Source organism: Streptococcus sp. DTU_2020_1000888_1_SI_GRL_NUU_041A, from assembly GCF_032387735.1.
GTDB classification, from domain to species: domain Bacteria; phylum Bacillota; class Bacilli; order Lactobacillales; family Streptococcaceae; genus Streptococcus; species Streptococcus sanguinis.
This window is the reverse complement of the sequence record NZ_CP135591.1, coordinates 749,310-806,980: the sequence shown is the minus strand read 5'-3', so window position 1 is coordinate 806,980 and position 57,671 is coordinate 749,310. Positions and strand designations below refer to the sequence as shown.

The window sequence follows — 57,671 nt, the reverse complement described above, 5'->3', positions numbered from 1 at the left end:
ATTCCTCACCATTAATTTTCTTGCCCAAGTACATGGATGTCAACATAGTGAAAACATAAGCCTGAATGCAAGAAATAAAAACGGAAAAAGCTGTCCATACAAAATTAGCAACAAAAGCTACTGGGTACCAATAAAAAGCCTGATGAGAAAGGGTCACCAGCAAACCAGCTAAAACTTCCCCTGCAAAGATATTCCCGTAAATCCGCAAGGCTAAAGAAGCGAAGTTGGTGAACTCTTCCAAGATATTCATTGGCGTCATAAAGCCCGGTGTCGCAAAAGCTTTCAGATATTTTTTCACGCCTCGGCGACGAATGCCTTCTACATGGCAAATCAAAGTGATCAAGAAAGACATGCTAAGGTCAAAACCGAGGTTAGCCGTTGGTGACGTCCAAAGATTTTCACCGCTGGTCGTTTGCAATTTTGCCATGAGACCAAGGTTATTGGCTATTACCAAAAACAAGAAAAGTGAAAACAAAAACAAAGAATAATTCTTCATATATTTGCTTCCGATATTTCCCTTGGTAAAGTCAATCACAAAATCATAGAGATATTCTAAGGCATTTTGCTTTCCCGACGGCTTAAGGGTCATCTTGCGGCTCGCCCAATAAACAAAGGCAAAGACCATGAGAACAGCTAAAAGAGACATAGCAAGCAGGGTCAAATCAAAGGTCACAGGACCTAACTGAATGGTTGGATTTACACTTTCTTCCAACTAACTCCCCTCCTTTTCTAAAGATGAAAAACTTTCCTGTTCTTACTTGATGATGAATGCCATAACCAATGTTACAAAGAAAGTACCTTCGATAAAGGCAATCCCCATAATCATCAAAGTTCTTAATTGACCGATAATCTCTGGCTGACGAGACGCTGATTTGAAAAGGTTACTCATAAGCATTCCTTCTGCAATCGAAACACCCAAGCAGGCCAAACAAAGTCCTAAATATGTTAAATTCATGATGACTTCTCCTTTATATTTTAAAATTTACTTCCTTAGTTTACTCCTAAAATATCGAATAGTCAATCTTTTGCCACCATTGTAAGCGTTTTTTGTTTCATTCTTTTGATTTATAAATTTTCCTGTCAAAACAATTAAATCATTATTGAGATACAAACTATTCTGCTATATAAATAAGAGAAACTGATTGAAATTTCACTTATTTCATATGTTTTTTAAAGAAAAAAGAGCAAAGTGATTATTTGCTCTTGATTTTTCTATGATTATGGATGGCTAACAATCAACTGCATATCTCCAGACAAGGTCCATTCTGTGACATCGTTAGGCAGGATGAAATGCTCCCCTTTTTCAAGAGGATAAACTGCCCCACCAACTTCTAGCTCACCGACACCTTCCAAGACACTGACCAAGCTATAGTCTGCTGTCTTTTTAAAATTGACTGAACCGGCAATATCCCACTTGTAAACAGCAAAGAAGTCATTGGCCACCAAAAGAGTAGAAGTCAAACTATCTGCCTGAATGGTAACAGGACGGCTATTCGCTGGCTCACCGATAGTCAGAACGTCAATCGACTGCTCCAAATGCAGCTCACGAAGATTGCCAGCATCGTCCTTGCGATCAAAGTCATAGACACGGTAGGTTGTGTCACTGGACTGCTGAGTTTCTAAAATCAGAATCCCCGAGCCAATGGCATGCATGGTGCCACTTGGTACATAGAAGAAATCGCCAGCTTTTACTGGGATTTTGGTCAGAAGATGGTCCCAATCCTTGCTCTCAATCTGCTGGCGCAGCTCTTCCTTGCTCTTGGCATTGTGACCATAAATAATCTCTGCTCCTTCGTCTGCAGCAATGACATACCAGCATTCAGTCTTACCAAGCTCCCCTTCGTGCTCTAGTCCATAGGCATCATCAGGATGGACCTGAACACTGAGCCAGTCATTGGCATCTAAAATCTTCGTCAAAAGCGGAAAGACAGGTTCCGGACGATTGCCAAAAAGCTCACGGTGCTCGGCATAGAGAACATCTAACTTCTGGCCGGCAAAGCGTCCGTTCTTGACGGTTGACACACCATTAGGATGAGCGGAGATAGCCCAGTACTCTCCTACGTGATCGCTGGGAATCTCATAGCCAAAGACATCGCGCAGCTTGGTTCCGCCCCAAATCTTCTCCTGCATCACAGACTGTAGAAATAATGGTTCTGACATGGTATTCTCCTTAAATATTTTTTAGATCCAGCAAGGAATAGCCCTTGGTGTCGAAACGGTTGTTACTGCTTCTATTATAATATAGCTGGAGGTCCTTTGTCTACTCTCTGCCGAAAACAGGTCCTTTATAATAAAAAAAGTAAAGCTCCCCAGCAAATGCCGCAAAGATAGCCGACCAGCACATCCTTTGGATAGTGCACTCCGCCAATCACGCGCACTACGGCTAGCCCTGCTGAAAGCAAGAGGCAGATAAGCCCCGGCAGCCAGAAAAAGTAGAGTAGACACATAGAAATCACTGTCGCCGAAAAAACATGGCGGCTGGGCATGGACTTGCCTGATGTATCCTTGGTCAGCAAGGGCTGAATAGCCCATTTTTCATAAGGGCGTTCTTGATTCAGCCGTTTACGAATGGCCGACAGCAGACCAAATCCGATAGCTGGTAAGAAGAAAAAAGCAAGCAGCCCTTTCCAGCTTTCTGTCAGAAAGGCACTGATTAGAACGAGACCATAAACGATAGGTATGAAGAGGGTCATTCCCCGATTGAAGTAAGCCAACCCTTTCAGCCACTGAGGGCGACTGCGAAAAGGAGTCGTTAATTGTTGATAAAAAATCGTGTAGTCTTTCATGCTTGCTTACCCTGCTTTTCTAAAAGTTGGACTCTCATACTTCCTCTACTATAGCATATTTCTAGACAAGATGGTAGATAGATAGCAAAAGAGACTGAGACCAAAGCCCCAATCTCTTATTGTTCATGTTTTCTGAAGAGTATTATTTCTCCAAGTTCCAGATTTCCTTGGCATATTGCTCAATGGTATCATCTGAGGTAAACTTATCGGAAGTAGCAATGTTAATCAAACTCATGCGTGCCCATTTTTCTTTGTCACGATAGAGAGCATCAATCTTCTCTTGAGCTTCTACATAGGCATGGAAATCTTCCAAGAGGAAATATTCGTCATTGTGGGTAATGAGGGCTTCATAGATTTCAGATCCTTCTTCACGGACGTTTGGAATGGTGCCGTTGACAAAGGTATCGACCACTCGGCGAATATCTGGATTGCTTTCATAGACACCGCGTGAGTAGTAATCGTGGCGGGCATAGTGCTCGTAAACTTGGTCCTTGTCCATCCCAAAGATGACAATATTGTCGTCACCGACCTCGTCCTTGATTTCGATATTGGCTCCGTCCAGTGTAGCTAGGGTAATGGCACCTGTCATCATGAACTTCATGTTGGAAGTACCAGAAGCCTCCTTGGAAGCCAGAGAAATCTGCTCTGATACATCTGCTGCAGGAATGATGAGCTCAGCTAGGCTGACCCGGTAGTTTTCTAGGAAAACAACCTTGAGTTTGCCTTGCAGGCTTTCATCCTTGTTGACCAGATTGGCTACTTCATTGATTAGCTTGATAACCGACTTGGCAAAGTGGTAGCCTGGAGCAGCCTTGGCACCGAAGATAAAGACGCGTGGCACCATATCCTTGTCAGGATCGTCCTTGAGGTCCCAGTAGAGCTTGATGATATGAAGCAGGTTGAGTAGCTGACGCTTGTAGGCGTGGAGGCGTTTCACCTGGACATCAAAGATGGCTTCTGTAGAGACTTCCACTCCTGTTGATTCCTTGATGAAGTCAGCCAGACGAGCCTTGGCTTCCTGCTTCACTCGGTAGAAATCACCCAGCACTTGCTGATTGTCCTTGAATTCCAAAAGCTTACGTAGCTCATGGATATCACTTCTCCAACCTTTACCAATTAGTTTATCAATCTCAGCTGACAGAGGCTGGTCCGCAATTTGCAGCCAGCGGCGCTGGATAATTCCGTTGGTTTTGTTATTAAACTTCTCTGGATAAATGCTGTAGAAATCACGCAAGGTGTCTTCTTTGAGCAGTTCGGTGTGGAGTTTGGCAACACCATTGATTGAATGACCGCCAATGATAGCTAAATGGGCCATGTGGATTTGATTGTCCTTGACGATCCGAGTGTTTTCGATGACTTGCGGATCAAGGCCGCGCCCAGCCATTTCAGCTACATAGCGGTTGTCAATCTCTAGGATAATCTGATAAACCCGCGGCAGGACATTTTTAAAAAGCTCTGCATCCCATTTTTCCAAGGCTTCAGACAGAATGGTATGGTTGGTATAGCTCATGGTTTTAACTGTAGCATTCCAAGCATCTGCCCATTCCAGGTCGTACTCATCCACCAAGAGACGCATAAACTCAGCCGGTGCAACAGCTGGGTGAGTATCGTTAATATGGACAGAGACCTTCTCATGAATATCCTTGAGCGGACGCCCTTGCTTGAGGTAGGATTTGATAATGGTCTGCAGACCTGCACTGGTCATGAAATATTCCTGGATCAAGCGCAGCTCTTTTCCTTCGTAGCTAGAGTCGTCTGGATAGAGAATGGCAGTGATGTCTTGCACCCGGCGACGAGCTTCAATGGTCGGGTAGTCCAGTTCATGCTCCTCTGGAATTTCAACATACCAAAGCCGGAGATTGTTGACAGTGTCATTGCCAAAGCCAATCTGCGGCACATCGTAAGGAACGGCCCGCAAGGTTTTAGAATTCTCATAAAGAGGCACAATCCGACCTTTTTCATTGGCATGGAGGGAAACATTTCCGAAGATTTTAACATCAACAATATCATGGTCCTTACGGGTCTCCCAGACATTGCCTAGACTGCCAAACCAAGCATCAGGAATTTCTACCTGATAGCCATCTACGATGCGTTGCTTAAAGAGGCCATAGCGATAGCGAATCCCATTTCCAAATCCTGGATAGCCAGTGGTTGCCAGCGAGTCCATGAAGGCAGCCGCCAAGCGACCCAGACCGCCATTGCCCAAGGCCATATCATACTCAGCATTCTTGACATCTTCAAAGTCAACGCCCAAATCGGCAAAGCCTTCCTTGACCGTATCGAGGATTCCTAAGTTGAGCAAATTGGTTTCCAGCATACGACCTGGAAGAAACTCGATAGAAAAGTAATAAGCTGTTTTTTGCTGCTGCTCAATCAACTGATTGCGACGCTCCAGCCAAAGGGGCGTGATATACTTGCGGACAGTGCTGGCTAAAGCCTGAAAAAGCTCCACTGAAGTCGCATCGGCAACCTTAATCAGCTGTCTTTCATGTAGAATGTCCTTAAAATCTCTAATAAAACGTTCTTTTGTCAGTTCCATGGTGGGTGGGTATCTCCCTTTCTTAATAGCGGGAAGCAGATTTAAACGTAGAAATACTTTTTTCAATCAAGATGGGAATCGCTCACTTCAGCCACAAGCTAAAAACAGGGCTCCAACATAGTATGATAATATATAAAAATGTAAGTCTCACGGAAATCCTCCCTTGTCCCATGGACAAGAGAGGATTTTTTATACTGATTCCAAAGTAAATGTTATAGAAGTGATTGATATAAATCACTGTAAGCCTTGCTGGCTGTATCCCAAGAGAAGTCTCTTTCCATCGCCTGTTCTTGCAGAGATTTCCAAGCTTCCTTGTCATCGGCATAGAGCTTGAGTGCTTCCTTGAAGGTCCAAGTCAGCCAGTAGCCAGAAAAGTTATTGAAGCTAAAGCCCGTTCCCTGTCCTGTATAGACATTGTAAGGCTCGACGGTATCACGCAGACCGCCCACTTCATGCACCAAAGGCAAGGTTCCGTAGCGCATGGCCATCATTTGTGAAAGGCCACAAGGTTCGAAGCGGCTTGGCATGAGGAAAATATCGCTGGCAGCGTAGATCTCCTGAGCCAAGGTTACATCAAAGAGAATATTAGCTGAAAGCTTATCAGGATAGGCATGACCAAACCAAGCGAAAGCCTGCTCAAAAGCTGGATCCCCTGTTCCCAAGAGGATAATCTGCACATCTTCCTGGAGGAGATTATGCAGCTCTTCCACTACCAAATCAAAGCCTTTCTGACGGGTCAGACGGGAAACAATCCCAACTACCGGCACATCATCACGCACAGGCAGACCAACTCGCTCTTGCAAAGCTCGCTTGTTTTCTAGTTTACCAGATAAGTCAGATTTGTTAAAGTGATGGGCTAATAGCGGATCCGTTTCTGGATTATAGATATCTGTATCTATACCGTTGACAATTCCGACCAGCTTACCAGACTCCATCCGCAGGATTTGATCCAAATTACAGCCAAATTCTGGTGTACGGATTTCACCTGCATAGCTTGGTGATACAGTTGTCACTCGGTCCGCATAGAGAATGCCGGCCTTCATCCAGTTGAGACAGTCATTCCAACGCAGGGTTCCGTCTGCATAGCGCTCGTAGCCCACTCCAAACAGTTCCCAAAGCATGCTGTCAGGGAATTGGCCTTGGAATTCCAGATTATGGATGGTCAAGACAGTCTTGATATTCTGATATGCTTGAATCCAATGGTATTTTTCCTTAACCAAGAAAGGAATCATAGCTGTATGATAATCGTGAACATGCAGAACATCCGGAATGAAATCAATCCGCTCCATCAGCTCTACGGCTGCTAACTGGAAGTAAGCAAAGCGCTCACCATCATCAAAATCCCCGTAAACATGACCGCGGAAGAAATAATGCTGATTGTCAATAAAATAGAAGGACACACCATTCAAGACCAGTCGCTTGACCCCAACGTATTGGCGACGCCAGCCAACGCTGACTTCAAAATAGAAAAGGTCTTCCACTTGGTCGCCAAATTTGGCATGGGTCATGTCATAGTATGGCAGAATGACACCAACTTCATGGCCAGCCTTGACCAGTGATTTGGGGAGAGCGCCAATAACGTCTCCCAAACCACCTGTCTTAGAAAATGGGGCTCCTTCTGCTGCTGCAAATAAAATCTTCATCGAATTATGTCCTCTGTAACTTTTTGGCCCTTCTTGACTACAATTGGGTCTTCTGCAGTTCCGCGAATCACCACTCCTTCGCCAATTTCAACACCCTTGTCCACAATCGCGTACTCGACAGTTGCATTTTCTCCAACTTTCACTCGAGGGAAGAGAACACTGTGTTTGACACTGCTTCCAGTCTTAATCTTGGTATTCCGTGAAATCACAGAATTGATGACTTCACCTTCCACAATGCTTCCTGACGCAAACTGGGAGCGAGATACTTTTGAAGACTCAGCATAGTAAGTCGGCTCTTCATTCTTAACCTTGGTGTAAATCTTTTGGTTCGGACTGAAGAGAGAGTAGAATTTCTTACTTTCAAGCATATCGATATTGGATCTGTAGTAGGTCTCTACAGAATAGATATTAGCCAGATAGCCTGTATATTCGTAGGCAAATGCCCCTTCCTGAGTTGCTAAATCACGCAGGACATAGCGCAGTTTTTGGGGATGCTCTTTCTTAGCTTCTTCTTCTAGCTTTTCAATCAGCCAAGGAGTATCTACCACAAAGATGTCTGTAGACATATTGAAGAGCTCAGCATCTTCTCGGCCATCAAAGAGTTTATGCCCTCTGACATGGTCTGTCTCATCAATATCCAGGACAGCATTCACATCTGAGATATTTTCCTTGTGCAATTTCTTGTAGACAACTGTAATCGGCTGCTCTGTTGTATTGTGCAAATGGAAAACTTGATTGAGGTCAATATTAACCAAGATATCACAGTTAAGTGCAACTGTTTGGTTGGAGCCAGAACGTTTCAGGTAGGTCAAAAGCTGCTTATAGTATTCCTCACCGACTGTAGAGCTTTCTACACGAGTATTGTAGATTCCCAGGTAATAGTGGCTAAGCAAGGTAGACAGACCCCACTCACGACCCGAACGAATATGGTCAAAGACAGAGCTGATATTGTCCTGCTGGAAGATACCAAAGACACTGCGGATACCAGCATTGGCAAGACTTGAAAGCGGGAAGTCAATCAAGCGGTATTTCCCACCGAATGGCAAACTGGCTACTGGACGATGATTTGTCAGAGTTGACATATCATGGAAGCCGACTGTGTTTCCTAAAATTGCTGAGTATTTATCAATCTTCATCTTTTGGTACCCCCACTTTCTCGTTGTATCCGACAACATATACTTCCTCTGTACCATCAATCTCTACACCATCAGAGATGATAGCCCCTTCACCGATAATGGCCCGCTTGATCTTAGCGTCTTTGCCAATAACAGCTCCACTCATGATGACAGAGTCTTCAATGACTGCGCCCTTTTTGACTTGAGCACCAGTAGAAAGAATAGAGTGTTTTACTGTACCGTCAACGAAACAGCCATCAACGACCAGCGAATCTTCTACATGGGAATTTTCACTGATAAAGTTTGGCGGAGAAATCAAGTTGCGAGAATAAATCTTCCAGCGACGATTGCGGCTATCCAGAGCATTTTCTGGGCTGATGTATTCCATGTTGGCTTCCCAGAGAGACTCTACTGTACCAACGTCTTTCCAATAGCCTTCAAAATCATAAGCATAAACGCTTTCGCCAGATTCTAGGTAGTTAGGGATAACATTCTTACCAAAGTCAGACATATCCACATTACTCTTTTCAGCAGCTACCAGCATATTACGCAGACGTTGCCAGTCAAAGATATAAATCCCCATAGAAGCCTTGGTTGACTTAGGATGTTCTGGTTTTTCTTCAAATTCAACAATCCGATTATTAGCATCTGTATTCATAATACCAAATCGGCTGGCTTCTTTGAGAGGCACATCCAGAACGGCTACTGTCAAGCTGGCATTGTTGTCCTTGTGAGACTGAAGCATGTCATCATAATCCATCTTATAGATATGGTCCCCAGACAAAATCAGGACATACTCAGGATTGATGCTGTCGATATAGTCGATATTTTGATAAATCGCATGGCTGGTACCTTCAAACCAGCGATTTCCTTCGCTCGCAGAATAAGGCTGAAGAATGGACACGCCTGAGTTAATACCATCGAGCCCCCAGCTAGAACCATTTCCAATATGACTGTTCAGAGCTAGTGGTTGGTATTGAGTAATGACACCGACATTGTGAATACCGGAGTTGGCACAGTTAGACAAGGCGAAGTCAATAATACGATAGCGGCCGCCAAACTGTACCGCAGGTTTTGCGATACTCTGTGTGAGCTTTCCAAGACGAGTTCCTTGCCCGCCGGCAAGAATCAAAGCTAGCATTTCATTCTTCATAGACTATTACTCCTTTGTGGAATCTTTTTTAACATTTTTACGAGCAATCCGACGCTTGATCTTCCAGATGCTGGCTCCAAGAGCTGGCAGTGTAAAGGTCAAGGTCTGTGGATAATCTTTCCAAAGTCCTTCTTGAGACTGAACTGTTTCGTTATGTTCCTTCCAAACACCTCCCCATTCTTCTAATTCAGTGTTCCATACTTCTTCATAAATGGCTTCCACTGGAACACCGATGGTAAAGTTCTTCCGCTCTACCGGCGCCATATTGAATACACAAACTAACATATCTCCTTTTTCTGTCTTACGGATAAAGGAGAGGACACTTTGATCAGTATTATCCGCATCAATGATTTCGATACCATCATAGCTCAGATCAATTTCCCAAAGCGGACGATTGTCTTTATAAAAGGCATTGAGTGCAGCAGTAAAGCCTTGCATCTTCTTGTTCATCTGATCGTCCAGATTAGACCATTCTAGCTGCTCTTCTGACTTCCATTCTAGGAACTGACCAAATTCTGAGCCCATAAAGAGCAATTTCTTGCCCGGATGGCAGATTTGATAAGTCAGCAAGTTGCGGAGACCTGCAAATTGATTGTAACGGTCCCCCCACATCTTGTGCATGAGACTCTTCTTGCCATGAACCACTTCATCATGAGAGAATGGCAGGAGAAAGTTTTCAGAGAAAGCGTACATAAAGCTAAAGGTCACCAGATTAAAATCGTACTTACGATAAATCGGATCTTCTTCGTAGAAGCGAAGGATATCATTCATCCAGCCCATATTCCACTTGTAGTCAAAACCTAGACCACCCAGCTCTCTCATGCCAGTAATCTTGGTCTCTGAGGAGCTTTCCTCTGCAATCATCATGACATCAGGATGGGCTAACTTGATAACCGTATTGAGGCGCTGCAGGAAGTAATAGCCTTCATAATTGCGATTACCGCCATCTTTATTTGGCTGCCAAGGACCGCTGTCATAGTCCAGATAGAGCATATTGCTGACAGCATCAACCCGAATTCCGTCCAGATGATAAAAATCAATCCAGAATTTAATGCTAGAAATCAAGAAAGACTGAACCTGATTCTTGCCCAAATCAAAGTTGAGAGCACCCCAGCCATAGTTATGAGCCCGGTCGTGATCCTGATACTCGAAAGTCGGTGTCCCATCATAGTAGGCCAAAGCATCATCATTAATAGTGAAATGACCTGGGACCCAGTCCACAATGACACCGATATTGTTTAAGTGACATTCTTCGACGAAGTCTTGAAATTCCTCAGGCGTGCCATAGGTATGCTCAAAGGCGAAGTAGCCCATGAGCTGATAGCCCCAGCTAAGTCCCAGCGGATGAGCCATAAGCGGCATGAATTCCACATGCGTGTAGTTCATCTCCACCAGATACGGAATCAAGTCTTCTTTTAACTGGGCAAAGCTATAAGGACTACCGTCTTCATTGCGTTTCCAAGATCCGGCATGCACTTCATAGATATTGACTGGCCGAGAGAAGAAGCCCCAACGCTTCCGGCGTGCCAGCCAAAGGCCGTCTTTCCACTTCTTCTCAGGAATAGTGCGAATAACTGCTCCAGTACCCGGACGCTCTTCCAGATAGATAGCCAGCGGATCAATTTTCAAAATTTCCTGACCACTGCTGCGCTTGATATTGTACTTGTATATATCACCTTCCTTAGGTAGCTCTGTGAAGACTTCCCAAACGCCCGCTTCATTTCGGACCATTGGAATCTGCTCTTCATACCAATTGGTGAAATCTCCAATCAGATGGACACTCTGAGCATTAGGCGCCCAAACGCGGAAAGAGTAGCCAGACTTGCCGTCCACTTCATCTTGATGCGCCCCTAGATAATGCTGCAAATGAAAGTTTTCACCTGTTGTAAAGGTTCTTAATGCTTCGTTCTTATCCATGCAATCACCTTTCTATTTGTAAGCGTTTTCTATAATACTATTCTACATTATTTTTATCTCTTTTTCAAGTAAATTTCAAATATCCTTACGGAAAATTACTAAAACCGAACATTAGCTGAAATTAGTAATAAATGAGAGAGAAAACACTGCATTTTGTGTCTCTCGATATCCTTTAATTCCTTTTTTACTAAATATAGGAGCTATCCAAAACAAGAAAAAGATGAAAATTTTCATAAAGATATAGACCAATATGTAAATTTACATTTTAAAATAATAAGCAATTAAACATATAAATGATTAATTCTTTTCAAATCATGAGGTAATCATATTAGATTTACAAGTTCATCAAGGTAAGAAAAAAGGCCGCACAAAGCCGCCTTTCTCATTATTTCACATCAAACACGATAGATTTCACTTGTGTCATCGCTTCGATACTGTAACGAATCCCTTGCACTCCTGCTCCAGATCCCTTAACACCAAGGAATGGGAAGTTATCTGGACCACGTTGGGTCTTATTATTGATGTGTACAGTACCCACTTCCAGTTTCTCAGCAATTTCAAATGCTTTCGGGAAATCATTTGTAAAGACTGAAGATTGAAGACCAAACTCTGACTGGTTACAGATCTGAATAGCCTCTTCAACGGAAGTCACACGAATAATCGGAAGAACAGGACCAAATGGCTCTTCCCAAGCTAATTTCATATCCAGTGTCACATGGTCAAACAAGGCAGGCCAGATGAGATTTGCTTCACGTTTGATTTCCGTCAAGGCTGACGCTCCCTTTTCTTGAGCATCTTCAATCAAGCCCCAGATGAAATCTGCTGATGCATTATCAATGACTGGTGTGATATCCGCATTATCAAAGGGATCCCCAACCGTCAGTTTCTCTACCTCTGCCTTAATCAGCGCCGCTAATTTATCTGCCACGCTCTCCATGACAATGACACGTTTAATAGCCGTACAGCGCTGACCGGAATAACTGTATGCCCCGCCAACAATCTGCTTAGCCGCATGCTCCAAGTCAGCATCTTCCAGCACAACTGCAGCATCCTTACCACCCAATTCTAACATAATTGGACGCATACCAGCTAACTTACCGATGCGTTCACCGATTGGAGTGGAGCCAGTAAAGTTAATGTAGTTTACTTCCTTATGCTCAATGATGTAATCCCCGATTTCTGAACCACGTCCTGTGATGGTATTGAAAACACCAGCAGGCAGACCAACCTCAGCAAAAGCCTGAGCCAAGAGCAGACCAGAAATTGAACCTTGGGTAGGTGGCTTAAACATCACAACATTTCCACCGATAAGGGCAGGAGCAATCTTAGAACCAGACAGATTGACTGGGTAGTTAAATGGCGCAATGGCCAGTACAACTCCTACAGGCTCACGACGAACCACAGCCAATTTCTTCTTGCTGGCAGCTTCAAAGCCGCCACCTTCCATAACCTGACCGTGAATACGAATGCCTTCTTCAGCCGCATAGCGAATCAAGTCTGCTGTCCGGACTACCTCTCCGACTGCCGCTTTGATCCCCTTGGCAACTTCTTTTGCAAGAATTTCGCCAATCTTCTCCTGATCGCGTTCCAAAATATCCGCAACCTTATGCAAATAAGCTGCACGTTCAACTGCTGAAAGAGCTCGCCAAGCTGGCAAAGCCGCACGAGCGCTTGCCATCGCATAGTCAACCTCTGCCTGAGTCATGGCAGGCACAGTTCCTAAAATCTCATTGTTGATAGGAGATGAGATGGTAATTTCATTTTCAGAAACTTTCCACTCTCCATTTATATAGTTTTTATATTGTGTCACGTGTCCCCTCCAAAATGTTATTAAATATTATTTTACCAAATTTTCTGAAAATTTCAACCAAAAGTTATAAATTTAAAGAATTTTTTCACAATTAAGATAGATTATCTAATTTTGTTCATATTAGATCTGCTTATTTTCTGTTTTCTTTGATTTCAACTTTCTGCACAATCTTCACTATGCCCCTGAAGAAAACTAAAAAGACCAGGAAAATCTCCCTGATCTTAATTTTTCAGATTAATCGAAGTCCAGATATTCTTTTTCAAGTTCAAGAACTTCTTCCATCGTTGCACATTCAGTCAGTGCACGCTGAGCCAGTTCTTCCATCTTCTTCGTATCCAGTTTCTTCATGAGGCTACGAGTCCGAAGAACAGAAGTCGCACTCATAGAGAATTCATCCAAGCCCATACCTACGAGCAATGGCACCGCAGTTTGGTCGCCGGCCATTTCTCCACACATACCTGCCCACTTACCTTCAGCATGAGCTGCCTTGATAACATTGTTGATCAAGCGAAGGATAGATGGGTTGTATGGTTGATAGAGGTAAGAGACTTGCTCATTCATCCGGTCAGCTGCCATAGTGTACTGGATCAAGTCGTTGGTACCGATAGAGAAGAAGTCTACTTCCTTGGCAAATTGATCCGCGAGCATAGCTGCTGCTGGGATTTCAATCATAATCCCCACTTGGATATTGTCTGCTACTGCAACGCCTTCAGCTTGCAGCTTAGCTTTCTCTTCGTCATAAACCGCTTTAGCTTTGCGGAATTCTGTCAGAAGGGCTACCATTGGGAACATGATGCGCAATTGTCCATGTACAGAAGCACGCAAGAGAGCGCGGATTTGTGTACGGAACATAGCATCACCAGTTTCCGAGATAGAGATACGCAAAGCACGGAAACCAAGGAATGGGTTCATTTCGTGTGGCATATCAAAGTAAGGAAGTTCCTTATCTCCACCAATGTCCATTGTACGAACAACAACTGGTTTTCCATTCATTCCTTCAAGCACAGCCTTGTATGCTTCATACTGCTCATCTTCTGTCGGGAAGTCTTGAGAATCCATGTAAAGGAACTCAGTCCGGTAAAGACCAACTGCTTCTGCACCGTTAGCATTGACACCTTCAACGTCTTTTGGCGTACCGATATTGGCTGCCAATTCGAAGTGCTTGCCATCTGCAGTCACAGTCTGAGCATCTTTAAGCAATTCCCATTCAGCTTTTTGCTTAGCATAAGCCTCACCAGCTGCTTTAAATGCTGCGATTTGCTCTTCAGTTGGGTTGATAATCACTTCACCAGTGATACCGTTAGCTGCAATCACATCGCCGTCTTTTACAAGCTCAGTAATGTTATTAGTTCCCAATACTGCTGCGATTTCAAGCGTACGTGCCATGATAGCAGAGTGGCTTGTCCGGCCGCCGATATTGGTTACAAAAGCTTTAACAAATTTCTTATCCAGCTGTGCTGTATCAGAAGGAGTCAAGTCATGAGCAATCACAACTGATTCTTCATTGATAGACGCTGGGTTTGGCAATTTCTTGCCCAAAAGGTTAGCAAGAACACGTTTTGTCACGTCGCGGATATCTGCTGCACGTTCCTGCATATATGGATTGTCGTCCATGTTTTCAAAGAGAGTGATAAACATGTCCGTTACTTCTTTCAGACCAGCTTCTGCATTGGTCTTTTTCGCACGGATTGTTTCTTTGATTTGCCCAACCATTTCAGGGTCAGCAAGTACCATTAAGTGAGCGTCAAATACCTGAGCGGCTTCCTCACCAAGGCTATCTACTGCTTTCTCACGGATAACAGAAAGCTCGTTCTGTGAAGCTTCAAGAGCTGCATCCAAACGAGCCTCTTCTGCATTCGTATCTTCGACTGAAACAGTCTCAAATGATAAATCCGGTTGAACTAATAGATATGCCTTAGCAACGGCAACACCGTCAGATGCTGCAATTCCTTTAAGCATTTCTGTCATATTAAGCCAATCCTTCTTTTTCCATTGTTTCAGAGATTGCAGCGATAGCATCGTCTGCATCTGCACCTTCAGCTGAGATCTTAACATCAGCTCCTTGGCCAACACCGAGACTCATAACACCCATGATAGATTTCAAGTTTACTGATTTACCTTTGTATTCAAGCGTGATGTCTGAAGCGAATTTGCTAGCAGTTTGAACCAACAAAGTTGCTGGACGTGCGTGAATACCTGTTTCTGCTACAATGTGGAAATCTTTAGAAGCCATAGTTAGACTCTCCTTTTAAATAATTCTTTTTGAGTTATTGTGATAACCCTTACAAGTTGATATTATATCACCTTTTGAAATCTTTTTCAAGAATTTTATAGCCCGCTTACAAAATATTTCTTAGGAAATGAAAACTCTTCTTATTATATTGAAGGTGGAATTTTCAAGCAAAAGCCCCCATCTTTCAGCTTTTATTCAAACATTTCTTCCAGCAAGTTTTCAATCATAAATTTCTTATTTTTATAGTAGTTAATTTCCATAAATTAAGAATATAAACTCCTCCCTCCACTCCTCCTAGTGATTCCCAAAATTCTGTAACACAAGATATTGGATTTTCGTTTTTAGGAGAAAAAGCTACCAGTCATTTTTCTAAAGCTTTAAGAATTGTTTAAGCATTGCCGCAACAGCATTTTGCTCCTTTTCTGCAATTTTTCACTTCTTTTCACCGCTTATATAAACACTATATATTGTATTGCAATCTATCCTATAACAAAATATCACACAATATTTAGTTCAAAACTATTGACATTCTATTTTCTTTTAGATATACTAGTTTCGTATTATTTAAAAGAAAAAACGAAAGTTTAGAGGAATTTTTAATGGTAACTATTTACTCAAAAAACAACTGCGTTCAGTGCAAAATGACCAAGCGCTTCTTAGATACTAATCATGTAGAATACCGCGAAATCAACTTGGATGAACAGCCAGAATTCATTGACCATGTCAAAGATCTTGGTTTCAACGCTGCTCCTGTGATTCAGACAGCAACTGAGGCATTTTCTGGTTTCCAACCTGGTAAATTGAAAAAACTGTCTTAATGTAGTTTATTTTGAGGGCAGCGCGCCTTGATTGGGAGATAAACTAAAAGACATATTATCAGGGCAAACTGCAGCTCCTATGCTCATAGGAGCCATTTCTTTTGTAAGGCGGATATTTTCCGCTAGTTAAATTATCTTTATTTATATAGAAAAGGGAAAACATGGGACTCAAACATTTAGAGGATGTGACATACTTCCGACTCAACAACGAAATCAACCGTCCAATCAATGGACAAATTATGCTCCACAAGGACAAAGAAGCTCTGGAGGCTTTCTTTAAGGAAAATGTTGAGCCGAACACCAAGCAATTTTCTTCTATTACAGAAAAGATTGAGTATTTAATAGAAGAAAACTATTTGGAAAAGGAATTTATCCAGCTCTACTCTCCAGAATACATCGAGGAGCTGACTGCTTTTATCCATGCTCAAGATTTCAAGTTTAAATCTTTCATGGCTGCTTATAAGTTCTACAACCAGTATGCCCTGAAGACAAATGATGGTGAATACTATCTGGAAAGCATGGAAGATCGGGTACTCTTCAACGCCCTCTACTTTGCCAACGGAGATGAAGCCATTGCCAAGGATATTGCCAATGAAATTATCCACCAGCGCTACCAACCGGCGACACCAAGCTTCCTCAACGCTGGTCGGGCTCGTCGTGGTGAATTGGTTTCCTGCTTCCTCATCCAAGTAACAGATGATATGAACTCTATCGGCCGCTCCATCAACTCTGCCCTGCAATTGTCTCGTATCGGAGGCGGGGTCGGGATTTCCCTCAGCAATCTGCGGGAAGCTGGAGCACCTATTAAGGGTTATGAAGGAGCTGCGTCTGGCGTTGTGCCTGTTATGAAACTCTTTGAGGACAGTTTCTCCTATTCTAACCAGCTGGGGCAACGTCAGGGAGCTGGGGTTGTTTACCTCAACGTCTTCCACCCAGATATCATCGCCTTCCTTTCTACTAAGAAAGAAAATGCTGACGAAAAAGTTCGGGTTAAAACCCTCTCACTTGGTGTCGTCATTCCGGATAAGTTCTACGAATTGGCACGTAAGAATGAAGAAATGTACCTCTTCAGCCCCTATTCTGTTGAACGCGAGTACGGAGTACCATTTGCCTACCTTGACATCACTGAAAAATACGATGAGTTGGTCGCAAATCCAAATATCACTAAGACCAAGATTAAGGCCCGAGATTTGGAAACAGAAATTTCTAAACTCCAACAAGAATCTGGCTATCCTTATGTCGTAAACATTGATACGGCCAACCGTTCAAATCCAATCGACGGTAAAATCGTCATGAGTAACCTTTGCTCTGAAATCCTGCAGGTGCAAGAGCCTAGCCTTTTGAATGATGCGCAAGAGTATCTTCACCTAGGAACAGATGTGTCATGTAACTTAGGTTCTACCAACGTTGTCAACATGATGACTTCGCCTGACTTTGGAAAATCCATCCGGACCATGACACGCGCCCTGACCTTTGTCACAGACAGCTCGCACATCACAGCTGTGCCATCTATCGACAACGGTAATAGTCTGGCGCACACCTTTGGTCTGGGAGCTATGGGACTGCACAGCTACTTGGCTCAGCAGTTGATCGATTATGGATCAGCGGAAGCTGTAGAGTTCACCAGCATCTACTTCATGCTCATGAACTACTGGACCTTGGTTGAGTCTAACAATATCGCTCGCGAGCGTGGCGTGACCTTCCATAACTTTGAAAAATCTGACTATGCTAACGGTACTTACTTTGACAAATATCTGACGGGTGAATTTGTACCTAAGTCTAACCGTGTTAAAGAACTCTTCGCAGGTATCTTTATCCCGTCTGCAGAAGATTGGGCAGAGTTGCGCGACAAGGTCAAGGCTGATGGTCTCTACCACCAAAACCGCCTAGCCGTTGCGCCAAATGGCTCTATCAGCTATATCAATGATGTTTCTGCTTCAATTCACCCAATTACTCAACGGATCGAAGAACGTCAAGAAAAGAAAATCGGTAAGATCTACTATCCTGCTGCTGGTCTGTCAACTGAGACTATTCCTTACTATACCAGTGCTTATGATATGGACATGCGTAAGGTTATTGATGTCTATGCAGCCGCAACTGAGCACGTGGACCAAGGTCTTTCCCTGACTCTCTTTATGCGCAGTGATATTCCTAAAGGCCTCTACGAGTGGAAAAAAGAAAGCAAGCAAACAACCCGCGACCTTTCTATCCTGCGCAACTATGCCTTCAACAAGGGTATCAAGTCCATCTACTACGTCCGTACCTTCACTGATGATGGCGGCGAAGTAGGTGCCAACCAATGTGAAAGCTGTGTGATCTAACAAGAGATTTTAGAAAAGAAAAGGAAATTCGACCATGTCACAATTTTACCTTCCTCATCATTGTCAGGAAGGTAAAATCGTGAAGCATTAGGACAGTATCCAAGAAGTGATAGCTGATACCCCATCAGGTCGTACCATCTACTAAAGGAGAAAGAATGCAAACTTACTACAAAGCCATTAACTGGAACGCTATCGAAGATGTGATCGATAAGTCCACCTGGGAAAAACTGACTGAGCAATTCTGGCTGGATACGCGGATTCCCCTATCCAATGACCTGGATGACTGGAGAAAGCTGTCTCACAAGGAAAAAGACCTGGTTGGCAAGGTCTTCGGTGGCCTGACCCTGCTGGATACCCTTCAGTCTGAGTCTGGTGTGGATGCCCTGCGCAAGGATGTACGCACTGCTCACGAAGAAGCTGTCTTCAACAACATTCAATTCATGGAATCTGTTCACGCCAAGTCTTACTCTTCTATCTTTTCTACGCTTAACACCAAGTCAGAAATCGATGAAATCTTTGCTTGGACCAACACCAATCCATACCTGCAAAAGAAAGCTGAGATTATCAACGAAATTTACCTAAATGGTACAGCTCTGGAAAAGAAAATAGCCAGCGTTTTCTTGGAAACCTTCCTCTTCTACTCCGGTTTCTTCACTCCGCTCTACTATCTGGGTAATAACAAGCTGGCTAACGTTGCTGAGATCATCAAGCTGATTATCCGTGACGAGTCTGTCCATGGAACCTATATCGGCTATAAGTTCCAGCTAGCTTTTAACGAACTGCCAGAAGACGAGCAAGAAAAACTCAAAGAATGGATGTACGACCTGCTCTACACCCTCTATGAAAATGAAGAAGGCTACACCGAAAGCCTGTATGACACAGTCGGATGGACCGAAGAGGTCAAGACCTTCCTGCGCTACAATGCCAACAAGGCTCTGATGAATCTGGGACAGGATCCCCTCTTCCCAGACTCAGCGGACGATGTCAATCCTATCGTCATGAACGGTATCTCAACCGGTACTTCCAACCACGACTTCTTCTCCCAAGTAGGTAACGGCTACCTGCTAGGCGAAGTTGAAGCCATGCAGGATGACGACTATAATTACGGTTTATAAGACAAAGAATCCCTCTTTCCAAAATACGGAAAGAGGGGTTCTTTGTCTGTCTATTAATCTATTGATTATCGTAGATATATTCTTCCAGATGTTCTGCGACTGTAATCTCAACTCCAGCCTCAGATGTTAGATAAATCACGGTACAATCATGAGCTGGGACAATAGGAAATAAAAAGGGCTTCATATTTTGATAAATTCTATACATCCGCCTTTGACTCGTTGGATTTTCAAGATAAAGCTTGCTGTCACCACCAGAAAAGTCAGCCGGCAGAAGGGCATAGTAAGCCACCAAAGCTCCATTTTCATCCAATACTCTAATCTTATTTAAGTCCTCAGCTATTTTTTTCATCATTAAGGTGGCCATTTTTTACTCCCTTCATGTCTTTATCCAAATAAAGGTGGAGCTGGAAACACCATCCCTAACCCCACCTATACAGTCACTAATTAGATACGCGATAATACGGATGCTGTGAAGCAGTGATAGCATCGCTGCCTAGTTGCAATTGTTCTTTTGGAGCAGGATTACCTGTCAAGGGCAATGCAGCACCTTCTGGAATAAAGAACAAGGGATCACTGCTACCAGAGCTATAGTACCCAAAAGATACGACATATTTATTATTATCAACTCTACCATTGTAAAAGGTATTATTGTCAATCACTTCACCTGAACTTCGTTTGAGCACTGTTGAACCATTGACATCAATAACAAATTGATCTCCTAAATCATTTTGCCAAGTGCCAGCCACAGTAGAAAAATCTCCTGCTGCCAAAGCATTGACGTCGATACCTTCTGCTGGAGTAGCTGGGGCTTTCGTGTCAGACTTTGTTTCGTTTTTAGGCTGAGCTTCAGAAGATGCTGACGCTACATCAGTTTCATCTTGGCTAGCTGATTGAATAGCTTTTGATTCAGACTTGACATCCGATTTAGAAGTTTGAACTGTTTGGCTAGAGCTGCTACTTTGAGATGTTTGCTTCTCTTGCTGTTTACCACAAGAAATAAGCAAGAAAACGGACGCAACAAGTGTTGTACTAGTAAGCAGAAATTTCGCATTTTTCATAAAGGGAACCTCCTCTAAGTTTCAAACATATAATAATCAAATAAAATTAGTTAATCAGCTACTCGATAATACGGATGCTGGGAAGCAGTGATAGCATCTTGTCCAACTCGAATCTGTGCTTTAGGATTTTCGTTTCCAATATCAGGCAAAACAGCTCCTTCAGGAATCACTAAAAAGGTTGCGCTGCTACTACCAGCAGTATAAGCAAGAGTAGATACATAACTACCATCGCTTACTTGACCTTTTAGTAAAGTATAATCACTGGATTCTTTTCCATTCAGAGTATGAGAAACAACCCCTTGATTATTCAATACTATCACATCCCCCAAATCATTTTGCCAAGTACCGGCTACAGTCGAAAAATCTCCTGCTGCCAAAGCATTGACGTCAATACTCGTTGCTGGAGTAGCTGGGGCTTTCGTGTCAGACTTTGTTTCATTTTTAGGCTGAGCTTCAGAAGATACTGACGCTACATTAGTTTCATCTTGGCTAGCTGATTGAACAGCTTTCGCTTCAGACTTAGAATCTGATTTAGAAGTTTGAACTGTTTGGCTAGAGCTGCTATTTTGAGATGTTTGCTTCTCCTGCTGTTTACTGCAAGCACCAAGCAAGATAATAGAAGAAACGAGCGCAGTCGCAAGAAACATTAATTTTGCATTTTTCATAAAAGGACCTCCTTTAGGTTTGCCTAATTATAACACGAAAGATTTTGCCAAAACAGGACATAGATGTCCTGTTAGCCTTGATGATAGATCTGAAGTTCTTTATTCCACTCCTCAGACATTTTTTTAGATAGAAAAGTATGACCTAACAATTTCGCCAGCGTCAGTCCCTCTTCGTAGTATTGTTGAGCCTTTTTCTCGTCCTTGTGTACGAAAAGCTCATATTCTCCCTCTAACATTCTTATCAGCGGTTTCTTTTGATAGTCCTCTGTCAATTCCATGATTATATTAAGTTTGTTGAGTGTATCTTTTGTATAAATGAACTCTTTTCGCTCGCACTCAATACCTGGGATTGTTAGTAGAGCATCTCGCATGAGAAAGAGATATTCATTTGGAATATAGTCAACTGACTGCAGTAATCGCCGAGCGATTCTTGTATATAATTCCTTATCAAACTTAGCTGACCGAATCTCCTCTTCATCTCCCACATAGATCTGATAGAGCTGGATGTAGAGTAAGTCATTCACGTCATAATGCTTTTTACTTTGCAAATCATCCAAATGCTGGGAAAAGAGAGTCATTCCATACTTCTGGAATTTCTCAGAAGTATAAGTATAAATCTTTGATTGCAAGATATCCATTACATTCTGCTCAGCTTCTGGCAAATCATCATAATAAACTTCAAAAATTTCATCTATGATATGCTCCAATTCGGACAAGACTTCAGTGTTGCCATAAGTGGTCGTGCGAATCAGCTTATACTTCAATCGCTGGTAATCAGCAGGTAGAGCTGCATTTTCTTTTTTACTTCCTGTCAAGGTTGCCAAATCGACCTCTAGACAGGAAGCAAGATATTCTAAAGTAGAGAGAGTCGGCTGGGAAACGCCGGACTCCAAACGCGTTAACTGCCGTATAGAAAGCTTTGACTCATCACCACACAATTGCTCCTTGGTCCAGCCCCTATTTAATCGAAGCTGTTTCAAATGCTGTCCAAATTCTTTTTCTTGCATCGTCAATTCCCCTCCCAAATAAATCAGGAAACTTTTGCTTATGTTATCATGTTATTCTAGATTTATTATAGCATAACTGGAAAGATTTTACCAATGAAATTCTAAAAAGATTACTTCCTTTTCTCAGTGATGAAATCTACCTAACTGTTGCAACAGTTAGGTAGAGCGGAGATATTGAGACCTTAGGCTCAATAGCTAGTCATGGAACTCTGCAGGAGGTCGCTGACGTCCGCCATCACTTGAGAAAAGTATGTAAATCTAAAAATTAGTATATTACAAGTATTAAAGGACCCCAAACTTAAAAGTTTGGAGTCCTTCTACCATATTCTTTTTTAAGCCTAAACACAAAAAACTAGCAATACACATTCAAGTGAGATGGCAAGACACGAATCGTCACTGGCAGTTGGTCGCCCTCATCTCCGTCAACGTTGACGCTGAGCTCTGCCTTATCATCAGCCAACTCAACTGTGATTTCCTTAAAGGTCAGATACTCGATATTATTACTTTCTTCGCCATTGCCTGAAATCAAATCTGGAACAGAAACCAAAGTGTCTAAGAGATTTTTATCCTTAAGGTACAAAAGGTGGAGCAAGCCGTCATTGACAGTGGCTTCAGGGAGAATGCTCTCAAAACCTCCGATTGAGTTGGTCGAGCCAATCAAGAGTGTGCTGCTCTTTATCGTGCGCTCTTCTCCATCAATCTTCAAGTGAAATTCGTAAAAACTAGTATCCATCAACTGCTTGAAGCCAGAGATAAAGTAGGCAAACTTGCCCCATTTGGTCTTGTCTTCAGAATCTACATTGTTGATCGATTCAGGAATAGTTCCAATGGCAACCACATTCATAAAGTACTGGTCATTAATCTTGCCGATATCAAGCGGCTTGACTTTGTTGATATCCAGATTTTGGATGGCTTCTTCAGCGTCTAGGGGAATGCCAAGAGCACGCGCCAAGTCGTTGACCGTACCAAGTGGAAAGAAACCAAAGGTCGGACGATAGTCTAGTTCAGCCAGACCGCTGATTCCTTCATTGACAGTTCCATCGCCACCCATGACAAAGACGCTATCATAATGGTCTTCTGCGGCTTGCTTAGCAAAAGCTGCTGCGTCTCCGCCTTTTTCAGTATGCTTGACCACTACCTCATCGAAACATTCTGCCAGCTTTTCTCTTGCCAAGTCTTCATAGGACTTGGCTTTTTCGCCTCCCGAGCTAGGGTTGACAATTAATAGGACTTTAGACATAAGGAAACCTCTTTTCATTTGATAGCTCATTATACCATCTAGAAAACACTTTCACAAGAATTTGAAACTGCTGGCTTTCGAAAGACCAGAAAAGCAGTTTAGTATTTAAACTCCATTCCACAGAAAAACACTTCTGCCGTTAGACTTTACTGCCTAACTTTAGAAGTGCTGTCTTATATTTAGTTTTTCTCTTAAAAGAAGACAATGAGAACAAAGGCAATTAGGTTATTGAGCAGATGTAGCCCCATTGAGTAGCGCAGGTCCTTCTTAACTAGATAGCCTAAACCAAAGATAGCTCCCAAGATGAAGTAAACCAGAAACTGGACTAGATTGCCCGGCATGTGCAGAAGAGAGAAAAAGCTGGCAGATACAGTTAAATAGAGCAGAATTTTCGCCAAGCTATTTTGGTCGGGAAAGAGAAACTTAGCCAAAAATCCTCGTGTCAGCAACTCCTCAAGAATAGGAGCAAAGATTACCATGTATAGGAAGGCAAAGGCTGGCTGCTGCTGAATCAACTCTACAGCAGTGTTCTGATTGGCAGAAGATTCAATAGGAACGAGCTGCTGGAAGATGATAAAAGCAAGCAAGAGGGCGCTGGGAAGCCAGATAGAACTGGTCAGCTTGGTATTTTTGATTTCCAGTTTCAAATCTTTCTGGTACCATTTCCACATGGCAAAAGAATAGAGACTGGCAAGTATAACAAAAATCGGCAAAATCAATAGTTGAGAAGTTCCTCCTGTCAGAGAACCCATAGTGAAGAGAACTATAGCCGAAAATATATAGAAATAGGCCAAGAGGACAAGTATATAAAGGCCAAAATTAGTAAAGAAAGTTTTTAATTTCATAGTGATTCCTTATAGATTGATTTACTTAAACATAGCTAGCAGCAGTATTATAGCCATAGGGAGATTGTTCAGGATATGAACCAACATGGAATCTTTTATATTCCCCCGACGAGCATAGGATAAATAAAGAACCAGTCCAAGTGCAAAATAAATTGGAAACTCTGTCAATTGAGTGATATGAGGCAGGGTGAAGACCACAGAAGTCACAATAGCAGGCAAAACTTTTTGATTATTCTTGAAAAAGAAGGCAGTACCAAAACCGCGGAAAATTAGTTCTTCCATGATAGGAGCGATAAAGGCAATCGTTGCAACAAAGAGCAAGGCAAAGAAGATATGCTGCGAAGACATCATTCCCCCTAGCCCTTGTATGGCGCTGTCATTACTGGTCTGGGAATTGCCGCTCAGGATGAGATTGAGATAAACACCGACAATAGCAGCCACTCTGGCAAGGAAAAAGAATAGAAAAGCAAAACCGATGTCCTTGCCAGACTGTTTGAATTTTTTCTTTTCTTCAGGCACATGCTTCTGATATCGCCGCCATAAGCTACGAAAAATCAGGAAAACTAAAATCAGATACAAGGCTACCAATAAGATTTCTGCATAAATAGGTAAATTCTTCCCGAGCCTTAAGAATAGCATTGGAGCAACATTTATAAGGAGGCTAAGAGCAATTAAGCCTATCCATTTTCCAAGTCCTAAAGCAGTTGATTTGAAGTTGTTCATTTTGTATTCTCCTTTTGATAAATATTGATACCGACTTCCGTATCCTCAACAGCGATATCACCCTTCTGCCGAAGAATAGCGACAGCGAGGAAAAAATCTCCTGCACAGCCGGCTGCATGGAAGCTAGCAAGTACGATATAAGAAGCTGCAGTTAAAATATGCAAGGCATAGATTAAGGTCAGGGCTAGGCTAATCAGAAAGAAAGGTGCCAGGATAATGACGAGCATCCTTTTCCGACTGTAACGACTCCCTGGGCTGGTCGCATAGGCCATGCCGCTCTTAAAACCAAACTTGACCTTGGTATTTTCATCTCCCAAGACCTTGAAGAAAAAGCCGTGAATCAGCTCATGGATGACCATTAGAACAAGGAGGTAGAGTAAGTCAAAAAAATGAAAAACTTCGCTACCCTTGCCATACATCAGAATAGCAATCCAAGTAAAGAGGGCTAGAAAAGGGAAGATCAGCAATACAGCCGTTATATTCAGAGTCAGATTGACCTTTTTATTATGGATAAAATCAAGTTCTTTCAGTAGTTTCATAATTTCCGCCTTTCATCGGGAAATAAGCTTATTTGAAATATTTTCTTACCATTGGATAATACATAAGATTGATATAGATATGGATCACCACTAGGACGACAAAACCGGAAACGACATTGAGGGGGGTGAAAGTTCCCACTATCCCTAAAACAATATAGAGGATTGGCAGAAGTCTCTGATTTACATTGAAGAGAATAAGATAGCACTGTTCATAATTGGCTTGCAGCTCTGACTCATCATAAGAGAGCACAAATTCTTTTATTTCCTCAGTAGTCGGAAAGGCTGATAGCTTATAGTGCCGCACCTTCTGAACTGTCTTTAAAAAGACAACTTGCAAAATAATATAAAGAAAGGCAATCGCATAATCTATAAAACTCCACTGAAGAGGGCTCTTATGATTAGTAATATTTCCAATAAAAACAACTCCAACTAAAATCGTAAAAAGAACGATAGCACTGCTGATATTAAAGACAATAGTCGCATATTCCAGATTTTTAAAGGTTAGCCGGTACCATTCATAATTCTTATCCTCATCTGCTTCTTTTTCATAGGCTTCATTGTATTTACGAGTCCGATAAATCAAGAAAAAGACCAAGGGATAGAGGATGATAAGGCTGGCCCTACCTAGCTGGCGCAGCAGTTGAACAGAAAAAATAGTCGACCAACTGATGTTTTTTAGCAGACCAGTTTCAGAAAACAAAATAGACAGACCACCTATTAAAGCTCCAGCTAGAAATATAAGGACATTATATAAAACTCTTTTCTGTGTAGATATACGTTTTTGCTCTTTCACGACTTCTTCTCCTTTATTTTTTTACAATAGATGATACAAGAATGCTGAGGCTGAAGGACTGTTTTAGCTCCTGTTGAAATGAATCTTAATTGGTTCTTCATTCTGCTTCCTCCACCAGCCGAAAGACATTCTCAACATTTTCGTTGAAAATATGGGCAATCTTAAGGGCAATCACAATCGATGGGGTATATTCGCCTCTCTCTATAAGGCTGATTGTCTGCCTGGAAACACCGGCCAGCTTAGCCAGTTCTGTCTGGTTGAGACCGTCACGCGCCCTCAACTCCTTGAGTCGATTTCTAAGCTGCATCATAAACTCCTTATTTATTATTCTCCCTTGGATAAAATTATTGTAACAGATTTTTTTCTTTTTGACAAGTATATTTGTCAAAAAAATAATAATAGTTGTCAAATTTGCTATTATCATAGACAAAAAAGAATCCAGCTCAAACTGAATCCTTTTCCTTTATTCATCTAATTCTGAAAATACTTCTTTTAAAATAGCAATCCCTTGCTGAATTTCCTCCCTGTTGATAGTCAAAGGCGGCAGGAGACGGATAACATTCTCTCCGGCTGTCAGGATAATCAAGCCCTTCTGACGAGCGGCTTCAACAATCTTTGACAGACTGGCACTTGTTTCAATCCCAATCATCATGCCCAGGCCTCGAACAGCAGAAATCTTTGGATGGTCCTGAAAAGCAAACTGCAGCTGCTCCAGTAAGATGGCACTCTTAGACCTGACTTCTTCCATAAAGCCCGCCTCTTTCATTATATGCAAGGTCTCCAAGGCGGCTGCCATGGCTAATTTATTGCCACCAAAGGTAGAACCATGACTGCCAGGTCCAAAAGCAGGAGCCAAGCTTGATTTTCCTAATAGAGCGCCAGAGGGTAGGCCATTGGCCAGACCCTTAGCCAGTGTTACAATATCCGGTATAATCCCATAGTACTCAAAGGAATAAAGCTGACCCGTGCGCCCCATACCTGTCTGGACCTCATCAACAATCAGCAAAATCTCCTCTCGTCGGCAAAAATCAGCCAAGTCTTTGACAAAAGCTGCTTCTGCTGGACGAACTCCTGATTCTCCTTGGACCAATTCCAACATGACAGCTGCCGTATCCTGATTGACCAACTTTTCTACGCTGGCAAGATCATTGTAAATCGCATAGCTGAAATGGGGCACCCCATCACCAAATCCTTCCTTAATCTTATCCTGTCCTGTTGCGGCCATAGCGCCAAAGGTCCGACCGTGAAAGGATTGCTGAAAAGTGATAATGCCTTGCTTGCCAGTAGCTTTGCGGGCTAGCTTAATAGCTGCTTCATTGGCTTCCGCTCCGCTATTGCAGAAAAATGCCAAATAATCATAAGAACCAGCCAGTTCCTGAGCCACCTGCTCTTGCAGAGAGCTAAGATAGAGATTGGGACTGTGCCAGATGCGCCCGGCCTGCTGGATCAAAGCCTGCTGGACCTGCGGTTGAAAGCCAAGATTGGTTACGCCAATCCCCGATGAAAAGTCCAAATAAGTCTTTCCCTCACTGTCAATCAGATAGGAACTCTCTGCTTTAACAAACTCAATAGGTGCCCTCTTGTAGTTTTCAAATAAATAAGTCATCGTTACCCCTCTGCTATCAAGGTGCCCGTCAAAAGATTGTCACCAATCAGAACCTGCCCGACACCGGAAAGCACGGTCTGAACAGCACTCTCAATCTTAGGAATCATGCCGCCCTTGATGACACCTGTCTGAATCTTCTTGGACACCTGACTGGTCAGAAGCTGGGGCAGGACTTTTTTGTCCTCTAGAACCCCTTCTATATCTGTCATCAAGATCAGCTTCTCTACCTGCAAGCTACTGGCAACTGCCGCTGCTAGATAGTCTGCATTGATATTTAAGAGTTCGCCAGCATCATTTTCCCCCAGCGAAGCCAGCACTGGGACGATGTCCGCAGCTAGCAGCTGCTCTAAATAAGCAGTTTGAATGGCCGTCACCTGACCGACATAGCCATAGAGGTCTTTATCGATAAAGTCCGCCGAAACTGTCTTTCCCAAATGAGAAACCAACTGAAGGCTTTCAATATCTGAGTCGTTCAGTTCTTGTGTCAGTATTCGGCCGACTTGACCTAGCAAGGCCTGCTCAATAATGGGTAAGTCAGACTTAGCTGTCACCCGCAATCCCTTAACCTTGCTAGTAGGCAGCTGGCGCTCTTTCATAAGCTGGTTAATGACCAGACCGCCCCCGTGAACGACAACGATTTTCTTACCAGCTGCTATCCATGCTTGCATTTGCTTGATAAACTTATCAGACAGCTTTTGCGCAGCAACACCGCCAATTTTTATAACAATCACATCTTTCATTGCATTTCTCCTTAGGTTCTATAGAGGGCGTTGATTTTCACATAATCATAGGATAAATCGCAGCCCCAGGCCTGAGCTTCAGTGTCCCCATCGTGCAGGTCAATGGTCAAGGTCAGCAGCTCCCCAGCCATGGCATCACTCGTCTCCTCGGGGTCAAAAGCCACAGGGCTAGAAGCCTGCATAACTGGAATCCCCTCAATCCAAATATCAATATTGTCTACTGAGACATCTGCTCCCGCATAGCCGATAGCTGCTAAGATTCGGCCCCAATTGGGATCTTGACCAAAAATAGCTGTTTTGACCAAGCTAGAGCCAACGACACTCTTGGCAATCATACGCCCGCTCTGTTCATCCTTAGCGTGCTGCACATTAACTTCAATCAGCTTGGTTGCTCCCTCGCCATCCTTGGCAATTTTTTTAGCTAAGTCAGCCATAAGATAGCGGAGCATCTTAGAAAACTTTTCAAATTCTTCCGTATCTGGCAGAATTTCTTCATTTTGTCGGCAGCCATTAGCCATGACAAGCACCATGTCATTGGTAGATGTATCTCCATCCACCGTGATTTGGTTGAAAGTCGACTCTACATGCTGACTGAGAGCCTTTTGCAAGGTAGCACTGGAAATATTGGCATCACAGGTGATAAAGGCCAGCATGGTCGCCATATTCGGATGAATCATGCCCGATCCCTTAGCCACTCCTGCCATCGTCACTAGGTCTGAGCCAAACTCTTCTGTGACTACACAGGTCTTTGTACAAGTATCTGTCGTCAAGATAGCCTCAGCAAAATCTTCTGCCTTACCACTCACCAGAATCTGTGACAGACCATTTTTCAGAGCATCCATTGGAAGCTGCTCACCGATGACTCCTGTAGAAGCCAGACCTACCAAGTCGGGCTCAATCTTCAGCTTTTGAGCAGCCAATCGCTGCATTTCATAGGCAGCGTCCAGTCCCTGCTGTCCTGTGCAGGAATTAGCAATACCAGAATTAACCACTATTGCCTGCAATTTCTGGCTCTTTTGGATTGATGCTTTGGTCACTAGAAGTGGAGCAGCAATGACCTTATTGGTCGTATAGACTCCTGCCACACTGGCTGGTACTTCAGATACAATCCAGCCAAAATCCAACTTCTTTTTCTTAAAGCCAGCGTGTAAACCGTCAGCTGAAAAGCCTAGCGGACTGGCAATCGTTCCATCAATAATCTTCATATCTAACCCTTTCTCATCTAGACATAGGACGGTTGACTGAGCAGGCCATCTGTTTCAGGGAAGCCCAGCATCAGATTCATATTTTGAACCGCCTGACCAGCAGCCCCCTTAATTAGGTTATCCAGCACAGCCACTACAGTTAAAATATTTGTCACAGGATTATAGTCAAAACCAATATCTGTATAATTAGTACCGATAACCTGATGCAGATTCGGAAGAGCTGCCTGAATACGGACAAAAGGCTTATCCTGATAGCATTCCTGGTAAATAGCAGTCAGTTCTTCCCGAGTCAAAGGTTCTTTTAACTTGCTATAAACCGTCGCTACGATGCCACGATTGAGCGGAATAAGGGAAGTTGAAAACTGAATCTGCTGCAATTTCTCATCAAAACGCTGCAACTGCTGCACAATCTCCGGAATATGCTGATGCTGATTCAGCTTGTAAGTCACATAATTGTCATGCACATGAACAAAATGGCTGGATGCAGCTGGATTTTTCCCTGCTCCAGTCAAGCCGCTCTTGGCATCGACAATAATGGAGTCCAGCTCAATAGCCCGAGCCTTCAGCAAGGGAATCAAGGCCAACTCTGTAGCCGTCGCATAGCAGCCGGGATTAGCAATAAATCGCTTCCCTCTGATATCTGTAAACTCAGACAGCCCATAAATAAACGCTTTTTGAACATAGTCTTCAGCCGGCTCTTTCTGATACCATTTTTTATAAATATTCTCTGGCAAACGATGATCACCAGATAGGTCAATGACTGGAAATCCTGCTTCTACAAAGTCTTTTGACAAATCTTTAGCCACTCCACTTGACGTTGCAAAGAAAACAATATCTGCTCGTCGCATTATTTCCTGACTGTCAAAAGCTTCTATTTTCAGGTCGCAAATCCCCTTCAAATGAGGATAAAGCTCTGACACAGGAGCCTCCATATCTTGACTGGCATGAAGGGAAACGACTTCTGCCTGCGGATGTTGCAACAAAATACGGAGGAGTTCCATTCCTGAATAACCAGTTATTCCTACAATCGAAATTCGCATATTTTTAAAACACCTCCGTATAAATATGCGTTTTATTTTACTCGCATATTTTCCCTTTGTCAAGTATTTTCTGTATTTTTATGCAATATTTTTGAAAATATCATTATTTATTCTAAAACAATTCATAATTTCTTGCCTTAAAGCGGCCTATTTGCTTCTCATATAGAGAAGTAAGGGAGCCGAGAGCACAGAAAAAAGTCTGCCCAAAGAGCAGACCTTTTCATCTATCTGTTATCTAATATTACAACTTCTCAGCAACTGCTGCTAGCAGGTCTGGAATAGCTGATTGCTTGCTGCCGCCGGCCATAGCCATGTCTGGCTTACCGCCGCCTCGACCATCTACAATCGGCGCCAATTCCTTAATCAGATTACCAGCATGGATGTCCTTGGTCTTGCTGGCTGCAAGAACATTGACCTTGTCACCAATTGCTGCAACCAGTACAAGAACATCTGAATAGTCCTTCTGCTTCCATGTGTCCGCAAAGGTACGCAGGGCACCTGCATCAGAAACAGAGACCTGACTAGCGATAAAGCTATGTCCATTTGCCTCTTGAACATTCTTGAAGACTTCACCAGAGGCCGCTGCTGCTGCCTTTTCCTTGAGTTCTGCATTCTCTTTTTGGAGTTGACGCAGCTGCTCCTGCAGCGCTTCAACCTTGTGAGGCACTTCCTTGATTTGCGGTGCTTTGAGGGTCGCTGCGATAGCCTTGAGTGCCTCTTCTTCCTCACGGTAGGCTTCAAAAGCTTCCTTGCTGGTGACCGCCAAGATACGACGAGTTCCAGATCCGATCCCCTCTTCTTTGACAATCTTGAAAATACCGATTTCAGAAGTATTGCCTACGTGGGTTCCTCCGCAAAGCTCGACAGAGTAGTCGCCGATGGTTACGACACGAACTTCTTTACCATATTTTTCTCCAAAGAGCGCCATGGCACCCATTTCCTTAGCTTTGTCAATATCTGTCTCTACTGTCTCGATAGCAAGGGCTTCCCAGATTTTCTCATTGACTTCTTGCTCAATAGCGCGCAGCTCTTCTGCTGTCACCGCTTGGAAATGCGTAAAGTCAAAGCGCAGGAATTCTACTTCGTTCAGAGAGCCTGCTTGGGTTGCATGGTTACCAAGAACATTATGCAGGGCTGCATGTAAAAGGTGAGTTGCCGTATGATTTTTCATCACACGATGGCGACGGCTGTGGTCAATTTCCAGTTTATAGCTTTGACCGAGAGCCAGAGGAGCCAAAACTTCTACAGTATGCAAAGGCTGACCATTTGGTGCTTTTTGCACATCCGTAACTTGCGCTACCAGATTGCCTGCTCCATCAAAGATTTGACCGTGGTCGGCCACCTGACCACCCATTTCTGCATAGAATGGCGTTTCTGCAAAGATGAGGGCAGCTGTCCCTGACTCAACAGACTCGACTGCGGCATCATCCGCCACGATAGCAAGAAGTTCAGCAGTCAGCTCTTCTTTTTCGTAGTTAAAGACACTCTCTACAGTGATGGCCTGCAGGGTTTCATTTTGCATGCCCATTGAGCCGCCCTTAACGACAGAAGCACGCGCCCGATCCTGCTGCTCTTTCATAGCCGCTTCAAAGCCAGCACGATCCACAGTCATGCCTGCTTCTTCAGCGATTTCTTCGGTCAACTCCAGCGGAAAACCGTAAGTATCGTAGAGTTTAAAGGCATCTTGACCAGCAATAACAGTTTGTCCCTTAGCTTTCAAATTTGCCACAATTGTTTCTGCAAAGTGTTGACCAGAGTGCAGAGTACGAGCAAAAGATTCTTCCTCACTCTTGATAATCTTTTCGATAAAGTCTTGCTTTTCAAGAACTTCTGGGTAGTAGCTTTCCATAATCTTGCCCACAGTTGGAACCAGTTTGTAAAGGAAAGGCTCATTGATACCCAATTTTTGACCATGCATTGAAGCACGACGAAGCAGACGACGAAGGACATAGCCACGGCCTTCATTTCCAGGAAGAGCCCCATCACCAATGGCAAAGGAAAGCGAGCGGATATGGTCTGCGATAACCTTGAAACTCATATTGTCGCCATCCTGGTCATAGACCTTGCCAGACAGTTTCTCTACTTCACGAATGATTGGCATAAAGAGGTCGGTCTCGAAGTTGGTCTTAGCCCCTTGGATAACAGCCACCAAACGCTCCAAACCTGCGCCCGTATCAATGTTCTTATGTGGCAATTCCTTATACTCACTACGAGGTACAGCAGGGTCAGCGTTGAATTGTGACAAAACGATATTCCAGATTTCGATATAACGGTCGTTTTCAATATCTTCTTCTAAGAGACGGACTCCGATATTTTCTGGATCAAAAGCCTCACCCCGGTCAAAGAAAATCTCTGTATCCGGTCCAGAAGGTCCCGCACCGATTTCCCAGAAGTTGTCCTCAATCGGAATCAAATGACTAGGCTCAACGCCCATAGCAATCCAGCGGTTGTAAGAATCCTTGTCGTCTGGATAGTAGGTCATGTAGAGCTTGTCTTTGGGGAAATCAAACCATTCAGGGCTAGTCAAAAGCTCGTAAGCCCACTCGATTGCTTCATCACGGAAATAATCACCGATAGAGAAGTTGCCCAGCATTTCAAACATAGTATGGTGGCGGGCAGTTTTTCCAACATTTTCAATATCGTTGGTCCGGATGGCCTTTTGAGCGTTGGTAATCCGAGGATTCTCTGGAATAATGGTTCCGTCAAAGTATTTCTTGAGTGTTGCCACACCAGAGTTAATCCAGAGCAAGGTTGGATCGTTGACCGGCACCAAGCTGACAGATGGTTCTACTGCATGACCTTTAGTTGCCCAAAAATCCAGCCACATTTGACGAACCTGAGTACTTGACATTTGTTTCATTTATTTTTCTCCTTAAATTTTTTCTAAAATAATTGCATTATGAGGACGAACTTTCCAGCATTTCGACATAATCAATAGCGACACAGAGGGAAATCACCAAATCTGAATAAGTCACATCATAGATACTCACCTGATAAGTAGAGGTTAGATGGAAGAGCTCCTTGGTAATCTCTGCAACGACTTGATTGCTGTCATCCAGCAGACGAAAGTTTAAATCCCAGATGTTCCCTTCAACTCGTAGACCCAAATTATCAAATTTATACTTATCACGCAAAAAAGAGAATTTCTTACGGATATAAAAGCTATGCCCGCTGCTGAGTTTAATTTCAAACTGGGGCAGGAGGGTTATAAGGGTCTTGGTAATCTGACTGACGATTTGACCCTGACTATCATAGATAGTAAAGGTCTTAGGAATCTGGAAGAAAGAGCCTTCCACTTGGTAATCCACATTTCCTCGATCGTCCTTGATATCAAAGCGTTCGCCGCCTAAGCGAAATTTCTGTTTGACAAGATAGGTTTTCATTATATTACCTCCACAGTCAACATAAAAGACAAGTTCCTTGTCCGAAGGGCGAAAAACCGCGGTACCACCTTCATTCAATGAACTTGTCATTCTCATTTCGTATTCTATTTTGTTAGATGAGTAGCATGATTCTCCGTCTCAGATGGCTCGCAGCACCGCCAATTCTCTGAACTAAGAACTTGAAAAATCAATTCTCACCAGTCTTATTATACTTGCTTATTCTCTTTTCGTCAACCTTATTCTGCGGCTGATGATGAAGCTTCTGTTGAACTGCTTTCAGCTGCTGAGCTAGACTCAGATGTCTTTGAGCTGCTGGCAGCACTTGATGAAGAAGTTGAAGAACCTGTGGTTTCGATATACTGAGCAAAGATAGATTGGAAAGCACTGTCCTTAACCTTGATGTTGGCATCTTTCAACTCTTTCGCCACAACACTTTGGATGAAGCTAGTATCTTTTTCTTTTTGCGCAATGATAATTTTTTTCAGCTTATCTTTGTAGTCTTTCCAGTTAGAAGATTTCTCTGACTTCTTGACCAGCTTGACAATATAGTAGCTTGCTGAGTATTGTGAATCTGGCACAGTCACAAGGTCTGAAACGCCATTTTCTTCCAAAGCAAAAGCAGCTTTTTTGACAGCATCTGGAACATCAGTAGAGCCAGAGTCAAACTTGATTTCTCCGCCTTTTTCCTTAGTGGCAGCATCGGTAGAGTTTTCCTTAGCGATTTGGCTGAAGTCTGCTCCTTCTGCTTTAGCTTTTTCGAGAACTTCCTTACCTTTGTCTTCGCTGTCAACCTTGATGATTTGAGCCGTTACTTCTGGCGTGTAGTTTTCAAAGGCAGCCTTGTAGTTTTCGTCAGTCAGCTCTTTTTCAGCAGCCTTCTTAACGGCATGCTCTACCAGCATATTGGTGCGGATTTGCTCCTTGTAGGCATCTTCGGTCAATCCGTTTTGAGCCAAGACTTGGGCAAAAGCTGTACCGTAAGCAGTTTTAGACTTTTCGAAAGCATCCTTAACATCCTTGTCTTTGACGTCTTTACCGTATTTTTCTTCAAAGATATCTTTGATAGCCATCTGCAGCAAGACCTGCTGAGCTGCACCATTGTTTTTCACTTGATCGTAGAACTCATTGACAGTAATCGTGTTTCCCTTCATGGTCACGATGTCCTTGCCTTCTGAGTTAGAGCATGCTGCTAATACAGCGACTGACAAGAGTGTCACAGCTCCTGCAAATATTTTTTTCTTCATTTTATATTGACTCCTTATTCTTAAAAGTTCATGTTTTCTATTGTAGCACAAATTTGAATTGATATCTTAAATTTTACTAAAAATTTTTGGAAATTAGGAAAAAATCATAAATGTCATTTTTTTCTAATCATAAGCAGCCCATCTCCTAAGGGAAGCAGACTCGTAGTTAAATCTGGACTGTCCAAAGTCGCGTCAAAAAGACTATGCAATCCTCGGTAAATAGCCCGTTGACCACGCTTAATATCCTCAAAAGCCTTGGCAACATCGCCGCCTTGAAAGACATCATCAATGAGAATCAGCCCACCAGGATTGAGGCGCTTGAGGACCTGAGGCAAAAACACCACATACTTAGACTTAGCAGAGTCCATAAAGACAAGGTCGTAGGAATCCTCTAACGTCTCAAGTAAATCCACCGCATCGCCTTCCAGAAGGGTAATCTGCTGACGGCTGTCATACTTAGCAAAATTAGCCTTGGCCAGCTCAACCATCTCTGGATTGCGGTCAATAGTTGTAATCTGAGCCTGAGGAGCATGCTCCGCCATCAAAAGAGCCGAAAATCCAATAGCCGTCCCGATTTCTAAAATCTTCTTTGGTTGGAAACTTTCGACTAGCAGGCGGAAGTAAGCCACTGTCTCATGGGGAATCACAGGTACATTTTCGGCTCTGGCAAAATCCTCTAGTTCCTTGAGTCCACCAGTGACTGGCTGGAGACGCTGTCTCATAAAGTCTACGACTTCCTCTTTGACCACTGGCCGGCGCATATTGGGATTAGAGTTTTGATTATAAGTTTCGACCATCTTATGCCAGTCCCAACTTTTCTACCAAGGCTTCAAATTCGTCCAAGCGACGCTCAAAGACAGCAAAAGCAGCATTTAGGTAGTCTTCCTTTTCCATATCCACACCTGCTTTTTTGATGACATTGAGCGGATAGTCAGAGTTCCCAGCTTTCAGATAGTCCAGATACTTATCCTTGTCTTCCTGACTGCCATGGACAATCTTTTCAGCCAGGGCAGAAGCCGCTGAAAATCCTGTCGAATATTGGAAAACATAGTAATCATAGTAGAAATGAGGAATCCGAGCCCATTCGTACTGAATCTGTGGATTGTCTTCTTTTTTCAGTCCATAGTATTTTTCGTTCAAGTCAGCGTAGAGCTCATTGAGAAACTCGCCGGTCAAGACTTGACCTTCTTGGTCAGCCTTGTGGATAGCATGTTCAAACTCAGCAAACTGGGTTTGACGGAAGACCGTACCTCTAAAGCCATCCAAGAAGTGATTGAGGATAGCAAAGCGGGTAGCATCATCTTCTACTTCTTCCAAGAGCTTTTCTGTCAGGATGTTTTCATTGGTCGTCGAAGCAATCTCAGCTAGGAAGATAGAATAGTCTCCATAGACATAAGGCTGGGTCTCACGGGTGTAGCTGGAGTGCATACTGTGGCCTGTCTCGTGCACCAAGGTAAAGAGATTATCCAGCGTGTCCTGCCAGTTGAGCAACATAAAGGCGTTGGTGTCATAAGAACCGCCAGAGTATGCCCCTGAGCGCTTGCCTTGATTTTCATGAACATCAATCCAGCGCTCTGAAAAAGCTGTCTTCACTCGGCTCAGATAATCCTCACCCAGAATTGCCAGGACTTCCTCAGACTTAGCCAAGGCTTCCTCATAAGTGAACTTGTAGTCTGTCTCTGACAAAGGTGTGTACATATCATACATCTTCAAATCAGAAATGCCTAAAATCTTTGCTCGTAAAGCAATATAACGCTGCAAAAGAGGCAAATGCTTATTGACAGCTGAAACTAAGCTGTCATAAACACTTTCTGGAATGAAGTCCGCTGACAAGGCTGCTTCACGGGCAGATGAAAACTTGCGGACTTTCGCATTGTAATTGTGAACCTTGACATTGGTCTGCAGAGTCTTAGCATAGGTATGCTGATACTGCTCGTATACTCTGTAGAGAGCCTCGTAAGCTTCCTTACGGACTTCTCGGTTCTTAGACTCGACCAGGGTGATATAGTTACCGTGGCTGAGCTGAACTTCATTTCCATCTTCATCATGCACTATAGGAAAGACGATATCTGCATTATCCAAAATAGAAAAGGTTTCGCCCGCTGCCCCAAAAATTTCACCAGCACCGGCCAATAGCTCCTCTTCGCGCTGTGTCAGGATGTGGGCTTTCTTTTTCAAAAGCTTGTCAAAATAATGCTGGTACAGCTGCAGGGCTGGCTTCTCAGCTAGGAAAGCTTGGTACTGTTCTTCTGTAATCGCCATAAATTCGGGCTCGTAGAAGGCAAAGCTTTGACCAAAATCGCTGTAAAGAGTCATGCCTTTAGCCTGATACTCTTGGTACTTAGCCACACGTGTATCCTGGTCATTCTTCATATGAGCATAAGAATAAAGCTTTTCAATACGACGCATCAAGTTCAGTTGCACTTCAGTCGTTGTTAAGAGACTATCCGCTGAATCCAGCAAATGCCCAGCCAGACTAGCTGCTTTCTTCACTTCTTCTGAAACCTGCGCCAATTCCGCTTCAAAGGCTTCATCTGTTGGGAAAATAGTACTCAAATCCCAGGTATATTTTTCTTCAATTTCATTTCTTTGTTTTGCCATAAAAAAATCCTCCGACTCCCCTATTCTATCACAAAATTCTACTTTTTATAAAACTCAAGTACCAAAATCACATAGTAGCTAGGCAGACAGACTTAATTAATAAAAAAACTCTTTGAACCTAATTCCTGACCAAACAAAAATTAGATTCCAAAGAGTTCATTTTTCCTATCACTAAACGCTTTATCATTTGTCATGTCATTCTCCCCTCAACTTCTTTGCGAGTTCACCAGAGATTACATAACCTGTATGTTCTAGCTTCCCATCTGACTCTTCCACCAATGTTGTGGTAATTGTTAATTCCGAGTCATCGTTTATTATAAGCTCAACTATTAAGCCACCCATTGGATTATAGTCTAATTCATTTTTGTTAATTGAATATTCTTTTATAATCCCCTCCTCTGTCAATGCTTTAGGATCTTCCTGTCTTAGTAATTCTTCTATTGCTCTCTGCGCTTTCTTCCCCTCCGCAATCCGAATCATTTCTTCTTTTTCTGACCGACTGTTTAGCATACTGCAACCTCCTAAAAACATAGCTGAACTAATTGTGATGATACTCAGAAAGATGACAAAAATTTTCTTCATGATGACTCCTTTAGCTTGTTATCTTTACTCAAACTGATGTCCTAACGAAAATGGGAAAATGGATTTGGATTAATGTTTTATCTTATCATTTTTATACTATTTTTTAGAAGTTTCAAGTACTCCAGTACGGATAAAGAGTTGTAAAGACAAAAACTCGTTCTCCATCACGCTTGATATTTTTATAAATTTGGGAGACGGTGCCTAAATAATCCTCCCTTTTACATCATATTCTTTACCAACATGCACACCCTCATACTCATATAAATAAGCTTCAACAAGTTGTTTATCTGTATATTCGCTACCATCAATAGTTTTTTTATAATGAGGCGTATTACTTTTCTCCTCTAATTAGCTCGTTAAATTCCGGAGACATGCCATAACCACCCGTCTCGTATTCGCCAGTAGTTGAATTTTCTTGAAAAGTCATGTCTAATTCAAACTTCTTATTATCATTAATTATTAAATAGATGTCTAATCCTCCCATCGGATTGAAATCTAATTTATTATTTTCAATTTTATACGTTTTAATCTTCCCTTCTGCTGTCAGAGCTTTAGGATCCAGTTCTCTCAACTCTTTCTCAATCGCCTTCTTCATTTTTGTACTTTCCGCAATCTGGATCATTTCTTCTTTTTCCGACCGACTGCTTGGCATACTGCAGCCTCCTAAAATAATGCCTGAACTGACCGTGATAATACACAGAAAAATGACAAAAATTTTCTTCATAATGACTCCTTTCGCTTCTCATCTTTGATAAAATCGATTCCTTAACAAAAACGAGAAGGCGAATTTAGATTAATTTTTTATATTAATTATTATACTATTTTTCCAAAGAACATAATAGCGCAATCATTGTTAGGAAGTTATCTAGAAAAACCTTATTCTTCATTGCCATTTACATTTTCTTCATCCATTAGTTTTGTAAGCTTCGGTGACCACACAGTCCCATCTCTGTGAAATTTCCCATTTTCGTCCTCTCCAATGACATATCCTAGTGTTACTTCTTCGTCACCATTAATGATTAAATCAAACATTAATCCTCCCATTGGGTTCTGAGTTAGTGACTTCTTATTAATTTCATAACTTTTAATTTTCCCTTCAGGTGTTAATGCTTGAGGGTCAATCTTTTTCAGCCCTTCCTCAATAACACTCTTCATCTTTTTACTCTCTGCAATCTGAATCATTTCTTCTTTTTCAGAACGACTGTTTATCATACTGCACCCTCCTAAAAACATAGCCGAACTAATCGTTATGATACTCAGAAAAGTGACAAAAATTTTCTTCATAATGGCTCCTTTCGTTTCTCTTCTTTGCTCAAACTGACGTCCTAACGAAAATGGGAAAATGGATTTAGATTAATGTTTTATCTTATCATCGTTATACTATTTTTTAGAAGTTTCAAGTACTCCAGTACGGATAAAGAGTTATGAAGACAAAAACTCATTCTCTCTCACCCTTAATATTGTCGTAAATTTGGGAGACCGTGCCAATTTAGATTTCACTCCCCTCTTCCCTAATTACCACATCTTTAGTTTTCGAATCAATATGATATTTTTTTAATGTAAAATCCACATGTTGCTTATCATTTAATTTTTCGTCATCTATTAATACTATGCCAAACTCCTATCTTTCCAATGCTTGAGATAACTTATCAGAATAAGTGGCACTTGTGCTTTCTATCTCTCCATCACTATTTTTATTTATATTGCAGCTAATAATAAAATCAGAATCTCCATTTATTATAATATCGAAATCTATCCCGCTCATTGGATTTTTTGAAATTGAGTTTCTATCTATTTCATAACTTTGTATAAAGCCTTCTTTTTTAAATGCTTGAGGATCAACATAAGTGAACCAATGATAAAATGCTTTTTCAGCCTCTTTGCTTTCTACAAGTTTAATCATCTGACTATTTTCATTTTCTTTCTCTGACCGACTGTTTATCATACTGCACCCTCCTAAAAACATAGCCGAGCTAATCGTTATGATAGTCAGAAAAATGACAAAAATTTTCTTAATGATAGCACCTTTCACTTCTCATATTTTCTAAAGCTAGCTGAATTAGCACGATTTAGAATTTTTAACTGTCTAACTTATTACTTTATTATATTATACAGGATTCTCAAATATTCTAAAACTGAAAGGATAGCTAAAAGTTTATAGCTTCATCAATGGGAAACTAACGATACTTAGCAATTTTCTCTTGTCATCTCATAAAAGGCCGGTGAATAAACAATTTGCAGATTTTTTTGCTGGAGATTGGCATAATAGTTCTCAAACTGCTGATAATAGTCTGTCAGGTCAGTACTTATCTGACAGAAAGAGGCAGCCTGTATCGGCCTAACCTGCGGATAGAAATCCTCTGCCGACTTAGTCAGGAGATTATCGCCAGCCTGATAGAGCTGGGCCTGCAGCCGCATCCATCTAGGCTGCTGGTAATAAAGCTGACGGCGTATATAATTGCATATCTGTGGATCTTGCTGGGCCAGAAAGCTGTTCATCTTCTGCTTTTGAAAGGGCAAACGCAAAATATCCAAAAACCTACCTTGACCAAATGGAAAGGTCTTGGTCTTGTGCTGGACTTTTCCATGCAGATCTTCGTGAATCAGGTATTTGAGACGCAGAACTTGTTTTTGCTGATCCAGCTCCCAAAGATGAAAGCCCATATTTTTACTAAAATAGAGAAAATCCTTCTGCAGGCGGGTTAAGGCATCCTTGAGCCAAAGTTTTCGCCCCAAGAGCCAGAGGACCTGATAGCCATGCAGGCGGTAAGAAAGCGTCCGTTCCTGCAGCCGTTCTATACTTAGAGGACTGCACTGGACTTCAAGCGCCAGTTTTTTATCATCAACTAGCAAATCAGCAATTTGCTGCAGTGCAGGCAAAAAAGCCTCCACCTCAACTTCTTCCGTCTGGACAGCCCAGCGAAAAAGCTCCGCCTTAAGGTTCAGGTGCTCAGCGCTTTCATTTTCCCTATAAAAACGACATTGCTCTAGCGAAACATGCGCAAAGTGCGGCTGCATAACTTTTCCTTTTTTAAAACGGACTGCCCCTGAACAAGCGGGGCAGACGAAATCAGCCCCCTTCTCAATCTTCTCCTCCAGAGCATTACACAAAAGCCCCTTATGATTTCGCGCCACAAACATATCCCAGTCCCCTCTAAAAAATTCTCTCATTTACTAAAATATTCGCAAAAGAAAGAGAAACTATCTAGACAAAAAAACGGGTCGAGAGAACATCTCTCCGACTCGTTTTTCATTATCCAAATAATTGGTTTCCTTTTCGTTCTGGCAATTTTAGAAAGAGGGCCAGGAGACAGACTAAGCAGATAATAGCTGCTAGAAAGAGGTTCATTCCTTCGTAGCCCCAACTATCCAAAAAGTGACCCGCAAGATTTTGAATGAGAATGGTTCCTAGACTGCGGGCTGTCTGGACCAAAGCAATGGCTGTAACTAGGTATTTTTCATCGACCAAGCTGGCTACGATTTTTAGGGTCACCATAATCAAAACCATGCCCGTCACGTGCTTGGAAAAAAGAGTCATCCCGATTTTCGAAATCAAACCTAGATCCAAGGCATAAACGCTGTACTGGAGAAAGATGATTCCCAAACAGATATAAAGAAGCTTCTTCATCGAAATCTTGTCCATAAAGAGATAGGAATAAAAGATAAAAGGCGCTTCAACCAGAACTGATAGGGCAACAACAGTCGAAGCCATATCCACCTCTAAGCCACTATGCTGTAGCATGGCAGGGATATAGGTATGACCAGTATTCCCCACTCCAGAGTAAAGGGCGACCAAAAGCAGGTAAAAGAGATAGGTTTTGTTGGTCAAGAGCTTCCCCAGACCTGTCTGCTTGCGGGTATTCCTGCTTTCTAGGGCTGCTCGGTCGTGCTTGGGCTGGATTCCCAAAAGTCCTATGCTGCTGATAAGCATCATGCCAATAAAGACTGGGAAAATAGCCTGCGGTGCGACTCTTTGATAGATCAATCCTGCCAGCTGAGAGCCTAAAGCATAGCCAATGGTTCCCCAAATCCGAATCTTACCATAAGTATAAGGACTTTGAGCCGCAAGAACATCCATGACTGGATTGACCCCGTTAACCAGCATGAGGACCAGACTATACCAGACCAGTAACTGCCAAAGCTGAGTAGCTTTCATGAAAAATACGGCCCCAACCATCATAGCTAGAAAGCTAAAAAGGAAGACCTTTTTAATTCCCAAAGCATCGCTGAGAACTCCAAAAATTGGCTGAGCCAACATGGAAGCAAAGAAAGAAGCTGACACTACCATCGATACTTGAGCATTTGAATAGCCTAAGTCCTGCATATAGACTGATATCAGGGTCGAAAAAAGAGAGTAGGCTAGAAAGAAAAAATTAAAGAGTAAAAAATGAGCTAGATAGCTGTTATGAAACTTTTTTTGCATGAAAATCTCCTTAAGACAGAAAGAAAACTCAGCAAAAGAACTGAGTTTTAGTTTGGAAAGTCATTCCGTTCGTATGTGACAGAGGACATTCCCTTTATTCAACATCTGTATTTCTACGACGTTCCTGCTTTGCAGCCTTGCGTTTTTGGCGACTGCGGTATTCAAAGTACAGAATGATCAACAGGATGCCAACAGGCAACAGAATTAACATCTTATCGCTGAAGAACACACCATACCAAGGCTTGCTTTCCGACTTGCTGCCAGTCACATTTTCAATAGCCTGAGCAACTGGATTCTCAACTTTCTCGACTTTCATTTCATCAGAGATCTTGCTAGACAAGGTCTTCAAGCCATTTTCAGCCTTGAGAACATTGTTTTCAACCTTGACTTTAGGCTCGGTTCCCTTTTTAACAGTAGCGTAGAAATCCTCAGGCAGCTTATATTTCTGTCCATCAATCTCCTGCTCACCCTTAGATAAGAGTTTTTTGTACTCATAGTCCGCATAAGCCTTCTCAATCAAAGCATTACCAAAAGGATGGCGGTAATACTCACCGTCTTGGTCAGACCAGTCACCGACTCCCATAATCACAGCAATCATGCGCTGATCTCCACGCTTAATGGTCGCGATATAGTTGAAAGCACCATTAGGGCTAGAACCCGTCTTCATGCCATCTACGCCCTTGAGTGCGTATTTAGCACCCGGCAGAGAGTAATTATAGGTTTCAAAGGTTTCTTCGTAAGGAGTTCCGGCTTTAACCGTAACCTTGGCTTTATTAGTATAGTTTAGAATCTCAGGATGGTGATTGACAAAGTTATAGGCCAGAATCGCCAAATCACGGGCTGTTGTCTGATTGCTGGCATAATTATCGTAGTTTTGAGGATTATAATAGCCCTTAAAAGAAACCGCCGCTGCACCGCTAGCATTGAACCACTTGGTATTCGTCATGCCTAGCTCTTGAGCCTTGGCATTCATCCGATCCAAGAACGCATCTGGATCATTGTCCGATAAATAATTGGCCAGCATGACGGTTGTCGCATTGGATGACGGCACGATTGTCATGGTAATCAGCTCAGATACGGTATAGTCCACACCAGCGACAATTTTATTATTAGAAATTTCATAAATATTAGCGGTGGCCTGATCCTGAGGTGTAGCTGTAATGACCGTCTTTTCGCTGATTTTTCCTTCCTTAATCGCTTCAAAGACCAAGTAAAGCGTCATGAGCTTACTCATACTAGCAGGATCACGCACCTCATCGACATTATCTTCCCAGACAACATCACCTGTACTACCGTCAATAACGAGAGAAGACTTGGGACGATTAATCGCCTGAACATTATCATGCGGATACATCTTTTTAGCCATATCCACCAATTCATCAGCCCTAGCAGCTAGTGGCGCTAAAGAGGTCAGGAACACAATTCCCAATAACAAAAGCTTTTTCTTCACAGGATCCTCCAAAGAACAATTATACCTATCTAGTATATCATATTTTACGCAAAGTCAACCATAAATCTAAAAATCCTACCTAAAAAATAGATAGGAAATTAAGAGACTTTTATCTGGCAAAGCCCGCTTTATAGCAACAACGTCAAAATCTTAGTGTTTTAACAGGCTAAGCGCTTCCTTATCAGCGATAATCACAACATCTGGATGCTTCTGGAGAGCACTGCCTGGCAGCTCCTCCGTCACCTCACCCCCAACAGTCCCTGCTATGGCCTTGGCCTTAGCTGAACCGTAAGCAAAGAGGATGATGGACTTAGCATTTAGGATATTGCCAACCCCCATGGAAATGGCCTGGGTCGGAACATCCTCCATCTTGTCAAAGAATCGAGCATTGGACTGAATGGTGGACGGTGTCAGATCCACTAAGTGAGTCTGGCTTTCAAAACTAGTCCCCGGCTCATTAAAGCCGATATGACCATTCGTACCGATTCCCAAAATCTGCAAATCAGCCGGATGCTCTGCTAGAAGCTGATTGTAGCGCGCCACTTCTGCTTCTAAATCTTTCGCTGTGCCATTGGGCAGGAAGCTTTCTTTAAAAGGCTTTTGGTTAAAGAGGTGCTGGTTCATGAAATAGCGATAAGATTGAGGATTGTCCTCCTGCAAACCGACATATTCATCCAGATTGACACTGGTCATCTCTGAAAAATCAAGGTCACTCTCAACGATCTGCTTGTAAAATCCTTCTGGGCTGCTGCCTGTAGCTAAGCCTAAAGTTTTTGCCCCCTGAGCCAACTTTTCTTTGAGCAGCTCAAGAGCCACTTTACCACCTTCTACTTGGTTTTCCACTTGAATAATTTTCATTTTCTACCTCCACTTCTGTTCTTAATTTTATTATATGGTATAGACCAATTTTTGTCAAGAAAAAGTCTGCAAAATAGACATACTTTTTAGTCATGCTCGCTTCCTTTTGCAGCAAATCGTGTTATAATAGAGACATGTTTTTACTGATTGTTTTATTGATTTTATTTTTAGTCGGAGTCTTACTCTGCAGCTTGAGTTTCCTCATGAAAAAACAACCAGGCTGGCAGATTGTAAGTTTGATTTTGGGCGGCTTACTTACAGCTAGCCCCTTCCTACTTGCTGCTTATCTACTCTGGCTGATGAAAACAATATAAGGAGATACGATGAATACCGCTGATTTTGATTTTGACTTGCCCGAAGAGCTGATTGCTCAGACACCTTTGGAGAAAAGGGATGCTTCCCGCTTGCTAGTGGTCGATAAAGAAACAGGAGTCTTCTCCGACCAGCACTTTGACCAGATTATTGATCAGCTCCAGCCCGGCGATGCCCTAGTGATGAATAATACACGTGTCCTTCCTGCCCGCCTTTATGGTATCAAACCTGAGACAGGAGGCCATGTCGAGCTGCTGCTGCTGAAAAATACCCAAGGAGATGACTGGGAAGTGCTAGCCAAGCCAGCCAAGCGCCTCAGAGTAGGTGCTCAGATTTCCTTTGGCGATGGCCGCTTAACGGCTACTGTGGTAGAGAAGCTTGACCATGGTGGTCGAATCGTACGCTTTGGCTATGAAGGGATTTTCCTAGAAGTCTTGGAAAGTTTGGGAGAAATGCCGCTTCCGCCTTATATTCACGAGAAACTAGCAGACCGCGAACGCTACCAGACTGTCTATGCTAAAGAAAACGGCTCTGCTGCTGCGCCAACTGCTGGACTTCATTTCACAGAAGAGCTATTGGAGCAGATTGCTGCCAAGGGAGTCAAGCTGGTCTATCTCACCCTTCATGTCGGACTGGGAACTTTCCGACCGGTTTCTGTAGACAGCTTAGATGATCACGAGATGCACTCCGAATTTTACAGTCTGTCCGAGGAAGCTGCCCAGACACTCCGTCAGGTCAAGGCAAATGGCGGACGTGTCATTGCAGTCGGCACAACATCTATCCGCACCTTGGAGACAATTGGCAGTAAATTTCAGGGTCAGATTCAGGCTGACTCTGGCTGGACCAATATTTTTATCAAGCCGGGATACGATTGGAAGGTCGTTGATGCTTTTTCAACCAACTTCCACCTGCCCAAGTCAACTCTGGTCATGTTAGTCTCTGCCTTTGCCGGACGTTCCTTAACACTTAAAGCTTATGAGCACGCTATTGCTGAGCGCTATCGCTTCTTCAGCTTTGGTGATGCTATGTTTATCAAATAACTATAGGTGAAAATATATGAATAAAATTGAAAGCAGACACCGTCTTATTCGCTCCTTAATCATGGAAAAGAAAATCCATACCCAGCAAGAACTTCAGGAGCATTTGGAAGCAAACGGCGTCATTGTAACCCAGTCCACTCTTTCACGAGATATGAAAGCACTCAATCTGGTCAAGGTCAGTGAAAACGATACTTCCTACTATATCATCAACAGCATTGCACCATCCCGTTGGGAAAAACGCCTTCGTTTCTATATGGAGGATGCTTTGGTCATGCTGCGGCCAGTTCAAAATCAAGTCGTCATGAAAACCCTGCCTGGTCTGGCCCAGTCTTTCGGTGCAATCTTAGACGCTCTAGAGCTGCCGCAGATTGTTGCTACTGTCTGCGGAGATGACGTCTGTCTGATTATCTGTGAGGATGATCAAGGTGCCCTTGACTGCTTTGAGAAGCTCAAAGAATTCACCCCACCATTTTTCTTTAGTAAATAAAAAGCTGAGACAACATTGCCTCAGCTTTTTCTATTTACGATTTTTGCCTCAATGAAACCCATTAGTGAATCAGCAAGCCATATTTGACTAGAGCAATGCATTACCGAAGATAGTTTCAAAAAGTCAGCATTTAAGGTGTCGTAGCCAAACGATAAATAGCCCCTGCGTAAATATCCATTGCCCGATATAGATCAGCTAAGAGCAATCGTTCATTGACCTGATGCTCTGTCTGATCAGCTCCCGGAAAGAGAGCGCCGAAGGCAACACAGTTAGGCATCGTACGAGCAAAGGTCGCTCCGCCAGAAGACATAGCTGGACTGTTGTCTCCTGTTTTCTCCTGATAAATTGCCATCAGAGTGCTGACCAACTCGCTGTCCAAAGGTATGTATAGCGGAGCCAAGTAATCAAACTCCTGATAGGTCAGCCCGTATTGACTGGCTATTTCTGCCAGCTTTTCAACCAACTTATCCTTGTCTGCCAAGACCGGAATCCGCATGTCAATCCGAATCTCAGAGCGGTCAGAGCTTAAAGTCAGACCAGCAACATTAAAGGAAAGAAAGCCCGTCGGTTCATCAGACACAGGACCAAAGAGATGGCTGCCTGTCGCATCTTCACCAACCGCCTGATCAAGAAAGGCAAGAGCCGGATGCGAATCCAGGGACTGCAAGACCTTAGCTAGGCGAATAATGGCATTGACTCCTTGGGCAGCATCCTTGGCGTGCTTAGGCAAGCCGATAACCGTTACTTCTTCTGCCGTTCGCTCATATTCATAGCCTAAATCTTCCAGCCCTGTGACGACTGACTCTAGTAGGCTGCCTGAATAGGAAGCCTTGGCAGGAACGACATTAAAAGCTTGACCAGCTTCGAGCTCTAAAGTATCAGAGCCTGGTCCTTCTAGCTTAAGCTGCAGAAGCCCCTTCTCAGCATAAGTCAAAGGGAAAGAAGAGTCTGGTGCAAAGCCAAGTGTAGCCTGCTCTTCTAGCTGGTTGTATCTACCCATACAACGCCAAAGTGTCTCCTCATCTGTACCAAAGATAAAGCGAACCCGCTTTTTAAATTCCACTCCACTGTCCAGCAATGCTTTTACAGCATAAAGAGCGGCCATGGAAGGTCCCTTGTCGTCCTGCACCCCACGACCAAAAATCCAGCCATCTTTGACAGTGGCTTCAAAAGGCGGCGTCTGCCAGTCCGACTCATCACCTGATGGAACAACATCCAAATGACAGAGAACGGCCAGGAGCTGAGCTCCATGACCGATTTCTGCATATCCGTAATAACCTTTAGGGTCGAGATAGGTTGTAAAACCTAGCTCCCGACAGATTTCTAAAGTTTTTTCTAGGACATCTTGGATAGCTTGTCCAAAAGGTGTTCCATTTTGACCTTCCTTCAGTACTGAAGGATAAGAAACGATTGCTTTCAAAGATTCAAGAAAATCTTCTTTAACTTTTTCCGTTATAAAATTTTTCATGGAATCACCTCAGCTTCTAGCTTATAGGAACGGTAAGAAAGTTCCTAGGAGTAAGAGACCAATACTGATCGCAATGATAGCTACAATCAGCTTACCGATAAATTTCCACCAAGTACCAATATTGATACGTCCAAGTGCCAAAGCCCCCATAACGATACCAGAAGTTGGTGCAACCAGGTTCAGCACACCTGAAGCAGACTGATAAGCTGTGATAATCAAGCTTGCCTTGACATTTACAAATTCTCCCAAAGGAGCCATGATTCCCATAGTTGCACTGGCCAGACCAGATGATGATGGGATAAGGAAGGACATTGGCAGGTAGAAAATGTAGGTCAAGACGATAAATACTTGTGATGACAGACCGCTGAGTCCTTGTTTACCCCAGTTGAGGATAGTATCTGTAATCATACCGTCATTCATGATAACTTGGATACCACGAGCGATTGCTACGATTAGGGCTACGCTAAGCAGGTCAGCTGCACCGTTCATAAAGGCTGAGATAATCTTGTCTTCCTTGAGACCGTAAACAGCGCCAATCAAGATTCCCATGAAGGCAAAGAGCATAGCTCCTTCTGGGAAGTACCAAGTACCCAGTGCAGAAGTGGATGAACCAACAATCTTACCAAGAACTGGAAGACCAGTCAGCCAGGCATTGATGTCCTTAAAGATAGTAATACCGAGACCTGTCCAAGGAATGAAACTTAATACCATAAGGACAAATGTCAAAATGAACAATACTAAGACAATTCTTTGCTTTTTGCTCAGTGTTGACTCAACAGATGAAGAAGTTTCAACGTTGAAGTGTTTCAAATCTTCTTCGCGAGTGCTGTAAACCAGTGACTTGGTCGGATCCTTTTGAATTTTATCTGCATAGCGATAAACAAACCAAGTACTGAGAGCTGTCATGACAAACAAGAAGATGAGACGGAGAGCAATCCCTTCACCGGTACTAACACCAGCAGTCGCTGAAGCGATACCTGTTGCAAATGGATTTAGTGTGGAAGCCAAACATCCGATTTGCGAACCCAGCAGGATAATAGCCACCCCGGTCAGACTGTCAAAACCAACCGCCATCATCACCGGCACCAAAAGCGGATAGAAGGCCATGGTTTCCTCACCCATACCATAGGTAGTACCACCGAGGGCAAAGAGAGGCATCAAGACGACAATCAGCATCTTTTCGCGCCCCTTGTACTTCTTAACGATAGAGGCAATTCCCACATCCAAAGCGCCAGTTTCATTGACAACACCAAGGAAACCACCGACCATGAGGATGAAGAAGGCAACATCTATCGCAGCAGTAGTTTCCTTAATCAAGGATCCTTCTTCTGGATGCGTACCCAGCATAGCACGAATCGGTGCCATCAGGACATCCCAAATCCCTTGTGGATTTTGCGCTTGTTTTTGATACACACCATCTATAAAAGCCCCAGCCGGGATAATCCAAGTCAGCACTGCCATAATGGCAATGATTATCAACAATACGGTGTAAGATGAAGGCATCTTAAACCCTTTTTTTGTTTTTTTACTCATTTGTATTCCCTCCTAAAAATTTTTTAACGAGGTTATGAACCTGCATTTCCTTGTATGAGTAAACAAGAAAACGCTTACTTTGTTTTTATTTTACCATATTAACATTGAAAAAGCCAGTGTTTTTGAAAATAATCAAAGATTTTCAGGAAAAGACTTGCAGCAGCGACAGATTTCAGCTGCTATCGACTTTCAATCAGTTCTATGCCTAGCCTTTTTCAATAATCGTGCCGCTCTCAGACTCAATCAGAGCGCCAAGATTTTCCAGAGATGTGATAACTGCTTTGCCTTCTGGACGGCCATTGACAAAGGCGATAGCTGCTTCTACTTTTGGAAGCATGCTGCCTGGTGCAAATTGTTCTTGCTTGATGTATTCTTCCAACTGAGCAACATTCACATGTTCCAGCTTAGCTTGGTCTGGTTTGTTGTAGTTAACAAAGACATAGTCCACACCCGTCAAGACGATGAAGAGGTCTGCATCAACTAACTCCGCTAAGCGTTGAGAAGCAAAGTCCTTGTCAATAACAGCTTCAACACCGGTAAGATGGCCATTGTCTTCTTTGACGACAGGAATTCCACCGCCACCCGCAGCTACTACTACTTGACCTTGACTCAAAAGCGTACGGATCGTTTCAATTTCCTTGATATCCACTGGTTTTGGTGAAGCAACGACCTTACGCCAACCGCGGCCAGCATCCTCTTTGAAAGTCGCTCCGCTCTTTTCAGCTTCCGCTTTTGCTTCTTCCTCTGAGTAGAAAGGACCGATTGGCTTGCTGAGGTTGACAAAGGCTGGATCGTTCTTATCAACTACTACTTGCGTCACAACAGAAGCGACATTCTTTTCAATACCTTCATCCAAGAGAGCATTTTGCAAAGCATTCTGCAGCCAGAAGCCGATACTGCCTTCTGTCATAGCCACAAGAGAGTCTAGTGGGAAGGCAGGATTCTTTTCAGAGTCTGCTGCCAACTGTTGCAGCAGCAAGTTCCCTACCTGTGGACCATTTCCATGGGTAATGATAAGATCATCCCCGTTTTTAATCAATTTCACCAAGTGTTTAGCAGTTTCCACCAAGGCTTCCTGCTGTGCTTTCGCTGATGGGTCAGATGAAAGGATGGCATTTCCTCCCAAGGCTACAACGATTTTACGATTTGACATTAAATTCTCCTTAAATGCGCTCTAATGAATGCGCTTCCAATTTATTTTAGTAGATTTTTTAATTTTCAATAAGAAAATGAGCTTTCCTTATCATATAAAAGAGGGCCGGACTAAAGCTATTAGTCGCAGCCCTCATAGCTGTTGGTAGACGGTTTCTTATGTAAGATTATACTTTTGGAATGTAGAGGTTTCCAAGAGTTGCAGCCATAACCGCTTTGATTGTATGCATACGGTTTTCTGCTTGGTCAAAATGACGAGCATATTTGCTGCGGAAGACTTCGTCTGTTACTTCCATTTCCTCTACACCGAATTTTTCAGCGACATCTTTACCGTAAACAGTATTTGTATCGTGGAATGCTGGCAAGCAGTGCAAGAAAATCAAGTTTTCGTTATCAGCCTTCTTCACCAAATCCATGTTTACTTGGTAAGGTTTGAGGAGGGCAACGCGTTCTGCAAACTTATCTTCTTCACCCATAGATACCCAAACGTCTGTGTAAAGTACGTCTGCACCTTTAACTGCTTCGTCAGCATCTTCTGTGATAAGGATATGTGCACCGCTTTCTTTAGCAAAACCTTCTGCCAATTCAACGATTTCTTTTTCTGGGAAGAGTTCTTTTGGTGAGAAGATGTGAACGTTGACGCCAAGTATAGCTCCTGTTACCAGCAAGCTGTTGGCAACGTTGTTACGTCCATCACCACAGTATACCAATGTCAAGCCTTCCAGACGGCCAAAGTTTTCTTGAACAGTCAAGTAGTCAGCCAACATTTGAGTTGGGTGCCATTCGTCAGTCAGACCATTCCATACTGGAACACCTGAGAATTCTGACAATTCTTCTACCATACGTTGGCTGAAGCCGCGGAATTCAATCCCGTCAAACATACGGCCCAAAACTTTCGCAGTATCTTCTGTAGATTCTTTCTTACCAAGCTGGATATCGTTAGCACCAAGGTATTCTGGATGTGCCCCTAGGTCAATAGCTGCTGTTGTAAACGCTGCACGAGTACGAGTAGATGTTTTTTCAAACAAGAGAGCGATATTCTTGCCAGCAAGATAGTGGTGTTGAATATTGCGTTTTTTCAAATCTTTCAAGTGAGCTGAAAGACCGATAAGGTATTCTAACTCAGCACGGCTAAAATCTTTTTCTGCTAAGAAGCTACGTCCTTGGAATACTGAATGTGTCATTCTATTATTTCCTCTTTCTATTCTTTGAGTATCAGTAAAATACTGGATTCCTAAATTTCTTCACGTTCAAATGGCATAGACATACAGCGTGGTCCACCACGACCGCGAACCAATTCACTTCCGCGGATCTTAATCAAACGCAAGCCGTATTCTTCCAAAATCTTGTTAGTAACTGTATTGCGGTCATAAACCACTACCACACCAGGTGCGATGGTCAAGGTGTTAGAACCGTCATTCCACTGCTCACGCGCAGCAGCTACGATATTGCCACCGCCACAGCGAATCAGGTGAACTTTTTCTACACCAAGGTTTTCTGCCAAGATTTCTGCCAACTCACCTTTTTCTTCAACAATCTTAAGTTTGTCATCAACATAAGTTACAGAGTAAACGCGAAGATCGCCTTCGATTTCTGGGTGAATCGTAAATTTGTCGTAGTCAACCATAGTGAAGACAGTGTCTAAGTGCATGAACTTACGGTTGTTGGCAAATTCAAAGGCCAAAACTTTCTTGAAGCCAACATTTTTCTTGAAGATATTGACCAAGAGTTTTTCGATAGAAGCTGCGTCTGTACGTTGTGAAATACCAACCGCCAGCACATCTTTTGAAAGAACCAGTTCGTCCCCACCTTCGATACGTGTATCTTCTTCACGATTGTATACCAAATCTACTTTTCCACCATATACTGGGTGGTATTTGAAGATGTATTTACCGTAGAGAGTTTCACGATTACGAGTATCCGCATACATGTGGTTAAGCGATACTGCATTACCAATCGTAGCAAACGGGTCACGTGTGAAGTAAAGGTTTGGCATCGGATCAATAGCGAATGGATAATCAGATTCTACCAAGTCAGTCAAGCCTTTTGCTTCTTCAGGAATTTCTGGTAATTCAACTTTTTGAACCCCTGCCATTGTTTTTTCAACCAACTCTTGGTTGTCTTTGATACCATGGAGCAGTTCGCGAATAGCCTTCTTGGTTTCACGGCCACGAATATTGGCCTCTTCCAGATATTCTTCGATGAATTGCTCGCGGATTTCTGGAGAAGTCAGTGACTCAGCAGCCAGCTGCTCAAGATAGAGCACCTCAACTCCTTCATTGCGAAGCGCTTGAGCAAAGTTGTCATGTTCTTTTTGTGCATCTTCCAAGAAAGGAATATCGTCAAAAAGAAGACGTTCCAAATAGTCCGGCTGCAAGTTTTCCAACTCCTTGCCAGGACGGTGCAACATAACTTTTTTCAGTTTTCCAATTTCTGAGAAAACATGAATTGGATGTGTAGACATCTACTATCCTCCTTTTTCTTTGCGGTTTAGGTTTTCCTAAGCCCGTTTACATGTACTATTCTAGCATTTAATGCTACCGCTTTCAAGAAAAAGCCTACATTGCAAATGTCAAATCCTTTGCTTTTTTCTATTTCTATTTTTATAATATTCTTCTTTAAAGCGTTTTCTTTGAATATTTTATGCATTATATTATTTTTGTGAATATTTATTTTTTAAAATAAAATCAGTACATGGTTAATATCAGAATATTTTGAATTTATTTAACAAAAAAGAAGCTAATCAGAACCGATTAGCTTCTAGCAAGGTATTTCATAAAATACTCTTTCTCTTTAAAAGTTAATTTTTTATGTTCGTATTCAATCCGACCTTCATCCAAGAGCTTTTTCAGAACTTGATTGACCGTTTCCCGGGTCGTGGCTCCTAGCTTTGCCAACTCTTTCATACTGATAGGAAATGGCAGGCTGTCTCCCTCCTTGCACAAATCCATACAGAGCAGTGATAGAGACTGGATAACACGCTCACTGGCACTGGCGGCCACGACATTGCGCAATCTCAATTCCTGAAATTCCAAGATTTGCGATAGCCGCTTGGTAATGAACAACAGTTGATCCACACTCTTCTTTGAATAGTCTTCAAACAAATCAATAGGAATGGAGAAATATTCGACATTGGTGACAGCGCTGGCTGTGTAATGATAGCACTCATCAAAAAACATACCTCCATAGGGGAAAACACTGTTTTTCTTGACATAATCCATATAAGAAAATGTATCTGTTGAATCATACTGCTCAATCCGCACATAGCCTTGAGACAAGAGGAAAAGACGCTCACGCCGGTCTCCTGCAAAAAAGATAATTTGCCCTTTTGGAATCTTGCGATACTGAATCTCCACTGCTAATTTATCGAAAAGCTCCACTGGCAGATTGACAAAGGCAGGGTGCTGCCGGATAAATTGATAATGCTCCTTGGTAATCATGATAATCCTTTGATTTGATACTTGATACCATTATACCATAAATCCGCTTACAGGCAGAAAACAGCCATTATAAAAATAAGAAAGCCTAGCAAAACTAAAAGATGTGCCCACTTTCTATTCATGGGTTTTCTATCCGCCTGGACTTTTTTCGGCAGATAATTTCCCATTATTATAAAAACCACACCAACGATCACAGTTGCTATTTTGCGGATATCAAAGTCCTCGTCTAAGCCCCCATAGATAGTCGCCATATAGAGTAAGACAAAGCTAAAGGGAAAGACCCAGCGAATAAGGTGTTTAAAAGTGGGATTTAAGATATCTTTAGCAACAGTAGACCAATAAATCATAACTTCTAGCAGCATCATGACAATTGGAAAAGCAGAGATTAACAGAAACTTAGGTAAAAAGCTGTCCCCTTCCCCAGATAAGTGAAAGTGAATCGCTAGGCTATCTGGTAATTCTTGATAGTTCCAGATTGCATAGAAAACTGGCAGGAGCATGAGTCCAAGCGCCCAGCCTAATTCTTGAAAACTATTTTTTTTCATTTTCGTTTCCTCCCCCAAGAGATTGAAACCAGACAAGAATTTCTTCAAAAACAGTGACATCTAAGCTGTAATATATAAAGTTCTTCTGCTTTTCTTCTATGAGCAGACCGGCTTTCTTTAGCTGAGAGAGGTGGTAGGATACCGTCGCAGGCGTCAGCTCAAAAGCTTGAGCAATTTCTCCTGCTGACTTCGGACCATGCTTGAGCATTTCCAGGATTCCCCTCCGAACTGGGTCAGCTAGGGCTTTAAGCGTTTGACTGATGACCATGATTGAACCTTTCTTTCAGGTAAACTTTCAAAATTTTCTTGGTCAGAAAGACTAGTGCCACTACTTCTACTAAGAGCAGAGCCTCAACAGCCAGTGGCGGAAGAAAGCCTACCTGAGCCAGAGCAGGCGCTAAGTCAATCAGGGCGTGAAGTCCCAGAGCGGCTAAAAAATACACTGGAGCCTTCTCCTTGACCGCTTTCCAAACCCAGAAGGTCAGAAGGATTTGAATGAGAATAGCCAAGATCCGTTCAAAAGCCAAAAGATAGATGCTGCCAGCGTTCATGGAACGGACATTGTCAATAATTGCTTGAGGAATTTGAGCCAGCGTCTGAGCATTCCCCTGAGTTACTACTTGAGCTATAACCCAAAAGTTTAAGAGACTGACAATACCAACGAACAAAGCCTCAATAGCACCATGACCCAAGCCATAGGCCACACCATCCCTAAAGGTCAGTGGGCGCTTCTTTTGCAGCCAGTAAAAGATGACCCAGCGGGCTGTTTCTTCAAAGATAGCTGCCGCAGCAATACCATAAAGAACATATAGCCAAGGTTTTTCCGTCTGCAAAGCGATAGTTCCATCAGCCTGAGGCTGTAAAACGATACGATGCAAAATATTTTCCAGAACTTGACTCGATAAATAAAAACCGACTCCCCCTAAAAGAAAGACTAATAGAGAAATGTGCTTGGTCTTTTTAAAATAAACCAAAGGAACAAGGACTGTCCCTAAAATCAGCAGCATAGCAATCAAGATATGAATGGAAATCATCGTTTTTTCTCCTAAACTGTTTTGGTTTTTTTCTAAATAGATTATACATCTTTCCTTTCTTTCTGTCAAATCTATTTCGAATTTTTTCTAAATAACTTCAATCTAAAAATCATCAAGCTCTACTGCAATAAAAAACGGCGCTATAATTTCTGTAGTGGGTAAAACCACTGTAGGAATGATGGAGCCTATTTGTTGTAGAAAAAAAGTCCCATAAGACCTATAATGAAAAGCGACAAAACCATCATTAGAAAGACTCTTATGGAACAGTTCAATTTTACCACAAACTTACTGGGAATAAAAGACCCTAACATCATAATCTTGGATGTTCTAGATACTGGAACTCATAAAGAAATCATCGCTTTGAACATCAAAAAGGAGAGGACTGATTTAGTCCTCTCCAGATTATAACTTCTCATCAACCCACTACAGTTGACAAAGAGTCAGAATGAGACTAAACAAAAGCGCACAATCTGTGCACTTTGTTTTCACTTAATTTACAAAAGAAAGAGTCCCACTAGTACGGCTGTCAATCCGACCAGGATAAAGAGGTAGGCTAGCCAACGCGGCGCTGGTTTTTCTTCCACCACCATTTTCTTAGGCATATAATTTCCAGAAATTAGAAACATTACCCCCGAAAAAATCGCTGCAATTTTATTAATGTTGAAGTGGGAATCAAGAGCATAGAACAGAATCGAAAGATAGACAGCAATATGGGTCAAAGGAACAATCCAAAGGACGAAGCGGGCAAAAGCGGGCTTGGTGATTTCTCGGTAAGCCGTTGCCCCATAAACAATCAGCTGTATCAAAGTCATAAAGATTGGCAGACCCCAGATAAAGAGAAATTTGGGTGCATACTCAAATGTCGGGCTAATCAGCGACACGAAATTGATCCTAATATTCTCTGGCAAACTAGGATAAATCCATAAGGCATAAGCAAGTGGCAGCCAAATAACCAAGAAAGTCAGCAGCAATTCCCTAAGGTTATTTCTCAGTTTCGTTTTCATTATTTTTCCCTCCTAGCGCGGCAATCCAGACCAAAATTTCCTCAAAAACCGTGGCATCTAAATGGTAGTAAATGTAATTTTTCTGCCGTTCTTCATAGATGAGCCCCGCTTTTTTCAACTGGGACAAATGGTAGGATACCGTCGCTCCCGTCAAATCGAAGACTTGAGCGATTTCACCAGCCGACTTAGGACCTTTTTTTAATA

General features: G+C 42.7%; 56 protein-coding genes (2 of these 56 cut by a window edge). 6 read left to right on the top strand and 50 right to left on the bottom strand.

The annotated features are described in order from the left end of the window. The 12 genes from atpB to RSK81_RS04035 form a co-directional block, all read right to left on the bottom strand. Positions 1 to 712: the 5' portion of a F0F1 ATP synthase subunit A gene (atpB, locus tag RSK81_RS04090; protein ID WP_002912078.1), read on the bottom strand. Its footprint begins 2 nt before the window's first position; the window shows 712 of its 714 coding nt (coding positions 1-712); it begins with the start codon at positions 710 to 712; only part of the stop codon is in view: it crosses the left edge, with 1 base visible at position 1. A 42-nt stretch (positions 713 to 754) separates the two neighbouring features. Next, the gene (locus tag RSK81_RS04085; protein WP_002912077.1) at positions 755 to 955 is read right to left on the bottom strand and encodes a F0F1 ATP synthase subunit C; all 201 of its coding nucleotides are present in this window, start codon (positions 953 to 955) and stop codon (positions 755 to 757) included. Between the two features lie 263 nt (positions 956 to 1,218). After that, the gene (manA, locus tag RSK81_RS04080; protein ID WP_002912075.1) at positions 1,219 to 2,160 is read right to left on the bottom strand and encodes a mannose-6-phosphate isomerase, class I; all 942 of its coding nucleotides are present in this window, start codon (positions 2,158 to 2,160) and stop codon (positions 1,219 to 1,221) included. A 125-nt stretch (positions 2,161 to 2,285) separates the two neighbouring features. Then, positions 2,286 to 2,786, bottom strand: a complete 501-nt coding sequence (locus RSK81_RS04075; protein WP_002912074.1) for a phosphatase PAP2 family protein — start codon at positions 2,784 to 2,786, stop codon at positions 2,286 to 2,288. A gap of 142 nt (positions 2,787 to 2,928) precedes the next feature. Next, on the bottom strand, positions 2,929 to 5,325 hold the full coding sequence (locus RSK81_RS04070; protein ID WP_315687516.1) for a glycogen/starch/alpha-glucan phosphorylase: 2,397 nt from the start codon (positions 5,323 to 5,325) through the stop codon (positions 2,929 to 2,931). Between the two features lie 212 nt (positions 5,326 to 5,537). Beyond that, positions 5,538 to 6,968 (bottom strand): glycogen synthase GlgA, encoded by a 1,431-nt coding sequence (gene glgA / locus RSK81_RS04065; RefSeq protein WP_002900748.1) that lies wholly within the window; start codon positions 6,966 to 6,968, stop codon positions 5,538 to 5,540. After that, positions 6,965 to 8,104: a glucose-1-phosphate adenylyltransferase subunit GlgD gene (glgD, locus tag RSK81_RS04060; RefSeq protein WP_002896012.1), complete on the bottom strand. Its 1,140-nt coding sequence runs from the start codon at positions 8,102 to 8,104 to the stop codon at positions 6,965 to 6,967. The genes glgA and glgD overlap by 4 nt, the downstream gene beginning before the upstream one ends. Beyond that, complete coding sequence (locus RSK81_RS04055; RefSeq protein ID WP_002912070.1) at positions 8,094 to 9,236, bottom strand: glucose-1-phosphate adenylyltransferase; 1,143 nt, start codon at positions 9,234 to 9,236, stop codon at positions 8,094 to 8,096. Before RSK81_RS04055 ends, glgD begins: the two co-directional genes overlap by 11 nt. Before the next feature lie 6 nt (positions 9,237 to 9,242). Beyond that, entirely contained in the window at positions 9,243 to 11,153 is a 1,911-nt protein-coding gene (glgB, locus tag RSK81_RS04050) for a 1,4-alpha-glucan branching protein GlgB (RefSeq protein WP_002902694.1), read from the bottom strand. A gap of 385 nt (positions 11,154 to 11,538) precedes the next feature. Then, the gene (locus RSK81_RS04045; RefSeq protein WP_315687513.1) at positions 11,539 to 12,963 is read right to left on the bottom strand and encodes an NADP-dependent glyceraldehyde-3-phosphate dehydrogenase; all 1,425 of its coding nucleotides are present in this window, start codon (positions 12,961 to 12,963) and stop codon (positions 11,539 to 11,541) included. A 234-nt stretch (positions 12,964 to 13,197) separates the two neighbouring features. Next, a complete protein-coding gene (ptsP, locus tag RSK81_RS04040) occupies positions 13,198 to 14,931 on the bottom strand; it encodes a phosphoenolpyruvate--protein phosphotransferase (RefSeq protein ID WP_002896016.1) in 1,734 nt (577 codons plus the stop codon). A 1-nt stretch (position 14,932) separates the two neighbouring features. Continuing rightward, positions 14,933 to 15,196 (bottom strand): phosphocarrier protein HPr, encoded by a 264-nt coding sequence (locus RSK81_RS04035; RefSeq protein ID WP_002896017.1) that lies wholly within the window; start codon positions 15,194 to 15,196, stop codon positions 14,933 to 14,935. A gap of 599 nt (positions 15,197 to 15,795) precedes the next feature. Here RSK81_RS04035 and nrdH point away from each other — a divergent pair. The 3 genes from nrdH (at position 15,796) to nrdF (ending at position 19,450) form a co-directional block, all read left to right on the top strand. After that, positions 15,796 to 16,014, top strand: a complete 219-nt coding sequence (gene nrdH / locus RSK81_RS04030; RefSeq protein WP_002897920.1) for a glutaredoxin-like protein NrdH — start codon at positions 15,796 to 15,798, stop codon at positions 16,012 to 16,014. A 161-nt stretch (positions 16,015 to 16,175) separates the two neighbouring features. After that, the gene (gene nrdE / locus RSK81_RS04025) at positions 16,176 to 18,335 is read left to right on the top strand and encodes a class 1b ribonucleoside-diphosphate reductase subunit alpha (protein WP_315687511.1); all 2,160 of its coding nucleotides are present in this window, start codon (positions 16,176 to 16,178) and stop codon (positions 18,333 to 18,335) included. A gap of 155 nt (positions 18,336 to 18,490) precedes the next feature. Beyond that, entirely contained in the window at positions 18,491 to 19,450 is a 960-nt protein-coding gene (nrdF, locus tag RSK81_RS04020; protein ID WP_002896021.1) for a class 1b ribonucleoside-diphosphate reductase subunit beta, read from the top strand. A gap of 58 nt (positions 19,451 to 19,508) precedes the next feature. On the opposite strand, the gene RSK81_RS04015 is transcribed toward nrdF, so the two are convergent. The 27 genes from RSK81_RS04015 to RSK81_RS03885 form a co-directional block, all read right to left on the bottom strand. Continuing rightward, positions 19,509 to 19,814, bottom strand: a complete 306-nt coding sequence (locus RSK81_RS04015) for a hypothetical protein (RefSeq protein ID WP_002912062.1) — start codon at positions 19,812 to 19,814, stop codon at positions 19,509 to 19,511. A gap of 76 nt (positions 19,815 to 19,890) precedes the next feature. Then, positions 19,891 to 20,508, bottom strand: coding sequence for a DUF6287 domain-containing protein (locus tag RSK81_RS04010; protein WP_125401429.1), 618 nt, complete (start codon positions 20,506 to 20,508; stop codon positions 19,891 to 19,893). A 50-nt stretch (positions 20,509 to 20,558) separates the two neighbouring features. After that, entirely contained in the window at positions 20,559 to 21,173 is a 615-nt protein-coding gene (locus tag RSK81_RS04005; RefSeq protein ID WP_002910205.1) for a DUF6287 domain-containing protein, read from the bottom strand. Positions 21,174 to 21,244: 71 nt separating this feature from the next. Beyond that, positions 21,245 to 22,180: a helix-turn-helix domain-containing protein gene (locus tag RSK81_RS04000; RefSeq protein WP_002910208.1), complete on the bottom strand. Its 936-nt coding sequence runs from the start codon at positions 22,178 to 22,180 to the stop codon at positions 21,245 to 21,247. Positions 22,181 to 22,532: 352 nt separating this feature from the next. Beyond that, positions 22,533 to 23,450 (bottom strand): diacylglycerol kinase family lipid kinase, encoded by a 918-nt coding sequence (locus tag RSK81_RS03995; protein WP_315687509.1) that lies wholly within the window; start codon positions 23,448 to 23,450, stop codon positions 22,533 to 22,535. 161 nt (positions 23,451 to 23,611) lie between these two features. Further along, positions 23,612 to 24,265 (bottom strand): CPBP family intramembrane glutamic endopeptidase, encoded by a 654-nt coding sequence (locus tag RSK81_RS03990; protein ID WP_125330532.1) that lies wholly within the window; start codon positions 24,263 to 24,265, stop codon positions 23,612 to 23,614. Positions 24,266 to 24,286: 21 nt separating this feature from the next. Beyond that, complete coding sequence (locus RSK81_RS03985) at positions 24,287 to 24,988, bottom strand: type II CAAX endopeptidase family protein (protein WP_315687507.1); 702 nt, start codon at positions 24,986 to 24,988, stop codon at positions 24,287 to 24,289. Beyond that, a complete protein-coding gene (locus RSK81_RS03980) occupies positions 24,985 to 25,527 on the bottom strand; it encodes a DUF3267 domain-containing protein (RefSeq protein ID WP_002925428.1) in 543 nt (180 codons plus the stop codon). Before RSK81_RS03980 ends, RSK81_RS03985 begins: the two co-directional genes overlap by 4 nt. Before the next feature lie 28 nt (positions 25,528 to 25,555). Continuing rightward, positions 25,556 to 26,320, bottom strand: coding sequence for a DUF3169 family protein (locus RSK81_RS03975; RefSeq protein ID WP_002925430.1), 765 nt, complete (start codon positions 26,318 to 26,320; stop codon positions 25,556 to 25,558). A gap of 97 nt (positions 26,321 to 26,417) precedes the next feature. After that, entirely contained in the window at positions 26,418 to 26,627 is a 210-nt protein-coding gene (locus RSK81_RS12910; protein ID WP_009659847.1) for a helix-turn-helix transcriptional regulator, read from the bottom strand. A gap of 156 nt (positions 26,628 to 26,783) precedes the next feature. Further along, a complete protein-coding gene (locus tag RSK81_RS03965; RefSeq protein ID WP_315687505.1) occupies positions 26,784 to 27,926 on the bottom strand; it encodes an acetylornithine transaminase in 1,143 nt (380 codons plus the stop codon). Between the two features lie 2 nt (positions 27,927 to 27,928). Then, on the bottom strand, positions 27,929 to 28,666 hold the full coding sequence (argB, locus tag RSK81_RS03960; protein ID WP_002925437.1) for an acetylglutamate kinase: 738 nt from the start codon (positions 28,664 to 28,666) through the stop codon (positions 27,929 to 27,931). Positions 28,667 to 28,677: 11 nt separating this feature from the next. Next, a complete protein-coding gene (gene argJ / locus RSK81_RS03955) occupies positions 28,678 to 29,871 on the bottom strand; it encodes a bifunctional glutamate N-acetyltransferase/amino-acid acetyltransferase ArgJ (RefSeq protein WP_002925439.1) in 1,194 nt (397 codons plus the stop codon). Between the two features lie 17 nt (positions 29,872 to 29,888). Further along, positions 29,889 to 30,911, bottom strand: coding sequence for an N-acetyl-gamma-glutamyl-phosphate reductase (gene argC, locus RSK81_RS03950; RefSeq protein WP_002925440.1), 1,023 nt, complete (start codon positions 30,909 to 30,911; stop codon positions 29,889 to 29,891). Positions 30,912 to 31,152: 241 nt separating this feature from the next. Next, on the bottom strand, positions 31,153 to 33,771 hold the full coding sequence (gene alaS, locus RSK81_RS03945) for an alanine--tRNA ligase (RefSeq protein WP_315687502.1): 2,619 nt from the start codon (positions 33,769 to 33,771) through the stop codon (positions 31,153 to 31,155). Positions 33,772 to 33,808: 37 nt separating this feature from the next. Beyond that, complete coding sequence (locus RSK81_RS03940; RefSeq protein WP_161800761.1) at positions 33,809 to 34,390, bottom strand: LURP-one-related/scramblase family protein; 582 nt, start codon at positions 34,388 to 34,390, stop codon at positions 33,809 to 33,811. Positions 34,391 to 34,530: 140 nt separating this feature from the next. Beyond that, positions 34,531 to 35,538: a peptidylprolyl isomerase PrsA gene (gene prsA / locus RSK81_RS03935; protein WP_049553460.1), complete on the bottom strand. Its 1,008-nt coding sequence runs from the start codon at positions 35,536 to 35,538 to the stop codon at positions 34,531 to 34,533. Positions 35,539 to 35,651: 113 nt separating this feature from the next. After that, positions 35,652 to 36,335, bottom strand: coding sequence for an O-methyltransferase (locus tag RSK81_RS03930; protein WP_002934458.1), 684 nt, complete (start codon positions 36,333 to 36,335; stop codon positions 35,652 to 35,654). A gap of 1 nt (position 36,336) precedes the next feature. Then, on the bottom strand, positions 36,337 to 38,139 hold the full coding sequence (gene pepF / locus RSK81_RS03925; protein ID WP_032908209.1) for an oligoendopeptidase F: 1,803 nt from the start codon (positions 38,137 to 38,139) through the stop codon (positions 36,337 to 36,339). A gap of 195 nt (positions 38,140 to 38,334) precedes the next feature. Next, entirely contained in the window at positions 38,335 to 38,721 is a 387-nt protein-coding gene (locus tag RSK81_RS03920; RefSeq protein WP_002913751.1) for a DUF1310 family protein, read from the bottom strand. A gap of 331 nt (positions 38,722 to 39,052) precedes the next feature. Next, positions 39,053 to 39,445 (bottom strand): DUF1310 family protein, encoded by a 393-nt coding sequence (locus RSK81_RS03915; RefSeq protein ID WP_002913753.1) that lies wholly within the window; start codon positions 39,443 to 39,445, stop codon positions 39,053 to 39,055. Between the two features lie 152 nt (positions 39,446 to 39,597). Then, a complete protein-coding gene (locus tag RSK81_RS03910) occupies positions 39,598 to 40,005 on the bottom strand; it encodes a DUF1310 family protein (protein ID WP_002913757.1) in 408 nt (135 codons plus the stop codon). Between the two features lie 337 nt (positions 40,006 to 40,342). Continuing rightward, entirely contained in the window at positions 40,343 to 40,753 is a 411-nt protein-coding gene (locus RSK81_RS03905; RefSeq protein WP_002913758.1) for a DUF1310 family protein, read from the bottom strand. A 155-nt stretch (positions 40,754 to 40,908) separates the two neighbouring features. Beyond that, positions 40,909 to 41,862 (bottom strand): competence protein CoiA, encoded by a 954-nt coding sequence (locus RSK81_RS03900; protein ID WP_032911178.1) that lies wholly within the window; start codon positions 41,860 to 41,862, stop codon positions 40,909 to 40,911. A gap of 112 nt (positions 41,863 to 41,974) precedes the next feature. Further along, positions 41,975 to 43,144 carry an MFS transporter gene (locus tag RSK81_RS03895; RefSeq protein WP_002912033.1) on the bottom strand — a complete coding sequence of 390 codons (1,170 nt, stop codon included), beginning with the start codon at positions 43,142 to 43,144 and terminating at the stop codon, positions 41,975 to 41,977. A 94-nt stretch (positions 43,145 to 43,238) separates the two neighbouring features. Next, a complete protein-coding gene (locus tag RSK81_RS03890) occupies positions 43,239 to 44,594 on the bottom strand; it encodes a DUF1958 domain-containing protein (RefSeq protein WP_125377634.1) in 1,356 nt (451 codons plus the stop codon). Between the two features lie 150 nt (positions 44,595 to 44,744). Further along, positions 44,745 to 45,452 carry a glucosamine-6-phosphate deaminase gene (locus RSK81_RS03885; protein WP_002913765.1) on the bottom strand — a complete coding sequence of 236 codons (708 nt, stop codon included), beginning with the start codon at positions 45,450 to 45,452 and terminating at the stop codon, positions 44,745 to 44,747. A gap of 134 nt (positions 45,453 to 45,586) precedes the next feature. On the opposite strand from RSK81_RS03885, the gene RSK81_RS03880 reads away from it, so the two are divergent. From RSK81_RS03880 to RSK81_RS03870, 3 genes are read left to right on the top strand one after another with little or no spacing between them, the layout of a single operon-like run. Then, positions 45,587 to 45,766, top strand: a complete 180-nt coding sequence (locus tag RSK81_RS03880; RefSeq protein WP_002897949.1) for a hypothetical protein — start codon at positions 45,587 to 45,589, stop codon at positions 45,764 to 45,766. A 9-nt stretch (positions 45,767 to 45,775) separates the two neighbouring features. Beyond that, on the top strand, positions 45,776 to 46,804 hold the full coding sequence (gene queA / locus RSK81_RS03875; RefSeq protein ID WP_315687497.1) for a tRNA preQ1(34) S-adenosylmethionine ribosyltransferase-isomerase QueA: 1,029 nt from the start codon (positions 45,776 to 45,778) through the stop codon (positions 46,802 to 46,804). Positions 46,805 to 46,820: 16 nt separating this feature from the next. Then, entirely contained in the window at positions 46,821 to 47,291 is a 471-nt protein-coding gene (locus tag RSK81_RS03870) for an arginine repressor (protein ID WP_002896068.1), read from the top strand. A gap of 130 nt (positions 47,292 to 47,421) precedes the next feature. Here RSK81_RS03870 and RSK81_RS03865 read toward each other — a convergent pair whose 3' ends face one another. From RSK81_RS03865 to RSK81_RS03815, 11 genes are all read right to left on the bottom strand, one after another. Further along, positions 47,422 to 48,759 (bottom strand): dipeptidase, encoded by a 1,338-nt coding sequence (locus RSK81_RS03865; RefSeq protein ID WP_315687495.1) that lies wholly within the window; start codon positions 48,757 to 48,759, stop codon positions 47,422 to 47,424. A 21-nt stretch (positions 48,760 to 48,780) separates the two neighbouring features. Continuing rightward, positions 48,781 to 50,292 carry a YfcC family protein gene (locus RSK81_RS03860; RefSeq protein WP_125340726.1) on the bottom strand — a complete coding sequence of 504 codons (1,512 nt, stop codon included), beginning with the start codon at positions 50,290 to 50,292 and terminating at the stop codon, positions 48,781 to 48,783. 205 nt (positions 50,293 to 50,497) lie between these two features. Beyond that, the gene (arcC, locus tag RSK81_RS03855) at positions 50,498 to 51,445 is read right to left on the bottom strand and encodes a carbamate kinase (RefSeq protein ID WP_125340724.1); all 948 of its coding nucleotides are present in this window, start codon (positions 51,443 to 51,445) and stop codon (positions 50,498 to 50,500) included. A 166-nt stretch (positions 51,446 to 51,611) separates the two neighbouring features. After that, positions 51,612 to 52,628, bottom strand: coding sequence for an ornithine carbamoyltransferase (gene argF / locus RSK81_RS03850; protein ID WP_315687494.1), 1,017 nt, complete (start codon positions 52,626 to 52,628; stop codon positions 51,612 to 51,614). Positions 52,629 to 52,678: 50 nt separating this feature from the next. Continuing rightward, on the bottom strand, positions 52,679 to 53,908 hold the full coding sequence (gene arcA / locus RSK81_RS03845; RefSeq protein WP_002919399.1) for an arginine deiminase: 1,230 nt from the start codon (positions 53,906 to 53,908) through the stop codon (positions 52,679 to 52,681). A gap of 289 nt (positions 53,909 to 54,197) precedes the next feature. Further along, positions 54,198 to 54,884, bottom strand: coding sequence for a Crp/Fnr family transcriptional regulator (locus RSK81_RS03840; RefSeq protein WP_049544039.1), 687 nt, complete (start codon positions 54,882 to 54,884; stop codon positions 54,198 to 54,200). Positions 54,885 to 54,931: 47 nt separating this feature from the next. Continuing rightward, positions 54,932 to 55,429: a DUF1648 domain-containing protein gene (locus RSK81_RS03835; RefSeq protein ID WP_315687493.1), complete on the bottom strand. Its 498-nt coding sequence runs from the start codon at positions 55,427 to 55,429 to the stop codon at positions 54,932 to 54,934. Beyond that, on the bottom strand, positions 55,416 to 55,697 hold the full coding sequence (locus RSK81_RS03830; RefSeq protein ID WP_315687491.1) for an autorepressor SdpR family transcription factor: 282 nt from the start codon (positions 55,695 to 55,697) through the stop codon (positions 55,416 to 55,418). The genes RSK81_RS03835 and RSK81_RS03830 overlap by 14 nt, the downstream gene beginning before the upstream one ends. Then, positions 55,675 to 56,463: a YhfC family intramembrane metalloprotease gene (locus RSK81_RS03825; RefSeq protein ID WP_125340720.1), complete on the bottom strand. Its 789-nt coding sequence runs from the start codon at positions 56,461 to 56,463 to the stop codon at positions 55,675 to 55,677. Before RSK81_RS03825 ends, RSK81_RS03830 begins: the two co-directional genes overlap by 23 nt. 494 nt (positions 56,464 to 56,957) lie before the next feature. Continuing rightward, positions 56,958 to 57,467 carry a hypothetical protein gene (locus RSK81_RS03820; RefSeq protein WP_002915640.1) on the bottom strand — a complete coding sequence of 170 codons (510 nt, stop codon included), beginning with the start codon at positions 57,465 to 57,467 and terminating at the stop codon, positions 56,958 to 56,960. Further along, positions 57,445 to 57,671, bottom strand: partial view of an autorepressor SdpR family transcription factor gene (locus tag RSK81_RS03815; RefSeq protein ID WP_002897962.1) — the 3' portion only. It continues 61 nt past the right edge of the window; only the last 227 of its 288 coding nucleotides appear in the window; the start codon falls outside the window, past its right edge — the gene reads right to left on this strand; the stop codon is at positions 57,445 to 57,447. Before RSK81_RS03815 ends, RSK81_RS03820 begins: the two co-directional genes overlap by 23 nt.

Excerpts from the sequence above, each read along its gene's own strand:
- nrdE (WP_315687511.1), top strand. The coding sequence starts at position 16,176 with ATGGGACTCAAACATTTAGAGGATGTGACATACTTCCGACTCAACAAC.
- ptsP (WP_002896016.1), bottom strand. The coding sequence starts at position 14,931 with ATGACAGAAATGCTTAAAGGAATTGCAGCATCTGACGGTGTTGCCGTT.
- RSK81_RS03895 (WP_002912033.1), bottom strand. The coding sequence starts at position 43,144 with ATGCAAAAAAAGTTTCATAACAGCTATCTAGCTCATTTTTTACTCTTT.
- RSK81_RS03900 (WP_032911178.1), bottom strand. The coding sequence starts at position 41,862 with ATGTTTGTGGCGCGAAATCATAAGGGGCTTTTGTGTAATGCTCTGGAG.
- RSK81_RS03865 (WP_315687495.1), bottom strand. The coding sequence starts at position 48,759 with ATGAAAAATTTTATAACGGAAAAAGTTAAAGAAGATTTTCTTGAATCT.
- prsA (WP_049553460.1), bottom strand. The coding sequence starts at position 35,538 with ATGAAGAAAAAAATATTTGCAGGAGCTGTGACACTCTTGTCAGTCGCT.
- RSK81_RS03985 (WP_315687507.1), bottom strand. The coding sequence starts at position 24,988 with ATGAACAACTTCAAATCAACTGCTTTAGGACTTGGAAAATGGATAGGC.
- RSK81_RS12910 (WP_009659847.1), bottom strand. The coding sequence starts at position 26,627 with ATGCAGCTTAGAAATCGACTCAAGGAGTTGAGGGCGCGTGACGGTCTC.
- queA (WP_315687497.1), top strand. The coding sequence starts at position 45,776 with ATGAATACCGCTGATTTTGATTTTGACTTGCCCGAAGAGCTGATTGCT.
- RSK81_RS04070 (WP_315687516.1), bottom strand. The coding sequence starts at position 5,325 with ATGGAACTGACAAAAGAACGTTTTATTAGAGATTTTAAGGACATTCTA.
- RSK81_RS04015 (WP_002912062.1), bottom strand. The coding sequence starts at position 19,814 with ATGGCCACCTTAATGATGAAAAAAATAGCTGAGGACTTAAATAAGATT.
- RSK81_RS04010 (WP_125401429.1), bottom strand. The coding sequence starts at position 20,508 with ATGAAAAATGCGAAATTTCTGCTTACTAGTACAACACTTGTTGCGTCC.
- RSK81_RS03990 (WP_125330532.1), bottom strand. The coding sequence starts at position 24,265 with ATGAAATTAAAAACTTTCTTTACTAATTTTGGCCTTTATATACTTGTC.
- RSK81_RS04035 (WP_002896017.1), bottom strand. The coding sequence starts at position 15,196 with ATGGCTTCTAAAGATTTCCACATTGTAGCAGAAACAGGTATTCACGCA.
- pepF (WP_032908209.1), bottom strand. The coding sequence starts at position 38,139 with ATGGCAAAACAAAGAAATGAAATTGAAGAAAAATATACCTGGGATTTG.
- nrdF (WP_002896021.1), top strand. The coding sequence starts at position 18,491 with ATGCAAACTTACTACAAAGCCATTAACTGGAACGCTATCGAAGATGTG.
- RSK81_RS03965 (WP_315687505.1), bottom strand. The coding sequence starts at position 27,926 with ATGACTTATTTATTTGAAAACTACAAGAGGGCACCTATTGAGTTTGTT.
- RSK81_RS03995 (WP_315687509.1), bottom strand. The coding sequence starts at position 23,450 with ATGAGCTATCAAATGAAAAGAGGTTTCCTTATGTCTAAAGTCCTATTA.
- RSK81_RS03825 (WP_125340720.1), bottom strand. The coding sequence starts at position 56,463 with ATGATTTCCATTCATATCTTGATTGCTATGCTGCTGATTTTAGGGACA.
- RSK81_RS03940 (WP_161800761.1), bottom strand. The coding sequence starts at position 34,390 with ATGAGAATGACAAGTTCATTGAATGAAGGTGGTACCGCGGTTTTTCGC.
- RSK81_RS03980 (WP_002925428.1), bottom strand. The coding sequence starts at position 25,527 with ATGAAACTACTGAAAGAACTTGATTTTATCCATAATAAAAAGGTCAAT.
- glgD (WP_002896012.1), bottom strand. The coding sequence starts at position 8,104 with ATGAAGATTGATAAATACTCAGCAATTTTAGGAAACACAGTCGGCTTC.
- RSK81_RS03840 (WP_049544039.1), bottom strand. The coding sequence starts at position 54,884 with ATGATTACCAAGGAGCATTATCAATTTATCCGGCAGCACCCTGCCTTT.
- arcC (WP_125340724.1), bottom strand. The coding sequence starts at position 51,445 with ATGTCAAATCGTAAAATCGTTGTAGCCTTGGGAGGAAATGCCATCCTT.
- nrdH (WP_002897920.1), top strand. The coding sequence starts at position 15,796 with ATGGTAACTATTTACTCAAAAAACAACTGCGTTCAGTGCAAAATGACC.
- RSK81_RS03870 (WP_002896068.1), top strand. The coding sequence starts at position 46,821 with ATGAATAAAATTGAAAGCAGACACCGTCTTATTCGCTCCTTAATCATG.
- alaS (WP_315687502.1), bottom strand. The coding sequence starts at position 33,771 with ATGAAACAAATGTCAAGTACTCAGGTTCGTCAAATGTGGCTGGATTTT.
- RSK81_RS03885 (WP_002913765.1), bottom strand. The coding sequence starts at position 45,452 with ATGAAAATTATTCAAGTGGAAAACCAAGTAGAAGGTGGTAAAGTGGCT.
- argJ (WP_002925439.1), bottom strand. The coding sequence starts at position 29,871 with ATGAAGATTATTGATGGAACGATTGCCAGTCCGCTAGGCTTTTCAGCT.
- RSK81_RS03880 (WP_002897949.1), top strand. The coding sequence starts at position 45,587 with ATGTTTTTACTGATTGTTTTATTGATTTTATTTTTAGTCGGAGTCTTA.
- RSK81_RS03820 (WP_002915640.1), bottom strand. The coding sequence starts at position 57,467 with ATGAAAACGAAACTGAGAAATAACCTTAGGGAATTGCTGCTGACTTTC.
- RSK81_RS04055 (WP_002912070.1), bottom strand. The coding sequence starts at position 9,236 with ATGAAGAATGAAATGCTAGCTTTGATTCTTGCCGGCGGGCAAGGAACT.
- RSK81_RS04000 (WP_002910208.1), bottom strand. The coding sequence starts at position 22,180 with ATGCAAGAAAAAGAATTTGGACAGCATTTGAAACAGCTTCGATTAAAT.
- RSK81_RS03910 (WP_002913757.1), bottom strand. The coding sequence starts at position 40,005 with ATGAAGAAAATTTTTGTCACTTTTCTGAGTATCATAACGATTAGTTCG.
- RSK81_RS04005 (WP_002910205.1), bottom strand. The coding sequence starts at position 21,173 with ATGAAAAATGCAAAATTAATGTTTCTTGCGACTGCGCTCGTTTCTTCT.
- RSK81_RS03830 (WP_315687491.1), bottom strand. The coding sequence starts at position 55,697 with ATGGTCATCAGTCAAACGCTTAAAGCCCTAGCTGACCCAGTTCGGAGG.
- glgA (WP_002900748.1), bottom strand. The coding sequence starts at position 6,968 with ATGAAGATTTTATTTGCAGCAGCAGAAGGAGCCCCATTTTCTAAGACA.
- RSK81_RS04085 (WP_002912077.1), bottom strand. The coding sequence starts at position 955 with ATGAATTTAACATATTTAGGACTTTGTTTGGCCTGCTTGGGTGTTTCG.
- RSK81_RS03920 (WP_002913751.1), bottom strand. The coding sequence starts at position 38,721 with ATGAAGAAAATTTTTGTCATCTTTCTGAGTATCATCACAATTAGTTCA.
- RSK81_RS03915 (WP_002913753.1), bottom strand. The coding sequence starts at position 39,445 with ATGAAGAAAATTTTTGTCATTTTTCTGTGTATTATCACGGTCAGTTCA.
- RSK81_RS03930 (WP_002934458.1), bottom strand. The coding sequence starts at position 36,335 with ATGGTCGAAACTTATAATCAAAACTCTAATCCCAATATGCGCCGGCCA.
- glgB (WP_002902694.1), bottom strand. The coding sequence starts at position 11,153 with ATGGATAAGAACGAAGCATTAAGAACCTTTACAACAGGTGAAAACTTT.
- RSK81_RS04075 (WP_002912074.1), bottom strand. The coding sequence starts at position 2,786 with ATGAAAGACTACACGATTTTTTATCAACAATTAACGACTCCTTTTCGC.
- argC (WP_002925440.1), bottom strand. The coding sequence starts at position 30,911 with ATGCGAATTTCGATTGTAGGAATAACTGGTTATTCAGGAATGGAACTC.
- arcA (WP_002919399.1), bottom strand. The coding sequence starts at position 53,908 with ATGTCTACACATCCAATTCATGTTTTCTCAGAAATTGGAAAACTGAAA.
- RSK81_RS03835 (WP_315687493.1), bottom strand. The coding sequence starts at position 55,429 with ATGAAAAAAAATAGTTTTCAAGAATTAGGCTGGGCGCTTGGACTCATG.
- argB (WP_002925437.1), bottom strand. The coding sequence starts at position 28,666 with ATGAAAGATGTGATTGTTATAAAAATTGGCGGTGTTGCTGCGCAAAAG.
- manA (WP_002912075.1), bottom strand. The coding sequence starts at position 2,160 with ATGTCAGAACCATTATTTCTACAGTCTGTGATGCAGGAGAAGATTTGG.
- RSK81_RS03860 (WP_125340726.1), bottom strand. The coding sequence starts at position 50,292 with ATGAGTAAAAAAACAAAAAAAGGGTTTAAGATGCCTTCATCTTACACC.
- argF (WP_315687494.1), bottom strand. The coding sequence starts at position 52,628 with ATGACACATTCAGTATTCCAAGGACGTAGCTTCTTAGCAGAAAAAGAT.